Here is a 54,997-nt window from a genome sequence, read left to right as displayed (position 1 = left end):
GTTGAGAGCGCAGCTCGATTCATCGCTTCGCCGCGTCTACGGTCTGCGTGACTACAATGCGGCGCTCTCGGAAGAGCGTGTCGCGATGATGCTGGAGATTCGCGACGATCTGCGCACCGATGCCGAAAATCTCGGGCTGCATATAGACGACGTTCGCATCCGCCGCACCGACCTTTCGCCGGAAGTTGCTCCCAACACCTATAATGCCATGCGTTCGGAACGTCTCGCCGAGGCCGAGCGTATCCGTGCGGAGGGCAATGAGGAAGGCCAGCGGCGCCGGGCCATCGCCGACCGTCAGGTCGTCGAGCTCACCGCAGGCGCCCAGCGCGATGCGGAAATCCTTCGAGGCCAGGGCGATGCGGACCGCAACCGCGTCTTCGCCGAAGTCTTCAGCAAGGATCCAGCCTTCTTCGAGTTCTATCGCTCGATGGCGGCCTATTCCTCTGCCCTCTCGTCGCAGGACACGACGCTGGTGCTGTCGCCGAATTCGGAATTCTTCCGCTATTTCGACAATGCCGCCGGCAGTTTGCAGCCGCCGGCAAATCCTGCCGCACCGGCTGCGGCAATTCCCGGCGCGGCTGCTCCCGCAGCTCCCACCCAGCCGGCGAACTAACGGCAAGGGATGTCATTCGCATCCCGACGATCATGGAAGGGCTGGCCCGAGTGCCGGCCCTTTTTTCGTGGAATGGTCGAGATAATTTGGCTTTTGCGAGGCCACGTCACATTGCACGGGGATTTCGCGAAAAGGTGATTTCGCCCTCCATCATTCCGCCTTATGCTGGTGCTCAATGTGCGCATGTACCCCCTATGAGGAAGCTTGATGGCCCCCACGATTCGCTCGCCCTTCAGACGAACGCTCGCGCTTATGGCCAGCGCTGCAATTCTTGCGCATGCCGGCATGAACGGGGTCGCGTACGCCCAAACCGCACCTCAGACGACCACACCCGGGGTTACGACACCCGCTCCGGCTGCTCCTGAAACGACCGCTCCTACACCCACACCGCCGGCCGCGGCTGCTCCCGCACCGCAGCAGGCCGCCCCGATCCAGGCCGTCGTGCCCAACAGCGGTCCAGCTTCGGTCGCCGACCTCGCAGAGGGGCTGCTCGATGCCGTGGTCAACATCTCGACCTCGCAGAATGTGAAGGACGACGAGGGTGCAGGCCCGGCGCCGCGCGCGCCCGACGGCTCACCTTTCCAGGAATTCTTCAACGATTTCTTCAATAAGCAGCAGGGCAACAAGGGCGGCAACCACAATGTCAGTTCGCTTGGTTCAGGCTTTGTCATCGATCCAGCCGGCTATATCGTCACCAACAATCACGTGATCGAGGGTGCCGACGATATCGAGATCAATTTCGCCAATGGTACGAAGCTCAAGGCGAAGCTGATCGGCACCGATACGAAGACCGATCTTTCGGTGCTGAAGGTCGAGCCGAAGACGCCGTTGAAATCGGTGAAATTCGGCGATTCCAGCACGATGCGTATCGGCGACTGGGTGATGGCGATCGGCAATCCGTTCGGCTTCGGCGGTTCGGTGACGGTCGGCATCATTTCCGGGCGTGGCCGCAACATCAATGCCGGTCCCTATGACAACTTCATCCAGACGGATGCGGCGATCAACAAGGGCAATTCCGGCGGTCCGCTTTTTAACATGAAGGGTGAAGTGATCGGCATCAATACGGCGATCATTTCGCCGAGCGGCGGCTCGATCGGCATCGGCTTCTCGGTGCCATCGGAGCTTGCTTCCGGCGTCGTCGACCAGCTGCGCGAATATGGCGAGACGCGGCGCGGCTGGCTCGGCGTGCGTATCCAGCCGGTGACCGACGATATCGCCGACAGCCTGGGGCTTGACACAGCAAAGGGCGCGCTGGTCGCCGGCGTCATCAAGGGTGGCCCCGTCGACGACGGCTCGATCAAGGCGGGTGACGTCATTTTGAAATTCGACGGCAAGACTGTCAGCGAAATGCGCGATCTGCCGCGTGTCGTGGCGGAAAGCACGGTCGGTAAGGAAGTCGACGTGGTGGTGCTGCGCGACGGCAAGGAGCAGACCGTCAAAGTGAAACTCGGCCGGCTCGAGGACAGCGATCAGGCGGCGACATCCGACGATTCAGCGCCCGACGGCTCGCAGGATAACGGCGTGATCACCCCGGATCCCGGTGAGAACAACGACATGGACCAACCTGACACCGGCGATCAGGCCCAACCAGGGCCGGGTGCGCCCGACCAGCATAAGGGCCAGGTGTCGCCGGATGCGGCAACGCCGAAGAACGTGCTCGGGCTGTCGCTGTCGCTGTTGAGCGCCGAGACGCGCAAGGCCTTCGGCATCGCCGAGAGCGTCGACGGCGTCGTCGTGACAGAGGTGACGCCCGGCTCCGCTTCCGCCGAGAAGGGGCTGAAGCCCGGCGATGTGATCGTCGAGGTGGCGCAGGAGTTCATGAAGTCACCGGATGCGGTCGCCGCCAAGGTGCAGGCGCTGAAACAGGAAGGCCGCCGCAATGCCCAGCTGATGATCGCATCGGCGAATGGCGATCTGCGGTTCGTGGCGGTGCCGATGGAGTAAGGGAAAAAGGAGCGGTCAGCCGCTCCTTTTTTGATACTTAGCGACGTGGGTGCGCAACGCGGCGTTGATGTCCGTCTGGTAGCCACGGCCGCCCGCATGGCTCTTGAACCAGTCTAGGATATCGGCGTCCAGACGGATGGTCACCGATTGCTTCAGCGGCCGGTACAAATCGCCCTTGCGAGCTAGGCGCCACTGTTCATCGGTGATCTCAGGAATGTCGCCGGTGTCGATAGCCTCGTCGGGAAGCTTCTCCAGTGCCCGAAGTTCGGCGAGCTGCGCGTCAGTCAAAGGTCGATTGCTCATATCGTCTTCTTTCGTGAGATGTCGCCTTTCGAGCGCTGATCACTCGAACGGTCTCTTCATCCTCGGCACCGAAGATGACATGGACGGCGACCAGTACAGTCACAAAACCCACGGCGCTGATCGCCAGCCATCTTTGTTCGCCGTCATGGGCCGCGTCTGGAATGAGAAGATACTGCGGATCATCCCAGATCAAGCACGCCGTCTCGAAGGAGACGCCATGCTTGGCCTAGTTGATTCGGTTTTTCTCGTCGTTCCATTGAAACCGCGGCATGTCATATCCAATAAAATTGTACGTACAAATTTGTAAAACATCAAGAGGCTATCGGGAAAACAAATTCGGTCTTCCGGTAGCCCTGGATGTAGAGCAGGGCGGTCAGGTCGCCGTGGTTGATTTGAATCCGCGCTTGAGCAGCGACGGTGGGCTTGGCGTGGAGGGCAACGCCGGAGCCGGCCAGCTGCAGCATGCCGAGATCGTTGGCGCCGTCGCCGACGGCGATCGCTTCTTCCGGCGAAATGCCGAGGCGGGCCGAAATCTCGTTCAGCGCATCGACTTTCGCCTGCTTGCCGAGGATCGGTTCGGCGACGAAGCCGGAGAGAATGCCGCCGTCTTCGAGCAGCGTGTTGGCGCGGTTCTCGTCGAAACCGAGGGTGGCGGCGATGCGGCTGGTGAAAACGGTGAAACCGCCGGAGACAAGCGCGGTGTAAAGGCCTTTCGACTTCATGGTGGCGATCAGTTCCGGGCCGCCCGGGGTGAGCGTGATGCGCTTGGCGATCACGTCGTCGACGACGGATATCGGCAAGCCCTTCAGCAGAGCGACACGCTCACGCAGGGCAGGCTCGAAGGCGATCTCGCCGTTCATGGCGCGGGCGGTAATGATCGCGACCTTCTCCTTCAGACCGACTTCGGCGGCGAGTTCGTCGATGCATTCCTGGCCGATCATCGTCGAATCCATGTCGGCGATCAGCAGCTTCTTGCGGCGGGTCTCCTGCTCCTGGATGACGAGGTCGATGGGCGCGCTTGATATGACGGCAAGGATATTGGCCTCGGCCGCTTGCATGTCCGTGCCGTCACGCAGCGCGATATCGCAGGCGATGCCGTCGGCCAGCCAGTAGAGACCGGAAGCGTTCACGGCCTTGGCCGCCTGCTCGGCGATTTCGGGTGTCAGCACGGGATTTGACGGATTGGCAACAAGCGTGGCAACGAGGGCCATGATGGAAAACCTTCTGAGCTCAGTGAACGCGATCCTGATAACCGGGCCGACCGCCAGCGGCAAGTCCGCGCTCGCCGTCGAATTGGCCAGGCGCCATGACGGCGCGGTTGTCAACGCCGACAGCATGCAGGTCTACGATACGCTGCAGGTGCTGACCGCGCGGCCGTCGGAGGAGGAGATGCAGGGTGTACCGCATCATCTCTACGGTAACGTGCCGGCGGGTGCGACCTATTCCACAGGCGCCTGGCTGCGCGATGTCGCAGCACTGCTGCCGGTGCTGAGGACCACGGGGCGGCTGCCGGTCTTCGTCGGCGGCACCGGGCTTTATTTCAAGGCACTAACCGGCGGCCTCTCCGATATGCCCGAGATACCCGAGGCGCTGCGGGACGAACTCAGGACGCGGCTGTTGCAGGAGGGACCGGACGGGCTGTATGCGGAGCTCGCCGAAGCCGATCCCGCCATGGCGGCAAACCTCAACCGACAGGACGGGCAGCGCATCGTCCGGGCGCTCGAAGTGATGAAGGCGACGGGACGGTCGATCGCCGATTTCCAGGGCCGGTCGGGGGCGGAGGTCATCGACGCCACCCAGGCCCGCAAGATCGTCGTGCTGCCAGACAGAGCAGTGCTGCACCAGCGCATCAACGGGCGTTTCGAAAAGATGCTGCAGCAAGGCGCGGAAGATGAGGTAAGGGCGCTGCTCGCGCTCGGCCTGCCGGCCGAGGCGCCTGTGATGAAAGCAATCGGCGTGTCGCAGATTGCGGCGATGGTCAGGGGCGAGATGACGCGCGAGGAGGTGCTGGAGAAGGGGGCTGCGGCGACGCGGCAATATGCCAAGCGGCAAATGACATGGTTTCGCAACCAGATGGACGATAGCTGGGAACGGCTGACAGCTTAGGTTTGTTGTGGGCCTGCTGCTTGAGACATCTGCTGGCTCAGCAGTTTGACGAGTCCGCCCGTCGCCGCCTGCAGCTGTTCCGGCAGAAATCCACCGAAGCCCAGCATCAAGCCGGGGCGCGCCGGCCGCGTGGCATACATCGGGGAGATCGCACGCACGGCGAGGCCGGAAGACAGGGCGCGGGCTGCGAGTTGCACGTCGTCGACCTCCTCGGGCAGCCACAGAAGAATATGCATGCCCTGGTCGCTCTCTTGGACGCGGCACCCCTCAGGCAAGGCCCGATCGAGCGCCGAGAGCAGAACAGCGCGGCGTTCGGCATAGAGGCCGCGGATGCGCCGGATATGCGCTTCGAAATAGCCTTCCCGCATATAAGCCGCCAGAACGTGCTGTTCGCCGGTCGGCGAATGCCGGTCGAGAATAGCTCGGGCGCCGGCAAAGGCTTCTGCGAGCGGAGAAGGGGCGATGACGTAGCCGAGGCGCAGGGAAGGAAAGAGCACCTTGCTGAAGGTGCCGAGATAGATGACGCGTGACGGACGCAGCCCTTGCATCGAGGGAAAGGGGTGTCCGGCATAACGCAGCTCACTGTCGTAGTCGTCCTCGACGATCCAGGCATGATTTTGGTCGGCCCAGGCGATCAAGGCATTGCGCCGCGCCATGCTGAGCGGCATCCCGATCGGATATTGGTGCGAAGGGGTGACGAATGCGGCGCGGGCCTGCGGACATAGTTCGAGGCCGCGTTCGACGTTCATTCCCTGTGCATCGACCGGCAGGCGGTGCATCCGTACGCCGAGATCGTCGAGCACTGCCGTCAAGCCGGGATAGGCCGGGTCCTCGGCCCATACCGGATCGTCACGCGAGAGAAGGACCCGGCCCGCCATGTAGAGGCCTTGCTGGGTGCCTGACGTGACGATGACCTGTTCCGGCTCGCAATGAACGGCCCGCGCGCGCCGCACGTGGTCGGCAATGGCAAGCCTGAGTTCGAGCAAGCCCATAGGGTCGTGATAACCCGAGGGTGCGGCCTGTCGCGACGCGCGCACGCGGTTGCCGAGGCGGCGCCAGTTGTCGTCGGGCGCAATGCCGCAAGCCGGAACGGCGATGGCAAAGGGAACGGGCGGGTGCGGGGTGAGCGCACGGGCGATGGCGATCAGTCGGGCAGCCTGGGAAGGCAAGTCGACAGCATCCGCGATTGATGGCGCTGCCGGCGCGGGCGGGAGCGCCGGCGTTGCGCCCATCAGATGAGCGGCAATACGAGTTCCGGATCCGACCCGCGCTTCGAGATAGCCTTCGGCAGTCAGCTGATCGAACACCTCGACGACAGTGCCGCGCGCGATCTTCAGCGAAGCCGCAAGGCTCCGCGTCGAAGGAAGGCGTTCGCCTGGCCTCAGCTCACCGCAGGCGATTGCATTCCGCAAGGCCTGGGCAAGCTGACGGCTGACATTGGCCATTCGATCGATCGCGTTGAGCGATGGGATTTCGATGGTGCTGCGCCGTTTGGACATTTCAAAATGGTCCATAAAAATTATTCAAAATGGAGCTTCATGGTGGACCAATTTTAAAAGAAAAGGAAGCGGATTGGCGACTTCCCGAGGGCGTATTTTTCGTCTTCGGCGTGGTGCCGTGCGCGAGCGCAAACTTCTGGAAAAAAACACAAATGCAGGATCTTCTCGTCGTCTACATTGCCTACGCAATCGCTGCGGGCAGTCCCGGACCAAGCAACATGGCCATCATGAATATGGCGATGCGGCAAGGGCGTCGACCCGCGCTCGCCCTTGCCGCCGGGGTTATAACGATGTCGACATGCTGGGGGCTGGTCGCGGTCACCGGCATCTCGACACTTCTGGTCCGCTATGCTCATGCCCTGTTGCTTCTCAAGATCGGAGGCGGGTTGTACCTTCTCTGGCTCGCCTGGAGGGCGGCCCGCTCGGCCGCCGTCCCTGATAGACCGGCAAGCGAGGTCATTCGACCCGCCGCGCAACTCGGCACACTCTATCGTCGCGGCGTTCTGATGCATCTCGGCAATCCGAAGGCGGTTCTGGCCTGGGTGGCGATCATGTCGCTCGGCCTGAAGCCCGGCGCTTCGCCGGAGATGGCCGTCACGGCTTTCGGTGGATGCGTGCTGCTCGGGATCTCGATATTTGCCGGCTATGCCGTGCTCTTCTCGACGGCGCCGATGGTGCGCGGCTACGCCCGTGCGCGGCGGTGGATCGAAGGCAGTCTCGCCGTCTTCTTCGCGGGCGCCGGATCGCGCCTTCTGTTCTCACATTGACCGGATTTCAGGATCGCATCATGTCTGTCGCCTCTCCGTTTCATGGCCTTTCGGCTTTTCCGCCAACGCCCGCCGATAGGGATGGCCGGGTCGACACCGAAGCTCTCTGCCGCCTGCTGGAACGCCTGTGCGATACAGGCGTCGCTTCGATAGGCCTTCTCGGCAGCACCGGGATCTACGCCTTTCTCACATGCGAGGAGCGACGGCGAGCCGTCGAGGCCGCGGTCGAGTGCGTTCGCGGTCGTGTTCCCCTCGTCGTCGGTGTCGGTGCTTTGAGGACAGACCACGCCCGGAGCCTTGCGAGAGATGCCGAGGCCGCTGGTGCAGATGCGCTTCTGCTTGCGCCGGTGTCCTACACGCCGCTTACTCAGGACGAAGCCTACGAGCATTTCCTTGCGGTCACCGAGGCGGCGAAGCTGCCCCTTTGCATCTACAACAATCCCGGGACGACCCACTTCACCTTCAGCCGGGACCTTCTGCAGCGCCTGTCTGACATCGAGACGATCAGGGCGGTGAAGATGCCTCTGCCAGTTGACGGCGATTTCACAGGCGAACTGGCGGCATTGCGTGAGAAGACCAAGCTTGCGATCGGCTACAGCGGCGACTGGGGCGCTGCCGAAGCGCTGCTTTCAGGTGCCGACGCCTGGTACAGCGTTATCGGCGGAGTGCTTCCGCGCGTCGCCCTTGCCCTGACCAGGGCCGCGATTGCGGGCGAGGGCGGCGAAGCGCGTCGGCTCGATGGTCTTATCGAGCCGCTCTGGCAAACGTTCAAGGCGTTCGGAAGCCTTCGCGTGATCTATACGCTAATCGATCTTCTCTCACTCGCCAGGACAGAGCTCCCACGCCCTCTCTTGCCGCTCGGGCCGATGGACCGGCAACGGGTGCTCGAGGCCGTCGAGCCACTGATCGCATTGGAGAGCGAGTTGAAGCCTCAATCCTTGTTGTAGAGGCTGCTCAGCGGTTTTTTCAGGATGCTTTCGCGCAGCGATGTGCCGGGCTCCCGGCGCGAGACGGCGGGCTGATCCGCCGGCGGTGCCGGCCGGGCAAAGACCGGCTCATCGCGGCGCATCTCACGGCGGAGCGCGTCCAGCCTGGGATCGATCGCGGGTGACGTGGCGGGGTCCAGCCGCGGTGTTTGCGGCAGCAGTTCGCGGCGGTAGGATTCAAGCGGCGCGGGGGCGGGCGGCGCGGCGGAAGAGACGGGCGGCGTGTATTGCTTCGCGTCGAGATCCTCGTCGGTTGGATCAGCCTCGTCGAAGTCTGCGGCGGACGCGGCATAGCTCTGCTGGAAATTCGAAATGTCGGGTCCGACGGTCACCGCCCGCATGCGGGTGACGATCTTGCGCAGATCGACCGTATCCGGATCTTCTTCGCTGTTCTTGCTGTTGGCGCTGCTCGCCTTCGGCAGGAGCTTTTCGTCGACGCGGGAAAAGCGCATGCGCATCGGCACGCTGATCGCCTCGCCGAAGGCGATCGCTTCGCCATTGCCGATCGAGGAGATGAAGCTCGTCGTCGAGATCGACGAGTTCGGAATGGCCGAGCGGATGATTTCCTGGTCTCGGTCGTTGGCAAGGCGCATGGCAAAGAGCGTCGAACATTGCGACAGGATCGTCTGATCGAGCTCGCCGGGGCGCTGGGTGATGATGCCGAGCGAGACGCCGTATTTGCGGCCTTCCTTGGCGATGCGGGCGATCGCCTGGCGCGTCGGCACGAAGCCTAGACTTGGATCGGAGGGGATATAGCGGTGAGCTTCCTCGCAGACGACGAGCATGTGGATAGCGCCGTCGCTCCACAGCGCCACCTCGAAGGCCATGCGGCAGAGTACGGAGGCAACAGAATTGACGACCTCGGAGGGGATGCCGGCGAGCTGGAAAGTGCAGATCGGCCGGTTCTCGCCGGGGATGCGGAAGATCTGCGCGATGGTTTCGGTGATCGTGTCGCTGATCGTGTTGTTGGAGAACATGAAGTGGTAGCGCGGATCGTTGATCGCAGCGATGAGACGCATCTTCAGCGACCGCAGGAAGGGCTTTTCCGCGCGGCCTTCCAGGCGGCCGATGCGCTCGTCGATCAGCGCCAGCAGATCGGCCATGCGGTAGGGAACCGGCGTGTCGGCAGTGATCGAGCTCTTTTCCGTCGTGCGGCGCACCAGCGAGTTGTCGCTGCCGCGGAAGGCGCGCTTGGCCTCCGGCATGATATCGCGCAGCATGTCGAGCTCTTCAGGCACCGGCGGGCGGCCGCGAAACACGACCTCGGCAAATTCCTCCAGCCGCATCAGCCAGAAGGGCAGGTCGAGCGTATCGGTATCGATGGTGACGGCGTGCTCGGGAAAGGCGGCGGCAAATTCGTTATGCGGATCGAGGATCAGGACGCGCAGCTTCGGATCCGCCGCGATCGCCTTGTGCAGGAGCAGCGACACGGCCGTCGACTTGCCGACGCCGGTGGAGCCGACGACGGCGAAATGCTTGGAGAGCATAGTGGGGATGTGGATCGCCGCATCGATGCTTTCGTCCTGCGTCAGCTTGCCAATGACGGCGGTCGTACCTTCGCCGGCATCGTAGATGCGCATCAGGTCGGCGGATCGGATGCGGTGGGCGATGGCGCCGAGATAAGGATAACGCGAGATGCCGGTCGAGAATTCCTCGCGCCCGTCCTCGTCGACACGCACTTCGCCGAGCAGCTCTGTCTCGATCTTGAAAATATTGTCTTCGCCTTCGCCCCAGGCATGGCTGCCGGTGTTCATCTGATAGACGAGTGCGACGACGCGGTTGCGGCCGACGCTGATCGAAATCAGCCGCCCCACGGACCAGAGTTCGGTCAGATCGGTGCCGCCTTGTTCGGCGACCGCGGCAATCGTCGCCCGCGAACCGCTGCATGCGACGACGCGGCCGAGAAAGCGATTTCCCGGCGCATGGCCATCGCGGCGATCGTGCTCGCCTGCCTTGCCAGACATGCGCAAGTCGTTGTTGAGCAAAGGGCTACTCCCTGCGGTAGCGTAAAAGAATAAAGTCGATCCTTTAACAAATCCTTCATCCTATCGATTTTCGGGGATGCTGGCGGGGGGAGTTTTTTATTGCGGCATGCGTTGACGCTGCGAAATTTTCTGTCTATCACTTCCGACCATGAAAATCGCAACGGCTCTTATCGTGGTGGGAAAGCGCATGGGCAGGATGGTGTAACCATCCGGCGATAGCCACCCATGCGCTAGATGACAGGCTCCTCAGGGGCCTTTTTTTATGCCCGAAATTCGGGCTTCCGGCCACAAACGCAATCCCAGCATCAAACGGAACAGACAGATGAGCACGGACAATCAGGCGGCAGGCAATCGGATGACGGGGGCGGAGATCGTTCTCAAGGCGCTGAAGGACAACGGCGTCGAACATATTTTCGGCTATCCCGGCGGCGCGGTCCTGCCGATCTACGACGAGATCTTCCAGCAGGAAGACGTCAAGCACATCCTCGTCCGACACGAGCAGGGCGCCGGCCATGCAGCCGAAGGCTACGCCCGCTCCACCGGCAAAGTCGGCGTCATGCTGGTCACCTCTGGCCCAGGCGCTACCAATGCGGTCACGCCGCTTCAGGACGCGCTGATGGATTCGATCCCGCTCGTCTGCCTGACCGGCCAGGTTCCGACCTCGCTGATCGGCTCCGACGCCTTCCAGGAATGCGACACGGTCGGCATTACCCGCCCCTGCACCAAGCACAACTGGCTGGTCAAGGACGTCAACGAGCTTGCCGCCGTCATTCACGAGGCCTTCCGCATTGCCCAATCCGGCCGTCCGGGCCCTGTCGTCGTCGATATTCCGAAGGACGTGCAGTTTGCGACCGGCACCTACACGCCTCCCGCCGACTACACGATCCAGAAGAGCTACCAGCCGAAGATCCAGGGCGACCTCAACCAGATCCATGCGGCAATCGAGCTGATGGCGAATGCGCGCCGTCCCGTCATCTATTCCGGCGGCGGCGTCGTCAATTCCGGCCCCGAGGCTTCCAAGCTGCTGCGTGAGCTGGTCGAACTCACCGATTTCCCGATCACCTCGACGCTGATGGGCCTCGGCGCCTATCCCGCTTCGGGCAAGAACTGGCTGAAGATGCTAGGCATGCACGGCTCCTACGAGGCCAACATGGCGATGCACGATTGCGACGTCATGGTCTGCATCGGCGCGCGTTTCGACGACCGCATCACCGGCCGTCTCAATGCCTTTTCGCCGACCTCGAAGAAGATCCATATCGATATCGATCCATCCTCGATCAACAAGAACGTCCGCGTCGATATCGGCATCCGCGGCGATGTCGGCCATGTCCTCGAAGACATGGTCCGCCTGTGGCGGGCGCTGCCGAAGAAGCCGGAAAAGGGTCGCCTGGACGACTGGTGGACCGATATCGCCCGCTGGCGGGCACGCAACTCCTTCGCCTATACGAAGAGCAATGATGTCATCATGCCGCAATATGCGCTGGAGCGGCTCTTCGCCCACACCAAGGACCGCGATACCTACATCACCACCGAGGTCGGCCAGCACCAGATGTGGGCGGCACAGTTCTTCGGTTTCGAGCAGCCGAACCGCTGGATGACTTCGGGCGGCCTCGGCACGATGGGCTACGGCCTGCCGGCAGCACTCGGCGTGCAGATCGCCCATCCCGACAGCCTCGTCATCGACATTGCCGGTGACGCCTCGATCCAGATGTGCATCCAGGAAATGTCGGCGGCGATCCAGCACGATGCGCCGATCAAGATCTTCATCATGAACAACCAATATATGGGCATGGTGCGCCAGTGGCAGCAGCTGCTGCATGGCAATCGTCTTTCCAACTCCTACACGGAGGCGATGCCCGATTTCGTCAAGCTGGCGGAAGCCTATGGCGCCGTCGGCCTGCGCTGCGAAAAGCCGGAAAATCTCGACGACACCATTCTGGAGATGATTGAGGTCAGGAAGCCGGTCATTTTCGATTGCCGCGTCGCCAATCTCGCCAACTGCTTCCCGATGATCCCCTCGGGCAAGGCTCATAACGAAATGCTGTTGCCGGACGAAGCCACCGACGAAGCGGTCGCCAATGCGATCGATGCCAAGGGCCGCGCGCTCGTCTAAAAGGGAAGAGTAAACATCGCCATGAACGCACACCTACAGCCCACGGGCTCCGCCTATTTCATCTCGCCGGAAACGGCGGCCGTCGAAAGCCACACGCTTTCGGTTCTCGTCGACAACGAACCGGGCGTTCTTGCCCGGGTCATCGGCCTGTTCTCCGGCCGCGGCTACAATATCGAGAGCCTGACCGTCTCCGAGACCGAGCATCAGGCGCATCTTTCCCGCATCACCGTCGTCACACGCGGCACGCCGCAGGTGCTGGAGCAGATCAAGGCGCAGCTCGAGCGCATCGTGCCGGTGCATCGCGTCGTCGACCTGACGGTGCGTGCCCGCGAGCTCGGCCAGGACCGGCCGATCGAGCGCGAAGTCGCGCTGGTCAAGGTGATCGGCGAGGGCGAGATGCGTGCCGAGACGCTGCGCCTTGCCGATGCCTTCCATGCCAAGGTAGTGGATGCGACGGTCGGTCACTTCATTCTGGAGATCACCGGCAAATCGTCGAAGATCGATCAGTTCGTGGCGATCATGAAGCCGCTTGGCCTCATCGAGGTGTGCCGTACCGGGATTGCGGCGATGAACCGCGGCGTGCAGGGCATGTAAAGATTACAGCCCGGGCATGTAGAGATTACAGCCCGGGCATGTAAGATTACAGGCTGGGCATCTAAACTCGATGCTGGGAAAGCCGCTGAAGGTCAGAGCATCTCCAGCGGTTTTTTCTTTGTGGGCGGTGGAAAGGCGGCGTCGAGGGCATCCCAGTCATCGTCGGTAATGTCGAGCGAGACGCAGTCGCGGTTTTCCGCTGCGCGTTCGGCATTTGCCGTCTTCGGAATGACGATGACGCCGTCGCGTTCCAGCAGGAAGGCGAGGGCCAGTTGGGCGGGCGTTGCCTGATAGGCCTTGGCGATGTGGATCAGCTCGGGATGGTGCAGGATGCTTCCCTGGTCGATCGGCGAATAGGCCATGATGGGAATGCCGCGGCTCTGGCACCAGGGCAGCAAATCGAATTCGATGCCGCGGCGGGAAAGGTTATAGAGCACCTGGTTGGCGGCGACGTTGGCGCCATTGGGCACTCCAAGCAGTTCCTCCATGTCGTCGGTGTCGAAATTGGAGACGCCCCAGGCACCGATCTTGCCCGATGCCTTCAACGTTTCGAAGGCCGCGACGGTCTCTGTGAGCGGATAATTGCCGCGCCAGTGCAGCAGATAGAGATCGATGCGATCGGTGCCCAGCCGTTCGAGACTGCGCTCGCAGGCCTCGATCGTACCATGCAGGCTGGCATTCCAGGGATAGACCTTGCTGACGATGAAGACCTCGTCGCGCCGGCCCCTGATCGCCTGGCCGACGATCTCCTCGGCGCCACCGTCGCCGTACATTTCGGCGGTGTCGATCAGCGTCATGCCGAGATCGATGCCGGCCTTGAGGCTTTCGATCTCGGCCTTGGCATGGCCGGCATCCTCGCCCATGGCCCAGGTGCCCTGGCCGAGCGCCGGCACCTCGGTGCCGTTCGGGAATGTGATCGATGGAATCGGGTCGTCCTGCATGGTTTTCTGTCCCTTTGACAGGAGATTGGGCCGTGTCGCCATCTTTCAAGTAATCCTGTCACCATGACAATGATGTCATGGCATCGATGGTTTAGGACAGTTATGCTGACCTAAATAAACAGGCCGCAGGAAAGCTGGCTTCGGGAGGTCGCATGCCGCTGGATACATTTCTCGCCCTCGTTCTCTTCGCCTTCACGACCTCGATCACGCCGGGGCCGAACAATATGATGCTCTTCGCATCGGGCGTGAATTTCGGTTTCCGCAGGACGATCCCGCATATGTTTGGCATCGGCGTTGGGTTCTTTTCGCTGCTCATCGGCGTCGGCTTCGGGCTCGGCGCGCTGCTACACACGGTGCCCGTAGTCTATACGGCGCTGAAGTTTGCAGGCGGCGCCTATCTCGTCTGGATCGCCTGGAAGATCGCTACCTCGCGCTCGCTCAGCGAAGGCAGCACTGGCGTCGAGCCGATGTCGTTCGTCGCGGCGGCGGCCTTCCAGTGGGTCAATCCGAAAGCCTGGGTGATGGCGGTCACCGCGATGGCGACCTATACCAATCCGCAACTCTACCTCGCGAGCGTGCTGATCGTCGGTCTCGCTTTCGCGGCAGTCAATGTGCCCAGCGTGTCGACCTGGGCCGGCTTCGGCTCGGCGCTCAGGGAATGGCTTTCGGATCCCGTGCGACTGAAATGGTTCAATATCAGCATGGCAGTGCTGTTGGTGCTAAGCCTCTGGCCGATGCTAAAATAGAGCGATCGACGGCTTTGTCAGCATCAGCCAGAGAATGCCGATGATGGCTGAGAAGGCCGGAAAGCCGAAAGCAAACCAGATGCGGTAGAGGCTGAAATAGGCCGGCGGCAGGGCTTTTCCCGCCGCTGCTGCGGCGCGGGCAAGATCGCGCAGCCGGATCTGGATCCAGACGACGGGCAGCCAGAACAGGCCGGTCACCACATAAAGCAGCAGCGACAGCGCAAGCCAGCCCTCCGACAGCTCCCAGCCGATCGACCGGGCCAGCAGATAGCCGGTCACCGGCTGGAGAATGGCTGCGGTGGCGGTGAAGAGGGTGTCGGCGACCACCACCGTTGCCGCAACATGGGCGATCAGCTTGGGATCGCGTGTCCGGTGCGCCATCGCCATGAAGAAGGCGATGCCGGCGCCGGTGCCGAAGAGCATGGTTGCGCCGACGACATGGGCAAGCAGCAGCCATTCCTCAAGCATCAGCGTTCATCCAGGGTGGCAAGTGCGATGAGTGTCAGCAGCATCGACGGCAGCACCTTGACGAGTGGACCGAGCGGATCGAGCCAGAGGGCGGGTTCGAGCAGGCTGGCGCCGGCAAGATAGGCGAACGACACGGCCAGCATCCCGAGAAGGGCACGTTTCGCCAGCGGGCGAAGGAGGACGGCAGCGCCGAGAGCGATGTCGATCAGGCAGGTTGCAAGCGTCAGCGCCGTTGCTGCGGGCTCAGGCATGAACGGCAGGAAATGCGCGGACGTATTCTCCAACGCCAGCAGCGGGATCAAACCTGAGAGCAGCCAGAAAGCGGACAGGCCCGATATGACGAGCGGCTTCAGAAGATAGAGCCTGGCAAACCAGAGATCCTGTACGCCGGAGGGATTGGCCGCGAGCGTTGCTGCCGCGGGTGTCAAGGCAAGGCCGCCCCCTTTTTTCGAGCTCCGCACGCCTTCGGTTATGACAGTCATCGCCGTCGAGCGCAGCGGCGAACGCCAGCCGAGCAATCCTGATAGATCGGCAAGCCACGTCACCGGGCCGGCAAGCCAGCCGGGAAGAGCAAACACGCGGGCGGGCGGCAGGCCGAGCCACTGGCGGTGAAGGCTGACGAGATCGGCGAGCGTCAGAACTTCGTTGGCGGCAAGATGGACATCGCCGGAGATGCCGCCGGAGACCGCCCGCGACACGGCTTCCGCCACATCGTCCACAGAGAGTGTTTCGACCGGACTTTCGGCATGAACCAGTGGCAGCACCAGGGGAAAGGCGGCAAGCGCCCGCAGCAGCGCCGAACCGCCGTGGGCATTGCGGCCGAGAACGAGGGCAGGGCGCAGGATGAGGTGAGGCAGGCCGCTTGCCGCCAGCGCCTCGTCGGCTCGCCGCTTGGTGGCGAGGAAGGGAAGATCGCTCGCGGCTCCCGCCGTCTTTGCCGATATCTGCACGATCAACGGGCGCGATGAGCCTTTTGCGGCGGAATAGAGCGCCAGCATCGCCTCTGCCTGCGTGGCCGACAGATCATCCGACAGGCCGTCCTGCAGGGCGCCGGCGCAATTGACGACGACATGCTGGTCCTTGAGGATCTCGTCCCAATCCGTCGCTTTCGTCATGCGCGAGAGATCTGCGCGTCGCCAGTCGATCGCTGGCTGTTTCAGGCGTGCACGCGTGGGATTGCGGCCGAGGCCAGTCACGGCGTGGCCGTCGGCAACGAGCCGGGCCGCGACGACGGAGCCTATGAAGCCGGTTGCGCCGAGAATCAGAATGTTCATGGCAGGAGATTAGCGGAAAAGCGTGAGTGGCATAGGAGGGCTTGGCGGGCGTGTGGTGTATGATAGAACTAGCGGGCAGTTTCGGGAGGGCTTCGCCTTGCACGACCATGACGACGACCATGCTCACGGAGATGAGCACGCCCACGGGCACGATCATGACAACCATTATTCCGACATGCAGGCGCGGGTGAAGACGCTGGAAACGCTGCTGACGGAGAAGGGGCTGATCGATCCGGCGGCAATCGATGCGATCGTCGAGACCTACGAGACAAAGGTGGGACCGAGAAACGGCGCCCATGTCGTCGCCAGGGCCTGGAGCGATGCCGATTTCGCCGACTGGCTGAAGCGCGATGCGACGGCGGCCATCGCCAGCCTTGGTTATACCGGCCGACAGGGCGAGCATATGCGCGCCGTCTTCAACACGGCCGAGACCCATAATCTCGTCGTCTGCACGCTCTGCTCCTGTTATCCCTGGTCGGTGCTTGGCCTGCCGCCGGTCTGGTACAAGGCGCCGGCCTATCGCTCGCGCGCCGTCATCGATCCGCGTGGCGTGCTGGCCGAATTTGGGCTGACGCTGCCGGAGGACAAGAAGATCCGCGTGTGGGATTCGACGGCGGAGCTGCGTTACCTCGTCATTCCCGAACGGCCTGAAGGGACCGACGGAATGGACGAGGAGTCGCTTGCGGATCTGGTGAGCCGCGATGCGATGATCGGCACGGCGGTTGTGAGCAGGCCGGAGAGCGCCACATGAACGGACCGCATGATCTCGGCGGGCAGATGGGCTTTGGTCCTGTCGCGCCCGAACAGGACGAGCCCTGTTTCCATGCCGAATGGGAAAAGCGGGCGCTCGGCATCACGCTTTCCTGCGGCGCGTTCGGCGCATGGACGATCGATGAAAGCCGGCATGCGCGCGAGAATATTCCGCCGGCCGATTATCTCGCTGCCAGCTACTACGAGATCTGGATCCGCGGCATCGATAAGCTGCTCAAACGGCACGGCTTTGCGACTCGCGCGGAGTTGCTGTCCGGCCATGCGCAGCAGGCGGGAGCGGTTCCGAAGCGGGTGCTGAAGGCGGATATGGTGCCCGGCGTTCTGGCAAAAGGCGGCCCTTGCGATCGTCCGGTCGAGACCGCGCCGCTCTTCGTGGTCGGTGAGACGGTGAAGACCAAGAATTTCAATCCGGTCACACATACGCGCCTGCCGCGGTATGCCCGCGCCAGGACCGGAATGGTCGAGACGGTGCAGGGCTCTTTCGTCTTTCCCGACGATAATGCTCATGGCAAGGGCGAGAACCCGCAATGGCTTTACACGGTGGTCTTCAGCGGCGGCGAGGTCTGGGGCGAGGGCGCCGATCCATCACTGACGGTATCGATCGATGCCTGGGAGAGCTATCTTGAGCCGGCATGAGACATCGCCGCTGACGCAATCGTCCGGGCTGCCGAGATCGCCGGAGGGCGAGCCGGTTTTTCCCGAGCCATGGGCTGCCGAAGCTTTTGCCATGACCGTGCACCTGCATGCAAACGGCCTGTTCAGCTGGAGCGAATGGGCCGCGACACTATCTGCGCAATTGCACAAGCCCGGCCGGGCCGAAGACGGGAGCGACTATTTCGACTGCTGGGTGGCGGCTCTCTCGGACCTCATCGTCAGCCGCGGGATTGCCAATGCAGATACGATCCTGGCGCTGCAACAAAGCTGGCAGCGGGCGGCAGAAGCGACGCCGCACGGCCGGCCGATCGAGCTCAGCAACGATCCCTCGCGGTGATCCTCACGACGGGAATTGTCGGTAGCACTCCTCAGCTACCTCCCGCAGCGTCTCGCGGGAGATTTCGCCGGTGACGGCGTAGCCGAGTTCGCCGTCGATCCAGTAGAAGGTCTCGAGATTGTCGGATGAGGCGAAGCGGAAACTCGTCGTGCGGTTTTCCGTGTTGCGGCCGACCAGGACGGTCAGTCGCTCGCCGGCTTGGTTTTCGTACATGAACATGGCGCCCGGCCTGCCATCGACTGGCAACAAGCGGCCGCCGACCAACTTGAAGCCGAGCGACTGCAAATTCGGGATCTTGAGATTCTCTATCGCCAAGCGTTTGCCGAGCCAAGTGGCGAGATGGGCCTCCTCGTTGGCGAAGACTTCGACGGGGTGGCGAACCTCGGTGGCATAGACCATGAAGGCGGTCTCAGCCTGTTTCGGCAGGGTTTCGGAGGCGGCAAGCTGCAACTCCGGTTTTTCCAGAAGGGCCGGACCATAGTGACCGCTGACGGCGCCGAGCGCGAAGACGAGGAGGGCGGCTGCGGCGATCGCGGCGCGTTTCCGCCCGGAAGAGATGCCGCGCGGCGGCGAAACAAGGAGAGCGTCGGTTTCCTTTGTTTTTTCATAGCCTGCAAACAGCGATCGGATGCCTGTATTCTGCGCCTGCCATTCGGCGACCATCGCCGCCTCGTCGGGATTGTCGGCCAGGAAAACCTCGATGCGGGGGCGTGCCGTTTCCGGCAGCTGGCCGTCGGCATAGGCGTGGAGGTCGGCTTCGGTGACGCTCGGATTGGTCTCGTTCATTTCGGTCTCCGGAGCGTAATGATATTGTCGGCCTTCAATCGCTCGGCGACGCGCCGGCGGGCGCGCGACAGGCGAGACATGACGGTGCCGATGGGGATATCGAGCGCGTCTGCGACCTCGCCATACGTGTATCCCTCAATAACGACAAGCATCAGCACGGCGCGGTATTCCTCCGAAAGGCTGTTCAGCGCATCGTCCAGCCGGGCGCGTTCCAGTGGATCGGCCGGCGGTTCGGACGCGGCGAGATCCTCTGCGGCGTCAAGCTCGACAAGGCCGTCGCGCGCCTTGCCGCGCCGGCCGTTGCGGTAGAGATTGGTCATGATGGTCAGAACCCAGCCGCGCAGGTTGAGACCGCGCCATTGGCCGCGGCGCGTGAGAACCTTTTCGACGCAATCCTGGAGCAGGTCCTCGCCATCGGCATCCGAGCGCGTCAGGCTGCGCGAATAGCGCCTGAGCGACGGCAGGAGGGCCAGGATCTGGCCCTCAAAGGTTTCGGGTGCGGGTGTTTTCACGCCGGCAACTCGCTTGTGATCGGGATCTTGGCGATCAAGGCTTGGCGAGATCCCAGTTGCCGCCGACGCCATCGCCGGTGATGTCGCCCATCTTCTTGTCCTTGACCCAGAAATAGAGCGGCATGCCGTCCTTGGCCCATTGCTTCTTGCCATCCTTGCGCTCGATGATCGAATATGCACCATCGGCCTTAGCATCGGAAGCCGCCATCAGCGGAGGCCAGTTCTTGGCGCAATCGCCGTTGCAATTGGAAACGCCCTTCGCGTCCTTCTTGAAGGTGTAGAGCGTCATGCCGTTTTCGCCGGCAATCACCTTGCCCTTTTCGGATTCGACGGTCTTGACAGGAGGGGCGGCGAAAGCAGCAGTCGCGGCAAAGGCGGCGGCAGCCACGACGGACAGGAATTTCACGGATTTCATGATATCTCTCCTCAGATTGGGCACGCAATCTTGCGATACCTGAGATGAGACACGAGGCGCGGTGGTTTTATTCCAGACGCAGCAAAAGTTTTCACGGCGGGCGAGGTGGGCCGAAGCCGTTTCACCCGCGTATGTCCGGTCGGCGTTCGACACGGAGCCGATGGCGATCCTGGGCGGGCCTTCCGGCTGTCGAACCTGGTGCGTCCCAGTATCGAGGCGACACTTGCGATTTTGGCCTCGACCGCGGCGAATTCGACGTGATCGCAACGCTTGCCGTTCCGGACCGCCTTACCTGATGACCCCGACGGAGATGTATTCGGCGCTGGTGATCTCGTCGAGTGTCATCGTTCAAGCAGCAAGACGCTGCTTTTGCAGGTCATTTACATCGGGCCGGTTTTCGGATATGATATGTCCTTAATTCCATTGGCAGAGCCAGCCATCACACGAGTTGCTGAATGATCCTGAAAAGCCAGGTCGAGTGGGCGCTTCACTGCTGCGCCATTCTCGCGGGCCTGCCAGAGGGCAGGTATCTTTCCACCAAGGCGCTCGCCGAGCTTCATGGCCTGCCGAAGGAATATCTCTCCAAGGCGCTGCAGAGCCTTTCGCAGGCGTCGCTGGTCGAGACCACGCTCGGGCCGAGCGGCGGCTACCGGCTTGCCCAGGCTCCGTCGGAGATCAATTTTCTTGAGATCGTTGAGGCGGTCGAGGGGAAGGCGCGCAGCTTCACCTGCACGAACATCCGGGAAAACAATCCCTGCCGGCCGGCCGGTTATTGCGACAGCAAGCCCTGCGCGGTCGCCCGCATCATGTGGGAAGCCGACGAAGCCTGGCGCGATACTCTGAGGCGCGTGCGGCTTTCCGATCTGGTCGGCACCTTGTCCGAGGAAGTGCCGGCCGACATTTGGCGGAGCACGTTCGAATGGGTGCTCAAGCGCGCCGGCTGAGCGGGGTACCGGTCTCTATGCCTTGAAGATAGTTCTGATAGCTTTCAGGATGGCATGGGCCCTGCGGGCATGTTCCGGGGGCAAGGAGGCGCTATTGCGGAATCGCTCGGCGCGGCTGGCTAGGTGGTCGGCGATTTCTTCCGCCAGCGCCGGACGTTCGCTTAGTAGCGGCGCGAAGGCCTCCTGGTTGATCTCATAGGCGGTAACGGGGGTCAGAGCCTCCAGGGTGCACACTTCCTGCATGCCGGCGAGCAGTCCGGTCTCGCCAAAAAAGTCGCCCGGGGCGAGCCGTCCGCGTTCCTCGCCTGCGTTCCTCGCCGCGATGATGCCGGCGCGCACCATCATCAGTGAGGGCAGCATTTCGCCCTCGCCCACGATGACGTCACCCTTGCGGAACTGTCGGACAGCCGTGATATCGGCGAGTTTTGCCTTTTCATCCGATGTCAGCATCGTAAAGACCGGAATGGCCTCGATCAGTTCGCGTGGTGTCACGCTGGGTGGGCGCGCGTCCTCTTCCGTCGGCAGGCCGGTCGTCACGATTGCGGCGCTGGCCGGAGCGGCGAGCAGCAGGCCGGCGGATTTGCAATGGCGGTAAACGAGATCGAGCACCTCGCTTCGCGCAATGGCGCGCCGGTTCGGGCTCGTCACCCTGAAATAGAGATCGATTTCCAGCGCAGCGGCATCAAGTCCCTTGAGCGCGACCACCGGCGGCGGCTCGCGCAAGATCGAATTGCAGCTTGCCAACGCCGCTTCCATAACGCGCTGGATCGCTTCGGGCATGCGCGTCGGTGCAACGCGGACGGTGAGAGTCAGCAGATGGGTTTCGTCGGGCCGGCTGATGTTGGTCAGTCCGAGCTTCGCCAAAAAACTGTTCGGCAGAACGACGACATTGTTGGCACCGGTCAGGATGTGTGTGGCGCGCCAATTGCTTTCGACGACGCGTCCCTCCGTGCTGTCGCTGAGAAGGATCCAGTCGCCGATGACATATGGCCGGCCGAGTGTCAGGGCGATGCCGGAGAAGACGTCGGCGAGCGTATTCTGAAGCGCCAGACCGAGAATGATGGCGACCACGCCCGAGGTGGCAACGAGGGTTCCGATCGGCACGCCAAAGACGAAGGCCAGAACCGACAGAGCCATGCCGATATAGACGACGCCGATGACGAGATCCTGGAGCAGGCGGGCCTCCCGCGGATTGCCCTCCAGCACCAGATACAGCCTGATGAAACCTATGACGGCCCATGCCAGATGGATCCACCAGAGCGATTTTGCAACAATGACGAGCAAAGCCTGCGGATCCTCGGACTCATATCCTTGAAACCGGTGGGGTTCGATGCCGCTGACGACAAGGATCAGCGTCATCACCGCAAAGAAGAGGATCTGCACCACCAGCCGCGTCGTCGGCCGTTGGCGGGAAAGGAAGTACCAGACGACGATACCGGCAAAGCCGACTGTTATCAGGGATATCAAAGGCTTGCCGAAGAGCACGTCGTGAATCATCTCTCAGTCTCCGGAATGGCGGGCGGCACATGATTCAGTATGTCGGCCGCCCGCGCAAGCATCGGCCGGCGCGAATGACCAGCGCATCGGCCCGAAAATCGGAATCGATTTTCGGGCCGATGCGGGGATTGAAAGTGTTACAGCCTTCTTTGCTCGTCTGGTAAGAGGCGCGGCGCTGCAAGACGGATCGTCAGTTCTTCAGCGGGTAGGTCAGCTCTTGCTGGCTGGTGTCGACGACGAAGACGGCAAGCAGGCGGGCGGGCTTGGTGTCGCTGCCGTTGGCGCTGACACCATGGCGGTCGCCCGGCATTTCGGAGAAGCTCTCTCCGGCCTGGTAGACCTTGACCGGCCCATCATTGACCTGGCTGCGGATCGACCCTTCGAGCACGGTGGCGTAGATGAAGGCCGTATCGGGATGGGCGTGGCCTTCGGAGGAGCCACCCGGGCCATATTCGACCAACACACCCTTGATGCTCTTACCCGGTACGTTCGGAAGTTCGTGCTCATAGACGAGCGTGACCTTGGCAGCATTGTTACCGTCCGCGGCGGCAGCGCCGGTGAACGCCAGGCAAGCAAGAGCGGCGGCGAGGAAATGTGTTCTGGTCATTGGAATCTCCACGGTTGATAGGGTTTGGGCAGGACGCGCCCGAGCGGCCGCGTCCTCAGGGCAAGTCGGATCACTTCGGCTGGGCGGACTTCGCAAACCACTGCTCGAAGGTGATCGAGCCGAGCCGCGGGTCGTTGTCGGAAACGAGCGACTGGTCATTGAGTCTCGCGCCGAAATATTTCGCCTCGGCATCGGCCTCGACGGTGCGCGGGTCCTTCATGGCCTTCAAATACCGGGCGACGAGTTCGCTGAGGCGCGCCCGTTCCGGACCTGATATCTCGATCGTCGCATTAGCGGGCGATGCCACAGCCACATCCGCCATGACGTCGGCGACGTCGTCGGAAACGATCGGCTGAATGTAGGCGGGCGACAGGCGGACAGTCTGGCCGACCGTGCCCGATTGCACGATGCCGGCAAGGAATTCCATGAACTGCGTCGAATGGACGATGGTGTAGGGAATTCCCGATGCCTTGATCAGTTTTTCCTGGGCGAGTTTGCCGCGGAAATAGCCGCTTTCCTGCAGACGCTCGGTGCCGACGACGGAGAGAGCGATATGATGCTTGACGCCGGCGAGTTTTTCGGCGGCGAGAAGATTGTGGCCCGAGGTCTCGAAGAATTCGAGCACGGCCTTGTCCTCGAAGGACGGCGAATTGGCGAGGTCGAGCACGACTTCGGCGCCTGAGAGCGCCTCCGCCAGTCCTTCTCCGGTGATCGTGTTGACGCCGGAGTTCGGTGAGGCTGCGATCACTTCGTGGCCGCGCTTGCGCAGGCGTTCGACAGTCTTTGAACCGATGAGGCCGGTTCCGCCGATGACAACGATTTTCATAACAGATCTCCCTTCGCTGCCGCGATGCGGCAGCGTTAAAGTTGAATGATGCGGTGAATTCGAAGGTTTAGTTCAGCCCGGCCTTATCGAGGCCGTAAGCCTTGTCGGCCGCGCCGGGTACGGTCTTGAAGCCGACATTGACGCGGTTCCAGGCGTTGATGGCCATGACGACAAAGGTCAGGTCCGAGATTTCCTTCTCGGAAAGCTGGCCGCGCACCCGTTCGTAAATCTCGTCTGGAACGCCGCCCTCGGGCAGCTTCGTCAGGGCTTCGGTCCAGGCAAGGGCTGCGCGCTCGCGGGGGATGAACAGGTTCGATTCCCGCCAGATGGCGACGTGGTAGAGCCGCAGTTCCGTCTCGCCGAGAATCTTGGCCTGCTTCACATGCATGTCGAGGCAAAAGCCGCATCCATTGATCTGCGAAGCGCGGATCTCGACGAGGGCCTGCAGCTTCTCGTCGATCACGCTGCCCTTCAGCGCCATGCTGAATTCCATGAATTTCTTGAAAAGCTCGGGGGACTGCTGGGCGTAGTTCAGTCGCTGGGTCATGTAACTTCTCCTCTAATTAAGGACATTAAATATCCTTATGGATAGAAGATATCCGTAATCGCTGGACTGTAAAGCCATTCTCGCTTAATCTGGCTGCATAAGGCCTATGCGCAAAAGTATGAGGGGCAGGGGATGGATATCGTTTCGGCATTGCGGACCTTTCAGCGCGTCGTGGAGACAGGTTCGTTCTCGGCGGCGGCGCACGATCTCGACGTGACGCAGCCGGCGGTCTCGCGACAGGTCGCAGCCCTCGAAGGCCATTTCGCCACTCGCCTCCTGCATCGCACGACGAGCGGCCTGTCGCTGACGGCAGAGGGGGAGCGGATGCTGCCGATGGCGCTGCGGATTCTCGAAGCGGTTGAGGAGCTTGGCGATGCGGCCGGATCGGACGGAGCCATGGCCTCGGGAAAGGTCAGGCTCAGCGTTCCAGCACCACTCGGCCTCTATCTCAGCGAGCGGCTCGGCGATCTTCTCGCCGCCTATCCGAAGCTCTCGGTCGAACTCATCTTCAGGGAGCAGGGCTCGGATATGATCGAGGAGCGCCTGGATCTCGAAGTGCGCTTGGGCCAGGTCGCCGACAGCAGCCTAGTCTGCCGGCGGATCGGCTGGACGACCGCTTTCCTCGTTGCAGCTCCCGCCTATCTCGCGCGCAGGGCGGCTCCCCGCGCACCGAAGGAGATCAAGGACCATGAATGCCTGTGTTACAACAGGGCAGGCGAGGCCAATAGCTGGTCCTTCTCGAATGGCTCGGAAGACATATCGGTGCGGATCTCACCGCGGCTGACCGCCTGCAATGCCGTCGCCATTCACCGGGCAGCCCTTGCTGGAGCGGGTCTTGCGGTACTCTCGCACATCATCGCTATGCCCGATATCGCTGCCGGCCGGCTGGTCCCCGTGATGAAGGATTTCCAGCCGAGCCGGCTGCCGGTTACCGTCGTCTATCCCTCGCGGCGCAACATGCCGCTGCGCGTCAAGACGGTTCTGAATTTTCTCACCGAGGCTATGGGGCAGGACCCGTCGATGTGCGCCAGTGGCGCGGACCGGCAGTGGAACTGATGATCGTCCGGCCGGGCGATTTGCCGTTTTCGCCTTGCCTAAAGCCCGCGAATCCTGCCAAGTCCTGCGGTCATGCAATTTGCGCCGCAACAAGATGAAGCCCTGAAGGCTGTTTCGAAATGGCTGAAGGAAGGGCGCTCGCCGCTCTTTCGCCTGTTCGGCTATGCCGGCACGGGAAAGACGACGCTTGCCAAGCATTTTGCCGAAAATGTCGATGGAGACGTGCTGTTTGCCGCCTTCACCGGCAAGGCGGCGCAGGTGCTGCGCTCGCGCGGCGCCTCGAACGCCCGGACGATCCATTCGCTGATCTACCGGCCGCGCGGCGAGGAGGCGGTGGAAGACGAGGAAACAGGCAAGACCTCGATCGCGCCGATGTTTTCGATCAACCGGCAAAGCCCGGTCGCCAAGGCGGCGCTGATCATCGTCGACGAATGCTCGATGGTGGACGAGGCGCTCGGCAAGGATCTGATGAGCTTCGGCACGCCAATCCTGGTGCTCGGCGATCCCGGCCAGCTGCCGCCGGTCACAGGCGGCGGCTACTTTACCAATCAGGAGCCGGACTACCTGCTCACCGATATCCACCGGCAGGCGCGCGACAATCCGATCATCAAGCTGGCCATGCAGGTGCGCGAAGGCAATGAGGTGATGTACGGCGATTACGGCACGGCCAAGGTGATTTCGAAAAATGAGGTGACTCAGCAGCTGGTCCTCGATGCCGACCAGGTGCTCGTCGGTACCAACAGGACACGACGGCGCTACAATCAGCGCCTGCGCGAACTGAAAGGCTTCAATGCCGATTATCCCCAGACCGGCGACAAGCTCGTCTGCCTGCGGAACGATCCGGCCAAGGGCCTGCTCAACGGCTCGCTCTGGCAGGTGATGACCTCATCCAAGGAAACGACGAAGCCCGGCATCAATCTGCTGGTCCGCCCCGAAGACGATGACATGGATCGGGGAGCCGCCAAGATCAAGCTGCTGAAACAGGCCTTCGAGGACGTCGAGGGCGAGATCCCCTGGAACACCCGAAAGCGCTATGACGAGTTCGACTACGGCTACGCGCTGACCGTTCACAAGGCACAGGGTTCGCAATGGAATGATGTCGTGCTCTTCGACGAGAGCTGGGCGTTTCGCGATACACGGGAACGCTGGCTTTACACTGCGATCACGCGCGCGGCGGAGACGCTGACGATAGTCCGCTGACCCTATCACTCCGGCGATCCCGATCAAATCGATGATCCCGTTCACACTCGTGAACCCGGGCGCACGCGCGACCAGATCGCATCTGCTGATCGGACAGAAGAAAGAGGAGATGGTGGCGGCCGTCGGGGGCGTGATTCAGGCCTGCACGATGCCGAGCAGAACTGCCTTGGCGATGGCCTGGAAGCGGTTGTTGGCGCGGAATTTCAGGATGATTCCGGCCTCCAGGTCACGGGTTTCGTCATGCTTCAGGTCGAGCGCCCGGGCGATGCGCTGGGTGGAATAACCCTCCGCCATCAGTTCCAGGCAACGCCGCTCCTGTGCGGTCAGGCTGGCACTGTCCTGATTGTCGTTCAGCGGCGGATCCTCGATGCTGCCGTCGAAATCAAGGAGGTCACCGACCTGCTGGAGCTGGCGGTGCAGCGTCGACATCTCGGCCGTCAGCTCGCGCTTGCGCACCTGCAGGGCCTCGCGGAACATCGCTTCGGCCGTTTCCTGCGAATCGGCGTTGCGGAGTTCGTCCATCAGTTCCTGGATGACGGCGATCGGCATGCCGGTTTCGCGGCAGACTGTAATGACGGCCATGCGCATCACGTCGTCCTGGCCATAGACCCGCATCAGGCCGATGCGATTGGCTGAAATCAACCCTTTCTCTTCATAAAAATGCAGTGTCCTGTGCGTGACGCCGAATGCGTTTGCCATGTCGGCAATGGGCACCGGACCGTCCGGTAGATCCGGCGGTAGCGCGGCCGAAGGCAGGAACCGGTATTTCGACCGGGCCTCCGAAGCGATACCGGCGGTGGCAAACAGGCGTTTGGAACCGTCTGGCATGAACCCTCCTGGGGCATGTTGTTGCACCTCATGCGGTTTTGCCAGTTGCTTCCCATGCGCGGCGAGTGGGGTTTCCTCTAGGCGTTCTTCTCAGTGGGAAAGAAGCAGTACGCGGCGTACTCTACGCGATACGATGTCCACGTTATGCGTGAACAATCTTTTTTATAAGTGCTAAAAATAATCTCTTTTAAATGGGATAGCAACTTTACCGGCATATTTTGCCGGGTTCTTGGGTGTGTTGCACAAAAACATGTGCTGCACTGCGGGATCCCGCGGCCCTCTTCAAAGATGACGGGATTTACTGTCTGCGGTAAGCGTGCGGCAAATGCTCAGCGTAATTTCGGTGCCCATCAGCGATCGGCATCGCATCCATTTGTGAATCTCGTTGGCCATCGCGGAGCACTTGGCTTAAAAGCAGGTCTCCCATTTCCGTGACCGATGGATCTCGCCATGCCCGCCAAGCTCTCCGTGAACCTCAACGCCGTCGCCATGCTGCGCAACCGGCGCGATCTGCCCTGGCCGAGCGTCGAAGCGCTCGGGCGGATCGCACTGAAATCCGGTGCGAGCGGGCTGACGGTGCATCCGCGCCCCGACCAGCGGCACATCCGCTTCTCCGACCTGCCTGTCATCCGCAACCTGATCGACGACGAATTCCCCAAGGCCGAGTTCAATATCGAGGGTTATCCCACAGAGGAATTTTTCGAACTCTGCGCAGGCGCGGCACCCGAGCAGGTGACGCTGGTGCCTGACGATCCCGCGCAGGCGACCTCCGATCACGGCTGGGATTTCCGCAAGCACCGGGCGTTCCTGACCGATGCCGTCGCGCGGCTGAAGACGATGGGATGCCGGGTGTCGTTGTTTTCCGACGGTGACGGGGACGCACAGGCGGTTGAGATCGCCAAGGCGGTCGGCGCCGATCGGATCGAACTCTATACCGGCCCCTACGGCGGCTGCTTCGATGCACCGGAGCGGGCGGCCCCGATCCTGGAAGCGCTTGGACGGACGGCGGATGCAGCCCTCACAATCGGCCTTGCCGTCAATGCTGGTCACGATCTGACGGTCGAAAACCTGCCGGCGCTGGTCAGGCGCATTCCCCGGCTTGCCGAGGTCTCGATCGGCCATGGGCTGACCGCCGATGCGTTGGAATACGGGATGGCGGAAACGGTGCGCCGCTTCTGCCGGGCCTGCGGGCAGGCGGTTTGAGGACTCAATTTGCCCTCAGGGTGGCCACCCCCCTCTGCCCTGCCGGGCATCTCCCCCACAAGAAGGGAGATCAGCAGGAGACTGGATCATTGCTCCCTCTCTACCATATCGGAGCAGACGTGCGGTAGCCGTCTGGGGGAAGCCGTCGCTCCCATCCAATCTCCCCCTTGTGGGGGAGATGCCCGGCAGGGCAGAGGGGGCAACGCAAGCCACTGCCCGTAAATGCCTCAGTGCCCGCCAGCTCCAGCGGCCGTCAGGGCCGCCTTATGTTCAACGAAGAAATCCTTCAGCGGCTGCGGCTGTTTGCCGGTCAGCTTGGTGAAGTCTTCGGTGACGATGTCGAAATTGCCGGCGCGGGTGTTGGCGTCGGCAGAAACCAGCATGTCGGCGACAAAACCGGGGAGGCCGGCGCCGCGCATGCCTTGGCCGAGTTGTTCGTCATTGACGTCGATCACTTCGAGCGGCTTGCCGGCGACGTCGGAAACGATGGCGGCGATCTGCCGGCTATCCAGCGACTGCGTGCCGGTCACCGTATAGGTGGCGCTCTCGGATGTGCCGGAGGCAAGGGCCGCGGCGATCGCCAGGGCGCAGTCGTCACGCGAGATGGTCGAGATCTTGCCGTCGCCCGTGGCGCTGTACCATTTGCCGCCCTTCAGGTTGTGCGGCATGCCGTGCAGGTAATTGTCGTGATACCAGGCGTCGCGGATGATCGTATGGGCGACACCGCTTGCCTTGATGGCGTTTTCGCTGCCGAGATGATCGGGCGCGAAGGTGACGAGCGAATTGTCCGGCGCCGGCATCGAGGTATAGGCGATGTGCTTGACGCCTGATTTGACTGCTGCCGCGACGGCACCCTTGTGCTGGGCGAGACGCTTGCCGGGGGTGTCGAGCGCATCGGTGCTGATAATCAACAGTCGATCGACGCCGGCGAAAGCCGTCTCCAGGCTTGCCGCATCGTCGAAATCGGCCTTGCGGATAACGACGCCCTTGTTTTCCAGATCGGAAAGCTTTTCCGGCTGGCGCGTTGCCGCGACGATGTTGCCTGGAGCGACCTTGTAGGTCTCGATGAGGTGATGGATGACACGCTGGCCGAGCTGTCCGGCGGCGCCGGTGACCAGGATGGTTTCGCTCATACGTCGGGTTCCTTCTATGTTTCAGAGGCGGTCTCAAAAAGAGAGTAACACTAGAATAGGAATTGACTTCGCGGTGTAAAGGAGGCAGTTTTTCGGCTGTACGTTACTAAAAGGGAACCAGCAGATGAGTGGCGCAGTCCTCAATCTGAAGAACAGGATGCCGGGGACGCGGCGCGAGATCGATCTTGCCGGTCTTGATTTCGGCAATTGCCCGGTCAGGGACATGATGCAGCAGATCGGCGGCAAATGGTCGACGCTGCTGCTCGATGTGCTGGCGGATCGGCCTTATCGATTCGGCGAGTTGCGGCGGATGATACCCGATATTTCGCAACGCATGCTGACGCAGACGCTGCGCGACCTGCAGAGAGACGGTTACATCCACCGCGAGGTTTTCCCGACCAAGCCGCCGAGTGTGGAATATTCGATGACCGAACTCGGCCGCTCGCTGTACCAGACGCTGGCGCAACTGTTGAACTGGGCGGAAGCGAACCATGATGCCGTTCGCGCCGCCCGTTCTCAGTTCGATTCCGTCGACAAATAGGCCGGCTTCTTACTCGCCGCGTCCTTCCGTCAGGAACAGCAGGAAGGCCAGCGCCGGGAAGCAGAAGCCGATCCAGGCCGTCATCGTCCAGCCGCCGGTCGCATAGGCCCAGCCGCCGAGTGCTGAGCCCAGGGCGCCGCCGGCAAAGAAGGTCGCCATGAACAAGCCGTTGAGCCGGCTGCGGTGTTCCGGGTTCAGCGCATAGATGGCGCGCTGGCCGCAGACGAGATTGGTCGTTACGCCGAAATCGAGAAGGATCGCTGCTGCCGACAGGAGCAGCAAAGCGCCAAGCGAGCCATCGCCGGCGAAATGGCTGATCAGGAAGGCGGCCATGCCGAGCAGCATGGCGAGCGTCGAGGCGATCTTTGTCATGCCGCGGTCGGCAAGCCTGCCGGCGATCGGCGAGGCGACGGCGCCGGCAGCACCTGCGAGGGCGAAGAGGGCAATGCCGTTCTGCGTCAGGCCGAAGGCCGGGCTTGCAAGCAGCAGCGGCGTCGTCGTCCAGAACAGGCTGAAGGCACCGAACATGCCGGCCTGATAGAGCGCCCGGCGCTGCAGCACGCGCGAGGTGAGCGCCAGATGGCCCATAGAAGCGAGCAACTCGCCATAACGCAGTTTCGTCTTCGGCACGCGAACCGGCAGGTTGATGCGCAAGACGACGGCGAGCACGAGCATGAGCGCTGCGGTGACGTAGTAGACCACGTGCCAGGAGGAGGCCTCGGCGACGAAGCTTGCGAAGGGGCGGGCGAGCATGATGCCGCAGAGCAGGCCGCTCATGACATTGCCGACGACTTGGCCGCGCGTGGCATCCGGCGCCATGTTGGCAGCGAAAGGAACCAGGACCTGAACTGCGACAGATGAAAGACCGATAGAGAGCGAAGCGACGAGGAAGGCCGCGGGCGTCGACGACAGCGCCGCGCCGATGAGCGCGACAGCGGAGACGGCGATCAGCATCAACACCAGACGGCGGTTTTCGGTGAGATCGCCGAGCGGCACGATCAGCAGCAGGCCGAGGCCGTAGCCGATCTGCGTTAACGTGACGATCAGGCCGGTGGCGGCAGGCGTGAAGCCGAGATCGGCACTGATCGGGCCGGCCAGCGGCTGGCCGTAATAGAGATTGGCGGCCACCAGCCCGCAGGCGGCGGCGAAAAGGAAGGTTAGCCAAGGGGATAGCGCCCTGGGAATGGCCCTATCCGGCGTGGTGGCTGAAATGCTCATCAGAAACTCCGGTATTCAAAGATTGAAAGGGTTGAATGCAAAAATGCTGGCTGCGGCCACCCGATCCTTGACCGAATACCGGTATTTCTCTCGTCCACGATGTGGACTGTTCAGGTCACGAGCTTCATCGCGGCCTCGGCCGCGGACAGCATCTCTTCCCTGCTGCGTCCTGTTTTGCCGATGACGCGCAGGCCCTTGGTAAAGCAGAGGAAGGCGAGGGCGGCGGCATCGGGGTCTGCCGTCTTCGGAATGCTGCCGTCTGCCTGGCCGATGCGGATGAGATCGGCCATCAGCTTTTCGTCCGCGGTAAAGGCAGTCACGACGTGGGCAGCGGCTTCCTCGTCAAGCAGGGCGAAGTCGTTGGCGCCGCCGACGACGAGACAGCCTTTGCGGCCGGCCTCGCCATAGGAGACCTCGGCATAATACATCACCATCTGGAAGACCTTCTCGCGACCGGTCTTCGCAGACGCGATCATCGCTTCCAGGCGCCGTCGGCCGAGTTTTCGATAATGGGCGAAAGCAGCCAGAAAGATGCCGCGCTTATCCTTGAATGCCTTGTAGATGCTCCCCGAAGCAAGGCCCATTGCTTCGGTCAACTCGCTGATGGAGGCGGCGTGATAGCCGCGTTCGGAAAAGACGCGGAGCGCCGCATCCAGTGCTGCTTCCATATCGAACTCGCGCGGACGGCCACGGCTGCGGGTCTTTGCTTCTGGTGTGAGATTGGCAACGGTCATAGCGCCTAATTAGGGAATGAACGTTTCCAAATCAAGTGAAATTTCTGCGACGCAGCAAATTCAGAGATCGAGCACCCAGGTCTGGCCGTTCGCTTCGGGGCCGAACATGCGATGTCTCTCCTCGGAGACAAGGCGGAATCCCGCCTTGACGTAGATGGCGCGGGCGGTCTCCAGCATATCGTTGGTCCAGAGCGAAAGCTCGCGGTAGCCATTCTGTTTTGAGAAGCGGATGCATTCATCGACCAGCAGCTTGCCGAGACCGAGGCCGCGGGCTGATTTGTCGACATAGAGCAGGCGGAGCTTGGCGACGCCGTCGCCGCCATTGGTGATGAGCACCGAGCCGACATTGACGCCGCCGCGCTCGGCGATCCAGCAATATTCTTTGACCGGATCGAAATTGGCGAGGAATTTGCCGGCGACCTCGGCGACCAGCGCCTCGAAGCGCAGATCCCAGCCATATTCCTCGGCATAGAAGCGGCCCTGGCTCTGGACGATCCAGCCGATATCGCCGGACCGGTGAGCGCGGATGATTGCCGGCGCAGGTTTTGCCGCCGGGTCGAGCAGGGCGCGGATCGTGCACATGGCGGAGACGGCCGCCTCCGGCTCGCCGCTCGCCAGGCGATCGAAACGGGCGGCGATCTGCGCATTGGAGCGCCGGCCAAGTTCCTCGAACGCCTCTCGTCCCTGGTCGGTGACAATAATGACCTGGCTGCGAAGATCGGCCGGATCGGGGCTGGTCTCGATCAACTCCTCGGCGCGGAAACGCTTGAGAATGCGGCTGAGATAGGCCGGGTCGACCTGCAGGTCGCGGACAAGTGCGGCGGCGCTGACGCCATCATGCGAGCCGACCTCGAAGAGGATGCGGGCATCGGTCAGCGTGAAGGGGGTGTCGAGATAGGCCTTGTTCAAGAGGCCGAGGAAGTTCGTATAGAACCGGTTGAAATCGCGAGCGGTTTCGATGAGCGATAGGTTGGACATGATGATCTCCAAATGGAGATCCTGGTCAGACTGCTGACGAACCGTGCTCTTCACTCGGCGTCATCCTCGGCCTTGTGCCGAGGATCTGCTGCACCGGCTGCAGATGCTCGGGACAAGCCCGAGCATGACGAAAGAGCAGTTGGTCGACTTTGTCAGCGGCCCGGCAAAGATCTCCAGACGAAGATCTTGTCTGACATTTATTGGACTGAGTCAACTAATTTGACGATATCAGGCGGCTTCCTCTTTTGTTGTCTCGTCCATTCCCAGCGCGAAATCGACAGCCGCCCGCGCATGGATCGCTGTGGTGTCGAAGCCCGGCAGCGGCAAATGGTCGGGGTCGAGGATCAGGCAGATCTCGGTGCAGCCGAGGATGATGCTGTCGGCGCCGTTATCAACGGCGCGAGCGATGACATCGAACAGTTTTTGACGCGAACTGTCGAGCACCTTGCCGGCGCAGAGTTCGTTGAAGATAATATCGTGCACGGTCGTACGGTCGCTGGCATCAGGCACCATGATATCAACACCAAGGCTCTTCATGCGATCGCTGTAGAAGCCGTGCTCCATCGTGTAGCGGGTGGCAAGCAGCAGCGGGCGCTTGCGGCCGCTCGCATGCAGCGATTTTGCCGTCTCGTCGATGATGTGGATCAGCGGCACGGAGATCTTGTCTGCGACCTTGTCGGCGATCAGGTGCATGGTGTTGGTGCAGATGAGGATGCAGCGGGCACCAGCGATCTGCAGGCTCAACGCCACGTCGCCGAGGCGCGAGGAGGCCATATCCCAGTCGCCGGCCTTCTGGAGCGCGACGATCTCTTCGAAATTGACGGAATGCAGGATGAGTTCAGCCGAGGCGAGGCCACCCTTGCGGTCGCGCACCATCTCGTTGACGAGGCGGTAATAGACCGCCGAACTTTCGAAACTCATGCCACCGATCAGTCCGATCATTTCCATTTCTTCAAGCTCCCATGCTTCTCAACTGTCGGGAATGATGCCGCGATTCCGGCGCGACGTGTTTGCGTTGTTTGTCATCTCTGTGAGATATGTGATATTATTTTGCGTGGATTTACGAGTTTATGCAAAAATTCGGCGAGAGGTTCAGTTTAGACACATGCTTGACGATCGCGATAGACGCATTCTCGACATGCTGCAGAAGGATGCAGGCATATCCGTGACCGATCTTGCCGAGCGTGTGGCGCTTTCGGTTTCGGCCTGCTCCCGGCGCATCCAGCGGCTGGAGGAGAGCGGCCATATCGCCCGGCGCATCGTCGTGCTCGATCGGGAAAAGATGGGCGTGCCGACGACGCTCTTCGCACTGGTCAAGACGGCGCACCATTCCGATGAATGGACGGAGACCTTCCGCCGGATCATCGGCGACATCCCCGAAATCGTCGAAGCGCACCGCCTGACCGGCAACCATGATTACATCCTGAAGATCGTGCTGCCGCGCGTCGAGCATTACGACGTGATCTACAAGCAGATTGTCCGCAAACTCGAACTCTTCGACGTTTCGGCATCGATCTCGATGGAAGAGTTGAAGCATGGAACGGCGATACCCGTCGGTTATGCACGGTGAGCCGGTGTTTTTAAGAGCTGCAATCATATGGGCAATGGCAATATCAATCGTGATTTCATGCGGGGGGAAAAGCTTCTCTGGTCAGGGCGTCCCGCACAGGGATTTTTCCTGACATCACGAGATCGCCTCCTCATTCCGTTTTCGCTTCTCTGGGGCGGTTTTGCGAATGTTCTCGCATTTGCCGCCGTCATTGGGGACGGGCCGGTTTCTACGAAATTGTGGCTTAGTCTGTTTGCGCTGATGGGCCTCTACATCATCGCGGGACGTTTTTTCGTCGATGCTGCCGCGCGGGCGAGGACGGATTACATGGTAACCGACAGACGCGTCATCATTCGCAGAAGCGGGTTCTTTCGGAATTTATACACCAGCGGGCATGAACTTCTGCCCTCGATCAGCCTTGAAGAGGGCACCCGCGGCAGGGGTACGATCAAGTTCGGCGTCCGGTCCAACCGACGGATGAGCGGCTGGACGCCGGCCCTTGCCAATGAACCTCAGCTTTTGGGGATCGACAATGCACAACACGTTTACAGCATTCTGCAAAAAGCGAGGTCGGACTGCAGGCGAAGCCAATAAACCCGGCGCCGTCGACTATCGGCGGCGCAGGGCAGGCATGCCGAAACGGCAGTTGCAACCATCGCGGCGAAGGCCACATTGGCTTTGAGCGAAAATGGCGCAAAGGGGTAGGTCATGAGCGATCATCATGTCGTCGTTGTCGGCGGTGGTTTCGGCGGGTTGCAGCTCGTCAACGGGTTGAAGAGTGCCGGCGTCAAGATTACGCTGGTCGACCGGCGCAATCACCATCTCTTCCAGCCGCTGCTCTATCAGGTGGCGACCACCATTCTCTCCACCTCGGAGATCGCTTGGCCGATCCGCCGCCTCTATGCCGACCGGCCTGACGTGACGGTGCTGCCCGGAGAGGTCACCGACGTGGACAGCGGTGCGAAGACGGTTTCCTTACGCAACGGCATGACTCTTGGTTACGATACGCTGGTGCTGGCGACCGGGGCGACGCATGCCTATTTCGGCCATGACGAATGGGAGCCGGTGGCGCCCGGCCTGAAGACGCTGGAGGATGCGACGACGATCCGCCGGCGCGTGCTGCTCGCCTTCGAGCGAGCGGAGATGGAGAGCGATCCCGCTGCACGCGACGCGCTGCTGACCTTCACCATCGTCGGGGCCGGGCCGACCGGCGTCGAGTTGGCCGGCATCATTGCCGAGCTCGCGCATTTCACGTTGCCCAAGGAGTTCCGCAACATCGACACGCGCAAGACCCGCGTCGTGCTGGTCGAGGCCGGCCCGCGGGTGCTGCCGACCTTCGCCGAGGAGCTTTCGGCCTATGCGCAGAAGGCGCTGGAAAAACTCGGGGTCGAGATCCATCTCGGCAAGCCGGTGACCGAGTGCAACGCCCACGGCGTGAAGATCGGCGAGACCTTCGTTGCCAGCCGGACGATCGTCTGGGCAGCCGGCGTCACCGCCTCGCCGGCGGCGCAATGGCTTGGCGTGCCGGCCGACCGGGCAGGGCGCGTCATCGTCGAAAAGGATCTGAGCGCGCCGGGCCTGCCCGATGTCTTCGTCGTCGGCGATACCGCATCGGTCATGCGCGAGGACGGCAAGCCGGTGCCGGGCATTGCGCCTGCCGCCAAGCAGCAGGGCGGTTACGTCGCCAAGGTGATCCGCGCCCGCCTGTCCGGCAAACCGGCGCCGGCGCCTTTCCGCTATTGGCATCAGGGCAGCCTGGCGACGATCGGCAAGAGTGCGGCGATTATCGATTTCGGCCGGATCAAGCTGAAGGGCTGGATCGCCTGGTGGATCTGGGGACTTGCCCATATCTACTTCCTGATCGGTACCCGCTCGCGCTTCTCCGTCGCCTGGAACTGGCTGTGGATCTATCTGAGCGGCCAGCACAGCGCGCGGCTGATTACACAGCGGGAGACGATGCGGGAGGAGGGGTAAACTCTTTTTCGGGTCATGTTGGGGACAACAGGAGAGGGCACCCCCCTCTGCCCTGCCCTGCCGGGCCCGGGGTCGAGCCACGCGTCTCGACCCGTCCTTCGGACCCCCCACAGGTGGGGAGATCACAAGTGGCATGACCTTCCCGAATCTTGAAGGTCAAGCCGAGCTGAATCGCTGATTGTTTGGGAAGCCGTTTGCGCGCAGTCAATCTCCCCACCTGTGCTAGGGCATATACATATCTCGCAAAGCCCATCCATCGGCGACGGCTCGAAAGTATTTGAGGCCGTTGAAGAAGGTGATTGGGCCCGGCGGCTTGGCCGAGGCGTAGCCGTTCCAGCCGCCGAGCTTGGCGATGATCCAGGCGGCCCAAGCCAGCGAGGCCTTAGAGTGGGGATTGGACTGCAGCTTGGTTGTGCCCTTGAAACGGCTTTCGAGGGCGGCGAGGGTATCGATCTCGGCTGCCGTGAAGGTCAGGCTTGCCGGCTGGTGATCGCCGCCGCTGCGGGCTTGGACGAGCTGGAGGACGATTGCTGCGGCCTTGGCGGCGATGGCGACGAGCTTTTCCAGCCGTGCCGCCAGATGCAACTGGCTGTCCTCGATCTTGAAGCCTTGGTTCTTCATCACCCGAAAGAACTGCTCGATCATCCAGCGCTGCTTGTACCAGGCGACGATCTGCCAGGCATCGGCCGGGCTGCTGAGCCAATGGGTGGTCAGGAGCAGCCAGTGCAAGGGCTCGACACCGTCGGGGGCGGCCGGTTCAACGATCTCGACCCAGCTCAGCCTGACGCCATCGGGCAGGCCGGCCTCGCGCAGGTTTTGCGGCCGCCGGATCGTCGCTTCGCCGAAGCGCAGGCACACCGTCGCCTGCCGCGCCGGACGGTCGGCGCGCTCGCGCAGATCAATCGTCTGAGTATCGCAAAACGCCACCGTTTCGACCGCGCGGCGCAGTTTGGAACCGTCGATGAGCGCATGGTCATGCATGACGCGCGACAAAAGATCGAAGCGCCGATCGGGCAGGCGCGCCCACATGATGAAGAAGTCACCCTCCCGGTCGGCGATCGCCGTGACCCGGGCCGCACGCGAAAGCACCAGTTTGGCCGCCTCTGCCGTCTCCACCCAGCGCCGCGATTCCTTTTCGTTCAACGGCCGCTCGGCATGCGGCGTAAGCTCTTCGCTACCCCGCGTCCAGACCCGGCCGCCCACCAGGCCAAGGCAGCTGCCGGTGTCGGCATCGAGCGCCAGCATCGGATGCAGCAAAAGGCCAAAGCAATTGCCTTTTTTGATCTTGCCCAATTCCCGCCGGCTGTCCGGCGTCGTCGCAAACTTGATCTCGCTGGTGTCCTGCAGCGCCAGCACGTGGCGACCCTCAACCGCAGACCGGGTCTCCTGGCTCCAGCCGGCAATGATCTCTTCCACGCTCACCGCACTGTTGTTGAGAAAACGCCCGAACCGGATCTCCTGCGAATGGTTGCCCTCGGCCAACTGGCGAAGGCAAACCGTCTCGCGCAGCACAATGCGACGGAGCAGCACCGCCCCCCTTTATCGAGACGACGATCTCCAAACCGGCCCAACGAAAAATCATGCCCTACATCCATCGGCGACGCTCCCAAATCAAAACGTCGCCAAAACAATCATACGGCCCGCAGTAAAGGAATCCGACCCCCGCAAACCGAGTCAATCCGTCGCACCGACTTATGTATATGCCCTAGCCCACCTGTGGGGGAGATGCCCGGCAGGGCAGAGGGGGGCGGCCACGGCACGCCGGTCCAGGAAACCAGCCACGCGTGAACGTCATACGCCCAAGCTTGACATATCTCCCGACACGCCTCTACCATTCCGCCCGCGCCTCCGAAGACCACTGGGGGTTCTGCATCCAGCCGTCGCCATCACCAGGTAGAGGTTCCAATGCGCCGATTCACTTCTCACGAAAATCACATTCGAAATTCTGAGAAGTTGGTGGTTCATGCGCACTTTGAATCTGGGCATCCTCGCCCACGTGGATGCAGGCAAGACTAGCCTTACCGAAAGACTGCTTTTTGACGCCGGCGTCATCGACAAGCTTGGCAGCGTCGATACCGGCAATACACAGACGGACACTCTCGAGCTCGAACGGCAACGCGGCATCACGATCAGGACCGCGGTGGTGTCGTTCACGGTCGGCGACAGGATCGTCAATCTCATCGACACGCCCGGTCACCCGGATTTCATCGCCGAGGTCGAGCGGGTGCTCGGATTGCTGGATGCCGCAGTCGTCGTCATTTCGGCGGTCGAAGGCGTACAGGCCCAGACGCGAGTTCTGGTACGGGCGCTGCGGCGGCTTGGCGTTCCCTTCGTCTTCTTCGTCAACAAGGTCGATCGTCTCGGCGCGCGATATCAAGAGGTTGTCGAGGCCCTTGCCGCGCAGCTGGCGGTCCGCCCCATCGCCATGTCTTCGGTCATCGATGCGGGAGCCAAGCTTGTCTGGGTGGAGACGCTTGCTCTGGGAGACGAGCCACTCTTTTCGGTGCTCTGCGAGACCCTCGGGGAAAACGATGAGGCGCTGCTCGATGACTATGTACTCGCTGCCGATTGGCTGACGGCGGAAAGGCTCGGGCGCTGCTTAGCCGATCAGGTGGCGAGCGGCCTCGTGCATCCCGTCTTCGCGGGAGCCGCGATGACCGGTGTCGGGATCCCCGCCCGACGATCCTGCCCGGGCGTCGCCCCAATCCGGATGGTCCGGTCGCTGGCAAGATCTTCAAGATCGAACGCGGCTGGGGCGGGGAAAAGCTCTCCTACATCTACCTGGCCTCAGGCACGGTGCGGCTCCGGCAATATCTGGACCTGCCCAGAGGCCCGGAACGGGTGACCGCGATCCATGTGTTCGAGGCTGGCGGGGTTCATGGCGCCGCAAGCTTCCGCGCCGGGCAGATCGCGCGCATCAGCGGCCTTGCCGGTGCCCGCATCGGGGATGCGGTGGGCGGAGATCTCACGGGCGGGCGGGCTCATTTCGCGTCGCCTACGCTCGAAACCCGGGTTCTGGCCCGCCGGCCTTCCGGCAAGGCGGCGCTCTGGCTGGCGCTGAACCAGATGGCCGAACAGGATCCCTTGATCAATCTGCGCCGGAACGAGGAGACGGACGAAGTCTTCGTGTCGCTCTACGGCGAGGTGCAGAAGGAGGTTATCCAATCGACCCTGCTGACGGATTTCCGCCTTGAGGCAAGGTTCGAGGAAAGCACTGTCATCCTGGTCGAGAGGCCAGTCGGCACCGGGGCCGGCCTGCAGGTCCTCTTCAAGGAGCCCAATCCCTTCCTGGCAACCGTCGGCCTGCGCGTCGAGCCGCGCCCTCCCGGGGCGGGCAACAGCTTTGCGCTCGAAGTGGATGTCGGCCAGATGCCTGTAGCCTTCTATCGAGCGGTCGAGGAGACCGTGTTCGAAACCCTGAAGCAGGGGATTTTCGGCTGGCAGGTCATCGATTGCCACGTGGCGATGACGGCAGCTCGGCACAGCTCGCCTGCAAGCACGGCCGCCGATTTCCGGCAGCTCACGCCTTGGGTGCTGGCAGATGCACTGTCGGCTGCGCAAACTGTCCTCTGCGAGCCGATCGACCGCTTTCATCTTGAAGCGCCCGCGGAGAGCTTGAGCGGTGTGCTCACTTTGCTTGCGAAATCGGCAGCGGCGATGATGGATTCGGCGATCGCCGATGGCGTCGCCCGGCTCGAGGGCACCATGGCGTCTCAGGTGATCCAAAGCGTTCAGCAGCAATTGCCGGGCCTGACGAGCGGGGCGGGGATAATGGAAACCTCTTTTGATCACTACGCTCCGGTTACCGGCCAGCCTCGTTTACGTGTGCGCTCCGGCCCCGATCCGTTTAACGGTGCCGAATATCTGCTGCGTCTGCGGGGTGTCCCCATTTGAGTACAGCCCTGATCTGGAGGTGGTTCGGCAGTGTATAGTGAGCGTTGATGCAGGGTTATTCCCTCGCCAAATGTCTTCGTATCGAATAATGGTAGCTCGCTGGCTTGGAATAGAGCGTGAGATTTTTGCATGACAAGTGACGTAGCAGCTGAGGGAAAGCATCGTTTCTGGATGCTCGATCTGTTGCGTGGGGCATCTGCAATACTCGTACTCGTTTATCATTCCAGCAATGCGTTTCCCGTTGCTTATGCTGCTGTCGATCTTTTCTTCATGTTAAGCGGATTCGTTTTGTCGGAAAAGTACGGCGAGAGCCTGTTACAGACGGGCGGCCGCCGAGATTTCATCAGTCACCGCATTGCCCGGCTGTATCCCGTCTACCTCGCCTGCACATTGCTGGGCGCTGTTTCGGTTTTCCCATTGATTGGCCATCTCGAAAACTGGAGCATCAACGCTTTTGCCGTTTCCTCCGTTACCAGCCTGCTCATGCTTCCGGCGCCGTCTGACACCGTCCTCGGCATCCTGCCCTTAAACGGACCGGCATGGTCGTTGTTTTTTGAAGTCGTGGCCAACGTGGTCTTTCTTTTTACTGCGGCGCGTCTCCGAGTGGCTGTTTTCATCGTCGCGATGTCAGCGCCAGCATTCGTCGTTGCTTTATGGCACTTTCGGTACCCGCCGGGCTCCGTCTGGGGCGATATTCTCGGAGGCTTTCCACGGGTGCTGGTATCTTTTTACGGCGGCGTACTTATCAGTCATCTTTGGCGACGAGGCTTCCGCATCAGGCTTGCCGCCTCGGCCAGTTTGATTCTGGTGGCCGCGCTCACGGCGCTTTATTCGGGCTTCATCCTCACCGAGAGGAAATACTATCTGCTCCTGGTATTTATCGCTCACCCCATGATCATCTGGTTCGGCTTGGGGCTGGCGAGAAACGCGCGGCTCGAACGCTTCGCCACCTGGATGGGTGAAATTTCCTACCCGCTCTACCTCGCGCACGTACCGCTACTGATCTTGCTCGCAACGTTCGGAGTGGATGATTGTTTTGCCCTGCGCAATTATCTCGGGCTCGGAAATACCTCGTGGGGTGGCGAATGCAGCCGAGACGCTATTTCCTTGGCCGTGTTCCTCTTGCCGCTGTCATTATTGGCGGCGCACCTCATCGCCATCTCGATCCAGTCGCCCGGCCGCAAGTTTTGGCTTCGCTGGAGGCCGATCTAGTCGCCTGTCCGGCGGCGGCTCCCGAAGGAGCCGCCGCCCATTCTTCAGGCCACCAGCGAGGCGATGTCGATGACGAAGCGGTAGCGGACGTCGCTTTTCAGGACGCGTTCATAGGCTTCGTTGACCTGCTGGATGTTGATCTTCTCGATCTCGGAGACGATGTTGTGCTCGCCGCAGAAGTCGAGCATTTCCTGCGTTTCCTTGATCGAGCCGATCATCGAGCCTGATATGCTCTTACGGCCGGGGATGATCGAGAACGCATGCACTGGGATCGGGTTTTCCGGCGCGCCGACCACCACGAAGGAACCATCCACCTTCAGGAGGCCGAGATAGGCATTCCAGTCGATCTCGGCGCTGACGGTGCAGATGATCAGGTCGAAAGTGCCGGCGAGTCTCGTGAAGGTTTCCGGGTCGTTGGTGGCGTAATATTCCTTGGCGCCGAGCTTCAGCCCATCTTCCTTCTTGGAAAGGCTCTGGGAGAGAACGGTGATATCGGCGCCCATGGCGGCGCCGAGCTTGACGCCCATATGGCCGAGACCGCCCATGCCGACGATCGAGACCTTCTTGCCGGGGCCGGCATTCCAGTGGCGCAACGGCGAGTAGAGCGTAATGCCGGCGCAGAGCAGCGGCGCGGAGGCATCGAGCGGCAGATTGTCCGGAATGGACATGACATAGCCTTCCCTGACGACGATCGAGTCGGAATAGCCACCCTGGGTGCGTGTCTTGCGGTCGGCTTCGAAGTCATTGTAAGTGCCGGCGAGCCCCGGCATATACTGTTCCCGATCGAGGTCGCGCTCGGCGCAGCCGATGCAGGAATCGACGAAGCAGCCGACGCCGACGCGATCGCCGACCTTGAATTTGGTCACATCGGAACCGACGGCCGAGACGATGCCGGCGATCTCATGGCCCGGCACGATCGGATAGACGGCGTTCTTCCATTCGTTGCGGACAGTGTGGATGTCCGAATGGCAGATGCCGGCAAACTTGATGTCGATCACGACGTCATCGGGGTTCGGATTGCGGCGTTCGAAGGTGAAAGGGGTCAGCGGCTTGGAAGCGTCGGTCGCGGCGTAGCCTCTTGCAATAGGCATGGGAACCATCCTTTTCGATTGTGGTGGGGGTTGAAAGAGATGGTGGACTATTGCCCGGAACGACGGCAGAGAGTTAGAGCGATCCTCTCAGCTTTTTGCACGATCCTGCAAAAGTGAGGCGCCGGCCTGTTTGTGAAATGGCCAAGGCACTCTAGATAAGAGCGGTATCGCCGGCGTCAGACAATTGACAGAAAGAGTTGCCGCATGACTTTGCCCTTCAGCCCCTATCAGGAAATTGTCGATATCGCGATGCGCTTCGCGGCTGGTGACGGCGAGTTTGCGACTGATATCGGCAATCTTCACATCAGCCGTAGGTCCAAGCCCAGCGATCCGCTGCACAGCAGCTACCGGCCCTGTTTTGCCTTTGTCCTGCAGGGCGCCAAGAGCTTGCGCCTCGGCACGGAACTTATCAGCTACGGGACTGGCGACTATCTGCTGACCTCGCTCGACCTGCCGGTCGCCTGGCGCGTCACGGAGGCAAGCCCTGAGGTTCCGCATGTCTGCCTGGGGTTGGCAATCGACTCGGAAAAACTGCTGGAATTGCTCAGCCGGATCGATATTCCGCGCCCAGCCGCCGATACTGACGGACAGCGCGGGATGGCGGTGAACGTCGCTCCACCGGAGCTCCTGGATGCTGCCGTCCGCTTGCTGCGCTTGCTCGATCGTCCAGGCGACATTCCTGCCATGGCGCCGCTGATCGAGCAGGAAATCCTCTACCGGGTGCTGACCGGGCCGGATGGCGCGCGGCTGATCAATATTGCCACTGCAGACAGCCACAGCAACAGGGTCGCGCGCGCCGTCGCATGGCTGAAGGAGAATTTCGCGCGGCCACTGCGCATCGAAGACCTTGCCGACCGCGTCAGCATGAGCGTGTCGTCCTTCCATCATCACTTTAAATCGGTCACGGCGATGACGCCGGTGCAGTATCAGAAGCAGCTTCGCCTGCACGAGGCACGCCGGCTGATGCTCGTGGAGCGCCTCGATGCGGGCACGGCCGGCCACCGCGTCGGATATCAAAGCCCGTCGCAGTTCAGCCGTGAATACAGCCGCCTCTACGGCGCCTCGCCAGCTCGCGATGTCGACGGCGCCCGCGACGTCATGGCGGCGGAATAGAGGCCGCGCGCGGCGGCAGGACCCCAAGACGTTCCGTCACTTTGAAACGGCGCATACCCGAAAACCGTATCCGGCTTTCGGGTGAGGCGCTGGTTAGCCGGGGAATTTCAGGGCCCTGTCGGCACGGCATTTGGCGAGCTTTAGCTGGCGGAAGGAGAGGATGCGCGTGATGCGGTCCTTGCCATCCGTTTCCACACTCACGCAGGCGCAGGCGTAGCCGTAAGTACCGTTGGTTCTGACATAATCATGTTCGGAGATGTCGGGGATCAGCTCCATGCCTTCGACCTCGCCGGCATCGTCGCCCTGGGTCATGATCGTCCAGGTGTTCTCCGCGTCCTCCAGCCACCAGTTGGCGGGCGTCGGATTCTCGATCCAGCCGCAGCGGGTCTCGGCGGCCCGCGCATTGGCTGCGACGACAAGAGCTGCAATCATGACCGCGGCGGCTATTTGGTATTTCATCGGCTTTTCCTCATCGCCGGATTTTAATTGTTGATCGCGATGATCGCCCAATGGCTCGCCTCGCAGCTGTTGTCCTCACAGACCGCGCCCATCCAGACGGCGCCGCCGGCCAGCATGACGCCGTCGCTATTGACGAAGAGATCCTCGTATTGCTGGCGCCCGACGGCGCGGCGCGTTCCCGGCGTCACGAGATCGTCGAAATTGTCGATGAAATCCTCAGCGTTCTCGACATCGTAGGTCTCGCCGTTGGCCTTGATCGTCAGCGGGTATTCGGCAAGGCCGGCGATGGTCTCGGCGTCGCCTGAGCGCATCGCCTTGACAAGCTGGCGCAGCGGCCGGTCGAAGCCCGCGGCATCGCCGTGCAGTTCCTCGATGCGGTTATAGACGTCGCTGTTGGACTGCGCGAAAGCGCCTGAGCCGCCAAGGAGAATTGCTCCGAGTAGGAGAAGAGCTGCAGACAGGCGTGACATCGAAGCCTCCGGGCAAATGGTATAGCGCGACATTATGCGATCGCCGAGGATTCGCGCCTATCCAATTCTGGTGTTTCATCGCGGTTTCCCCTATTAAAAAATCAATCAGGACTTCTTGACGAGCTGATCGGTTTATCGCATAAACCTCACGAACCGTACCGTACGGTACGTATATGGGAGCCATGATCGTGTCCGTCGATACCGCAGAGCCGAGCGAATTTTCGCCGCGCCAGAACGCCGTTCTGGAGCAGGCGTTGCAGTTGCTCGTCGATGGCGGCGAGAAGGCGCTGACGACTTCGGGTGTGGCGCGCGCCGCCAATTGTTCGAAGGAAAGCCTCTATAAATGGTTCGGTGATCGCGACGGGCTGCTGTCTGCGATGATCGCCTACCAGGCGAGCAAGGTGCGCACCTTCGAGCGCAACGGCGAGCGGCTGACGGCGGCGAGCCTGCACGACCATGTCGTCATTTTTGCGCGTGACTTGCTGGAAGTGCTCGCCGGCGACGTCTCGCTGGCGCTGAACCGGCTGGCGATCGGCCAGTCGAACCGCGACGGCTCGAAACTCGGCAAGCTGCTGCTCGAGCGCGGCCGCCGCCAGATCGACCGGCGCGCCATGGCGCTGATCGATGCCGGGAAGCGGGCGGGGCTCCTGCGTTTTTCCGATGCCGACGAGGCTTATCACACGCTTTACGGCCTTGTTGTTTCCGACCTGCATGTGCGCATGCTGCTCGGCGAACCGGGCCTCAAGGATACCGCGCGCCAGGCGGAGAGGGCGGTGACCGCCTTCCTCAGGCTCTATGGCACGGACAAGGTTCTGGCGGAGATGCCGGTTCTCGGCTGATTCCGCTTTAATGACAGTCAACAAGACAAGCAAAGGGAAGGAACTTCAAATGCGCGTCTATTACGATCGTGATGCCGATCTCAACCTCATCAAGGCCAAGAAGGTCGCCATCATCGGCTACGGTTCGCAGGGCCGTGCCCATGCGCTGAACCTCAAGGACAGCGGCGCCCAGAACGTCGTCATCGCGCTGAAGGCCGGTTCGCCGACCGTCAAGAAGGCCGAAGCCGACGGCTTCAAGGTCATGACGGTTGCCGAAGCTGCCGCCTGGGCAGACCTGATGATGATGGCCACCCCGGACGAACTGCAGGCCGACATCTATAAGGCTGACATCGCCGGCAACATCCGTGACGGTGCAGCCATCGCCTTCGCTCACGGCCTCAACGTTCATTTCGGCCTCATCGAGCCGAAGGCTTCGGTCGACGTCGTCATGATCGCACCGAAGGGCCCGGGCCATACGGTTCGCGGCGAATACCAGAAGGGCGGCGGCGTTCCCTGCCTCGTTGCCGTTCACCAGAACGCGTCCGGCAATGCGCTTGAACTGGCGCTCTCCTACGCCTGCGGTGTCGGCGGCGGCCGTTCCGGCATCATCGAAACCAACTTCCGCGAAGAGTGCGAAACCGACCTGTTCGGCGAACAGGTCGTTCTCTGCGGCGGTCTGGTCGAGCTCATCCGCGCTGGTTTCGAAACGCTGGTTGAAGCCGGTTACGCGCCTGAGATGGCCTATTTCGAGTGCCTGCACGAAGTGAAGCTCATCGTCGACCTGATCTATGAAGGCGGCATCGCCAACATGAACTACTCGATCTCCAACACGGCCGAATGGGGCGAATATGTCTCCGGTCCGCGCATCATCACCGCCGAGACCAAGGCCGAGATGAAGCGTGTCCTCAAGGACATCCAGACCGGCAAGTTCACGTCCGATTGGATGCAGGAATACCGCGCCGGCGGCTCGCGCTTCAAGGGCATCCGCCGCCTGAACGACAGCCACCAGATCGAGGAAGTCGGCGCCAAGCTGCGCGGCATGATGCCCTGGATCGGTAAGAACAAGCTGGTCGACAAGTCGGTCAACTAAGCGGTCCTGTGACATAAAATGAGAAAGTCGGAGTGAAAGCTCCGGCCTCCAGACTGCTGACAACCCCCGGCTGAGCTGGGGGTTATCTACTTCATCGCGACATGCAGAAGAAACGGCTCCCGAACAGGCGGCAATCGCGCACCGGCTGGTCACGTCACGCCGCGACAGGTTCCGGTTCGATGCGAATTGGCGCTCTCAGGAGAACTTCTCGTCGCGGACCAAGAGGCGAGCTTCGGTTTGTTGGGAACGGAACTGGAACTGAACGGTTATCGGAGGGTATTCGATATGCTTCAGGGACCAAATGCTTAAGGTCGGGATTCTTACCTTTCATCGCTGCATAAACTACGGCTCCTATTGGCAGGCACGCTGTCTGGCCGAAGGCCTCGCGTCCATGGGAGTCGAAGCCGTTCTCCTGGAACACATGTCCGATCGCGTGAACCGCGCCGAATGGCAATGCGCGCTGCAACCGCTGCTTCCTGTTGCAACGCCGAAGGAAGACCACCCGCTCTATAAAGCGAAGATCCGGAAATTCTTTCACTCCTTTGCCAGCTTACCTCTTTCATCGCCTTTTCCCTTGGAGAATCCGGCCGCAATGGACGAGTTTTCGCTCGTCGTCGTCGGCAGCGACGAGGTGTGGAACCTTCGCCATCCCTGGTATGGCGGGTATCCAGTGTTTTATGGTGAGGGCCTGCGATGCGGGCGCACTATCTCCTATGCCGCGACATTTGGAAGTCTGGCATCGTCGGAGCGGCTGGAGGGTTGGGCGGAAAAGTTGCGAAAGTTTTCTCATATTTCAGTCCGGGATCTCCATTCGGAGCGGATCATCCGCGAGACGTTGGGACGGGAGCCAGAACTCGTTCTCGACCCGTGTCTGCAATTTCCGCAGATGAAGACTGCGAGCAGAGATGACGGGGATGCGGCATCTTATATAGCCGTTTACGGGCACAGTTTTCCAACCTGGTTCCAAAATGCGGTGCGCCGGTGGGCAGGAGATCGGGGCTACCCGCTCGTCAGCATCGGCTATCGGAACGATTGGGCCGACGAGCAATGGATCGATGCCGGGCCGGAGGACTTCGCCAGGTTCATATCCGACGCTAAGGCTGTCGTGACGAACTTCTTTCATGGGTGCGTGTTTTCGCTTGTCAACGAAAAGCCGTTTGCATGCGTCCTCTCCGATTATCGCTCCAACAAGATTCGCGATCTGATGCAGCTTGTCCGCGCCGAGCATCATGTCCTCACCGAGGATATGATTCCATCGCATCTAGATGTTATTCTTGATAACCCACTTCCCGCGGCTATCTCGCAACAAATAACTTCCTTGCGTCATAGATCCACCGCCTATCTCAGCCATGCCTTGCAATAGCTCCCAGCAGCAGGATCATCTCACTGCGGGCATCGGCCCCGGGGATATTGCGGCCTCCGGCCTCTGCATCGGCTGCGGCTCCTGCGTCGCAAAGTCAGCACGGCCTGATGTGCGCATGGGACTCGACCGATACGGGCAGATGAAGCCCACAGCCCCACGGACTTGGTTGCAGGGCGGTGATGAAGAGTTTGCCCGAATTTGCCCGTTTTCGCCAATGGCTCGCGACGAGGACGAATTGGCGGCCGAATATTTTCCCCGCGCGAAAAACCAAGACCCTCTACTGGGTCGTTTCGAGGCTGCTTTTGTCGGCCATGTCGAGGAAGGGGAATACCGTTCGAAGGGCAGTTCCGGGGGCATGGTCACCTGGGTGGCGGCGGAGCTGCTGCGCCTGGGGCTGGTTGACGGTGTGGCTCACGTCAAGGAGAGCGATGATCCGCTGTTGGAAGGGCGCCTGTTTCATTATTTGCTGTCACGCAATCTGCAGGAACTTCAGGCCGGCGCCAAATCTCGATATTATCCAGTCGAACTTTCCGGAGTGCTTCAGTCCATTCGCGAGGCGCCCGGCCGGTATGCCGTGGTTGGTATTCCCTGTTTCATCAAGGCGGTGCGACTAGCCTGTGCCGATGACCCAATATTGAAGGAGCGCATTGCCTTCACGCTTGGGCTGTTTTGCGGCCATATGAAAAGCGCGCGCATGGCTGAAAGCTTCGCGTGGCAGATGGGTGAGGATATCGGAAAGGTTAAACGGCTCGACTACAGGATAAAGTCCCCGGATCGACCTGCGAATTGGTATCGGACGCAACTGACACTCGAAAACGGAGATACGCGTGCCCAAGACTGGTGGCATCTGGCCGATGGGGACTGGGGGGCGGGCTTTTTTCAGAATTCCGCCTGCAATTTCTGCGACGACGTCGTTGCGGAAACGGCCGATATCGCTTTCGGGGATGCCTGGAAGGAGCCCTATTCCTCGGATGGACGCGGGACGAATGTGGTTATCGTCCGCTCAAAGGCCCTTCTGGATGCGATCTTTGCGGGGATAGATGACAAGAGGATCGCACTGTCTCACGTCGACGCCGATTTTGTTGTAGCGACCCAAGCTGCGGGATTCCGTCAGCGTCGCGAGGGCCTCTCATTCCGTTTGACCTGGCCACGTAAGGGTATGCGCCCGCGCAAACGTGTCCGTGCCGGCAGCCATAGTCTGTCTTCGCAGCGCAAGGCGGTCTACATCATGCGCTACTGGATCAGCTTTTGGAGTCACCGGGTCTTTTCAATCGCCCGTTTCCTACGCAGCCCCAGACTTTACATCCTGTGGGCTCGTGCGGCCTTGGCATGCTATCAGGGGGTGGCTTATTCCCGAGGGCCGATCGGCAGGATAGCCCGGAGCCTGGGTTTAGCCGGCTCCGAGGGACGCACGTGATTCGAGGCCCAGCAATCGGGCAGCTGACTTGGCAACGCGTGACATATGTCCGCTTTCCTGGCGCGGTGCGTAGCGCTCAACCATTTCCTCGCAGAACCCGGCAAATTCTTCGGGCACCAGAGGCGGACTCGTATGGTGCGGCGCGATACCTCTATGCTCGGGCGTGAAGCAGAATGTCGCCGTTACGTCGAAGTCTTCGAGGGCACGCATCTGCCGGTCGAACCAGTCGAGGGCATTGGGCCGGAATCGGTCCGCCCAGGAAAGCCCGGTGCGCACAGATTTTACTCCCAAGCGCTTCATCCAGGCGGCGGCTTCATCCAGCCGCGGGTCTTCGAAGTGGAACCATTGCACCAGCCCGAAATCCGGCGTGTGTTTGGCAAACTCCTCAAGCGCCGGTTTGGGCGTTCCGTCTTCACGCAGAATGCCCATATAGTAGTGCCGGTAATAGGAGGAGCCTTCGGCTTCGCGATGACGGGTGGTTGCCTCCCATGATCGGGGGAGGTCGTAGAGGCTGTACCATTGCAAGCGCTCGACTTTACCCTTGAGCAACTCGGCAGTTCGTTGCAAACCCCACAACTGCACTTCCTCGGCGCCGAATGTCGAGACACCCACTTCGCTGACCCAGATCGGCAGATCGGTGACAGCGCGAATTTCGTTGATCTTCTCCGGCCACTCATGGATCTGCCAGAGGTTCCAGTCGAGCGGGAATCCATGCAGCGCGACGGCATCGAGGTGATCGAGCACGCCGTAATTTTTCATGCGGCTGATGAAGAGGGGGTCGATTGGAGATATCCCGCCGAGTACCTTCGTCAGTTCCGGATTCTTGGCTCCGATGGCATCGGCGGCGAGGATTGCCATTTGCGCAAATAGGCTCCATTCAGGATCGATTTCCGGATCCCAGTGCGATTTGTTGTTCGGCTCGTTCCAGATCATTGCAGCTTCGATCATTTGACTTCCCCGGGCAGGATTTAACGAACGGGTTATAAGGTCACTTCGTTGAGCGTCATCACTTTTGCACCCCAGTCACCGATCACAACTGTCGTGACGGAGGCGGGCGCAATATCAAATCTGGGCCAAGCATCGATCGGCAATCCCAGGACGTGACTCACACCCGCCTTGATGACATCGGCATGAGAGACCAGAGCTATTCGGTTTTTGTCACCGCCGCTGGCCAAAGTCTCCATTAGGCCGAAGATCCGAGTTTGAACGTCCAGCATCGTCTCGCCTCCTGGCGTGCGGGTGAGGCTACGTGTGGTATTCCACCGCCGCCACAGAGGATCGTCATTAAGGACTTCGAACGTCTTTCCGGACCAGTCGCCGAAATTCACCTCGTCCAAAGCATTGTCTGTTTGCGGTAGAGACAGACCACAGGCCGATGCGATACCTTCTGCCGTCTCCCGTGTACGTTCGCGCGGGCTGGTGTAGATCTCAGTGATGTCCTCGCGGCGCAGCCTCTGCCCGAGACCCTGAACTTGCGAGCGGCCGGCTTCGCCAAGCGAAATCCCGGCCGTACAGCCGGCCAGGAAATTCCCGACATTGTCGTGGGCGGCGTGGCGGACCAGGAAGAACGTTACCGTCATTCCGCGGCCCCGCGCAAAACATCCTCCAGGTCATCGATGAAATCCTGCGTTCGCCGGCGGGCCTCGTAATCAGTGAACTGCTGCGGCGGCGATTTCATGAAATAGCTCGACGGCCCTGTCAGGGCTCCGCCAACGCCTCGGTCGAGGGCCAATTTCGCGCAGCGTATCGCATCGATGACCACGCCAGCGGAATTGGGGGAGTCCCACACCTCAAGCTTGAGCTCTGCGTTGAGCGGCACGCCGCCGAAAGTGGTGCCTTCAAGCCTGATATAAGCCCATTTCCGATCGGTGAGCCAAGGGACATGGTCGCTCGGTCCGACATGTACATCGTCTGCTGGAAGCGGAATATCCAATTGGCTGGTGACCGACTGGGTCTTGGAGATCTTCTTCGATTCCAGCCGCTCGCGTTCCAGCATATTGAGAAAATCGGTGTTTCCGCCGAAATTGAGCTGATAGGTGCGGTCCACACGGACGCCCCGTTCGCGGAAGAGATTGACGAGCATTCTGTGGACGATCGTTGCCCCCACCTGGCTCTTGATATCGTCGCCGATGATCGGCAGCTTTCGGGCAGCGAACTTCTGCTGCCATTCCGGTTTGGAGGCTATGAATACCGGAATGCAATTGATAAAGGCGCAACCTGCCGCCAGCGCCTGTTCGGCGTACCACTTCGTTGCCTCTTCCGAGCCAACGGGAAGATAGGAAATTAGCACTTCCGTCTGGCTTTGCCTGAGGATTTCCGCCACGTTCGCTGAAGGCTCGGTCGATTCCTCGATCCGATCCCGAAGATACTTCCCTATCCCATCCATCGTCCTGCCGCGCCTTACCTCCACGCCAATCGGAGTGACATCTGCAAAACGGTGAGTGTTGTTCGGCTCGGCGTAGATCGCTTCCGCGACATCTCGCCCTACCTTTGAAGCGGCAACATCGAAGGCGCAGGATATCTCAATATCGTGCACATGATAGCCGCCGAGATCAGTATGCATGAGGCCTGGAACCGGCTCGTTTTCCCGGGCGTTATCATAGTATGTAAGTCCTTGAACCAATGACGAGGCGCAATTGCCAACTCCCACCAATCCAACGCGAATGGATTTCGAACGCATGGTTCCCTCCAGGGGCTGCTTTCTGAGGCATCTACAAAGCTAACAAGCGGGAGCCGCAACGGTTCCCAGTTCTTCCGATTTTTTCAATTGCGACTAACGATCATCCAGCCAGTTCGGGCAGGCAACGTGGCAAAGAGGAGGACCGGATGCTGGTCTATGGCGATGTCGAGCACATCGAGAGCGCAGCAGCGGTGCGCGCATCGATCAGAGGATTGATGATGGCGTGTATCGAAATGCAGCCAAGCCGTCAGCGCCACGAAACTCTAGTCCAGGCGTTCATCCTGACCGGAGAATTGGTCCAGGCACTGGCCGATCTAGAATTCGGGAAAAAAGGCGCCGACGATGTGTCCGAGCTTCAGGACGCCGGCGCGAAACTTTTGCTCATGCAGGCGCGGGAGGTCATGCAGTCGTGGCGAGACGGATTTGCCGGGATTTTGTCCTTTCCAAAAGATTGGACAGCCAAACTCGAATCTTTAGACAGCACCGATCCGGTACGGATGAAGCGGGCAGAGGGCTACGCCTTTTATGCTTTGTATCCCGAGAGCTATATCGAAGCGGCTTCGATCTCGAAACTAACGCCTCAGACGGTCGTCATCGGGATACGGAGCATCGGGACCGGACTGGCGGCCATGGTTTCCGCAGCCTTGGGTGCCGAGCCTGCCTATTCGCTGCGGCCGACGGGCCACCCGTTCGAGCGGCAGGTAAATGCTACGCCCGATTTTTCCAAGCGCATCCTTGCCCATCCCGATACCGATTTTGCTATCGTCGATGAGGGGCCGGGGCTATCGGGGAGTTCGTTCGGCTGTGTCGGGGACTGGTTGCAGGCAAATGGCGTGGCGTCCGGTCGGCTTCACTTTTTCCCAAGTCACGCCGGTGAGCCGGGTCCGCATGCGAGCAAGACGCATCTGACCCGTTGGCGAGATCGACCACGCCATGTCGTCAGCTTCGATGATCTTACTCTGAAGGCCCAAGACCCAAAACATCGGCTGCACACATGGGCGGCCGATGTCGTTAGCGTTGCGAGATCGTCGTGGCGGGATCTGTCCGGTGGCGCATGGCGCGGCGTTCGGTATCGCGATCCTTCGCATTGGCCGCCGAGCCACATGCAGATGGAAAAACGCAAGTTCCTGATGGAAGCCGAAGGAGAAGCCTGGCACGTCAAGTTTGCCGGGCTTTGCGGGAGCGACGTGGACAAGGCGCGCAGAGGCTCTTTGCTGAGCGAAGCCGGCTTTATTCCGAGGATTGTCGGCACCTGTTACGGATTCATCATCGAAGAATGGATAGATGGAACGCCCCTCGACAATAGCGGTGTAGGCAGGCGCCACATGGTGGATCACCTCGGACGTTATCTTGGTTTTCGGGCCCGTCACCTCCCGGCACGAAACGGCGGCGCGTCGATCCAGAAACTTTGCGAAATGGCAATTTTCAATATCGCGGAAGCGGCAGGATCGAACACAGCAGAAATATTGAGGCGCGCAATAGGCATGCCCGAGCGGCTAGCCGGACGATTGCGACGGGTCGATACGGACAACCGGCTTCACCCATGGGAATGGCTGACGAGCACCACCGGGCGGATCATAAAAACGGATGCGCTCGACCACAATGCGGCCCATGATCTGATTGGGTGCCAGGACATCGCCTGGGACGTCGTGGGTGCTTGCGTGGAGTTCGAACTGTCGAGCAAGGAGCGCGAACGTCTTGCCGATCTCGTCGCTCGGCAAGCGGATTGCGACTTGCGCGACGATGTACTCAGGTTTTTTGAGGCTTGCTATCTCGGTTTTCAGATAGGACTGTGGTCGCAGGCTAGGGGCAGCGTCGACTGCGCCGAGACAGCGCGCATTGAACGCACCATCAAACGTTACCTGGACCGCCTGCCCCAATTGATCGATATTTGACTGCAGAAGCGGTTTGGACCTGAATTTCTTCAGCAAAGTGCCGGAGGCGGTTCCGCCATGGGATGGCGCGTCCCATGTTCCACCAGATAAACTTCCCGTTCCGGATTTGCACGAATGACAAAGCCAGTGCTTCTCAGCATCGCTTCGACCGCCGCCTTGTTCGGAATGAACCAATTGGTGGGGTCGCCGGCGTAACGTTCTTCCACGAAATAAAGCTTCGGAAAGCCGCGCTGCTCAAATATTGTCGCGTCGGAGAAGTCGTAATTTTCCTCGAGTGCCGCGACTTCCTCTTCACCCCGCTGCATGCATTGAAACAGCATCTTTCCGCCGACAACATGCTCATGCAGAAGGTCGAGTGCCAGTAGCGGATGCCGCAGGTGATAAAGGACACCCATGAAAAGGACCAGGTCAAATCTCTCCCTGAGTTTTTCCACCTCGTACACCGACATCAGCTTGAACTCGATATCCTCACCTGTCTCTCTGGCTGCGAACTCAGCTTGCCTGAGATAATGCGGGTCGGAATCGATTCCGACGACCCGCCCGGCATTTCTCCTTTTCATTTCAAGCGAGTAGAACCCGGCGTTGCAGCCGATGTCCAGAACGCTGCATCCGTTGAGATCTTCAGGCACAACCTGCTGAAAGTGTGCCCATTTGAAGGACGGATAGTCACCGAGGAAATGATCCGGCGCGGTTTGAACGCCGTTAATTCGCAGATTGTGAAACCATGGCCTCAGGGCTGCGATGTCGCTTTCCAGTCGAGCTTTCTCATTCATTCCTTACTCCAATCCGCAGCGTCGATCATTCCTTAGAACGCGCCGCCGAGATGTGTGTTCGGTTGCGCTTGAA

Annotated in this window: 56 protein-coding genes and 2 pseudogenes (2 of these 58 only partly in view); 28 read left to right on the top strand and 30 right to left on the bottom strand. The window is 61.2% G+C overall.

The window, feature by feature from the left end:
* Together hflC and N2600_RS14350 are read left to right on the top strand one after the other, a co-directional pair.
* A protein-coding gene (hflC, locus tag N2600_RS14355; protein WP_260296576.1) for a protease modulator HflC crosses the window boundary here: on the top strand, positions 1–613 show its 3' portion. It extends 356 nt beyond the left edge of the window; 613 of the gene's 969 nt are visible here — the last part of the coding sequence; its start codon lies off the left edge, out of view; its stop codon occupies positions 611–613.
* 207 nt (positions 614–820) lie between these two features.
* Positions 821–2,557, top strand: a complete 1,737-nt coding sequence (locus N2600_RS14350) for a Do family serine endopeptidase (RefSeq protein ID WP_162116000.1) — start codon at positions 821–823, stop codon at positions 2,555–2,557.
* A gap of 15 nt (positions 2,558–2,572) precedes the next feature.
* On the opposite strand, the gene N2600_RS14345 is transcribed toward N2600_RS14350, so the two are convergent.
* From N2600_RS14345 to serB, 3 genes are all read right to left on the bottom strand, one after another.
* On the bottom strand, positions 2,573–2,860 hold the full coding sequence (locus tag N2600_RS14345) for a BrnA antitoxin family protein (RefSeq protein ID WP_260296575.1): 288 nt from the start codon (positions 2,858–2,860) through the stop codon (positions 2,573–2,575).
* On the bottom strand, positions 2,838–3,053 hold the full coding sequence (locus N2600_RS14340) for a BrnT family toxin (RefSeq protein WP_246709628.1): 216 nt from the start codon (positions 3,051–3,053) through the stop codon (positions 2,838–2,840). The genes N2600_RS14345 and N2600_RS14340 overlap by 23 nt, the downstream gene beginning before the upstream one ends.
* Positions 3,054–3,171: 118 nt before the next feature.
* On the bottom strand, positions 3,172–4,071 hold the full coding sequence (serB, locus tag N2600_RS14335) for a phosphoserine phosphatase SerB (protein WP_260296572.1): 900 nt from the start codon (positions 4,069–4,071) through the stop codon (positions 3,172–3,174).
* On the opposite strand from serB, the gene miaA reads away from it, so the two are divergent.
* Positions 4,070–4,966: a tRNA (adenosine(37)-N6)-dimethylallyltransferase MiaA gene (gene miaA, locus N2600_RS14330; protein ID WP_260296569.1), complete on the top strand. Its 897-nt coding sequence runs from the start codon at positions 4,070–4,072 to the stop codon at positions 4,964–4,966. The genes serB and miaA overlap by 2 nt on opposite strands.
* Here the strand turns inward: miaA and pdxR are convergent.
* Positions 4,963–6,465: a MocR-like pyridoxine biosynthesis transcription factor PdxR gene (pdxR, locus tag N2600_RS14325; protein ID WP_260296568.1), complete on the bottom strand. Its 1,503-nt coding sequence runs from the start codon at positions 6,463–6,465 to the stop codon at positions 4,963–4,965. The genes miaA and pdxR overlap by 4 nt on opposite strands.
* 152 nt (positions 6,466–6,617) lie before the next feature.
* Here pdxR and N2600_RS14320 point away from each other — a divergent pair, with 152 nt between their 5' ends.
* Together N2600_RS14320 and N2600_RS14315 are read left to right on the top strand one after the other, a co-directional pair.
* A complete protein-coding gene (locus tag N2600_RS14320) occupies positions 6,618–7,232 on the top strand; it encodes a LysE family translocator (protein WP_222279987.1) in 615 nt (204 codons plus the stop codon).
* Between the two features lie 20 nt (positions 7,233–7,252).
* Entirely contained in the window at positions 7,253–8,179 is a 927-nt protein-coding gene (locus N2600_RS14315) for a dihydrodipicolinate synthase family protein (protein WP_260296567.1), read from the top strand.
* Here the strand turns inward: N2600_RS14315 and N2600_RS14310 are convergent.
* Complete coding sequence (locus N2600_RS14310) at positions 8,164–10,203, bottom strand: ATP-binding protein (protein ID WP_260296565.1); 2,040 nt, start codon at positions 10,201–10,203, stop codon at positions 8,164–8,166. The two genes, N2600_RS14315 and N2600_RS14310, sit on opposite strands and share 16 nt — an antisense overlap.
* Positions 10,204–10,525: 322 nt before the next feature.
* Here N2600_RS14310 and N2600_RS14305 point away from each other — a divergent pair, with 322 nt between their 5' ends.
* Together N2600_RS14305 and ilvN are read left to right on the top strand one after the other, a co-directional pair.
* Positions 10,526–12,316: an acetolactate synthase 3 large subunit gene (locus tag N2600_RS14305; protein WP_170276434.1), complete on the top strand. Its 1,791-nt coding sequence runs from the start codon at positions 10,526–10,528 to the stop codon at positions 12,314–12,316.
* A 21-nt stretch (positions 12,317–12,337) separates the two neighbouring features.
* Positions 12,338–12,910: an acetolactate synthase small subunit gene (ilvN, locus tag N2600_RS14300; protein WP_003560902.1), complete on the top strand. Its 573-nt coding sequence runs from the start codon at positions 12,338–12,340 to the stop codon at positions 12,908–12,910.
* A 92-nt stretch (positions 12,911–13,002) separates the two neighbouring features.
* Here the strand turns inward: ilvN and N2600_RS14295 are convergent, their stop codons facing one another.
* Positions 13,003–13,851 carry an aldo/keto reductase gene (locus N2600_RS14295; protein WP_162116008.1) on the bottom strand — a complete coding sequence of 283 codons (849 nt, stop codon included), beginning with the start codon at positions 13,849–13,851 and terminating at the stop codon, positions 13,003–13,005.
* Between the two features lie 152 nt (positions 13,852–14,003).
* Here N2600_RS14295 and N2600_RS14290 point away from each other — a divergent pair, with 152 nt between their 5' ends.
* Entirely contained in the window at positions 14,004–14,597 is a 594-nt protein-coding gene (locus tag N2600_RS14290; RefSeq protein ID WP_222386256.1) for a LysE family translocator, read from the top strand.
* Here N2600_RS14290 and N2600_RS14285 read toward each other — a convergent pair.
* Together N2600_RS14285 and N2600_RS14280 are read right to left on the bottom strand one after the other, a co-directional pair.
* Positions 14,589–15,065, bottom strand: coding sequence for a DUF2269 family protein (locus N2600_RS14285; RefSeq protein ID WP_017965034.1), 477 nt, complete (start codon positions 15,063–15,065; stop codon positions 14,589–14,591). The two genes, N2600_RS14290 and N2600_RS14285, sit on opposite strands and share 9 nt — an antisense overlap.
* A complete protein-coding gene (locus N2600_RS14280; protein WP_260296564.1) occupies positions 15,065–16,339 on the bottom strand; it encodes an SDR family oxidoreductase in 1,275 nt (424 codons plus the stop codon). The genes N2600_RS14285 and N2600_RS14280 overlap by 1 nt, the downstream gene beginning before the upstream one ends.
* Positions 16,340–16,436: 97 nt before the next feature.
* On the opposite strand from N2600_RS14280, the gene nthA reads away from it, so the two are divergent.
* From nthA to N2600_RS14265, 3 genes are read left to right on the top strand one after another with little or no spacing between them, the layout of a single operon-like run.
* Positions 16,437–17,090 (top strand): nitrile hydratase subunit alpha, encoded by a 654-nt coding sequence (gene nthA, locus N2600_RS14275; RefSeq protein WP_222386342.1) that lies wholly within the window; start codon positions 16,437–16,439, stop codon positions 17,088–17,090.
* Positions 17,087–17,746: a nitrile hydratase subunit beta gene (gene nthB / locus N2600_RS14270; RefSeq protein WP_260296563.1), complete on the top strand. Its 660-nt coding sequence runs from the start codon at positions 17,087–17,089 to the stop codon at positions 17,744–17,746. Before nthA ends, nthB begins: the two co-directional genes overlap by 4 nt.
* The gene (locus N2600_RS14265) at positions 17,733–18,101 is read left to right on the top strand and encodes a nitrile hydratase accessory protein (RefSeq protein WP_222386253.1); all 369 of its coding nucleotides are present in this window, start codon (positions 17,733–17,735) and stop codon (positions 18,099–18,101) included. The genes nthB and N2600_RS14265 overlap by 14 nt, the downstream gene beginning before the upstream one ends.
* 3 nt (positions 18,102–18,104) lie before the next feature.
* Here N2600_RS14265 and N2600_RS14260 read toward each other — a convergent pair whose 3' ends face one another.
* From N2600_RS14260 to N2600_RS14250, 3 genes are read right to left on the bottom strand one after another with little or no spacing between them, the layout of a single operon-like run.
* Complete coding sequence (locus tag N2600_RS14260; RefSeq protein ID WP_260296562.1) at positions 18,105–18,887, bottom strand: anti-sigma factor family protein; 783 nt, start codon at positions 18,885–18,887, stop codon at positions 18,105–18,107.
* A complete protein-coding gene (locus N2600_RS14255; RefSeq protein ID WP_260296561.1) occupies positions 18,884–19,399 on the bottom strand; it encodes an RNA polymerase sigma factor in 516 nt (171 codons plus the stop codon). The genes N2600_RS14260 and N2600_RS14255 overlap by 4 nt, the downstream gene beginning before the upstream one ends.
* Before the next feature lie 34 nt (positions 19,400–19,433).
* Positions 19,434–19,814 carry a COG4315 family predicted lipoprotein gene (locus N2600_RS14250; protein ID WP_260296560.1) on the bottom strand — a complete coding sequence of 127 codons (381 nt, stop codon included), beginning with the start codon at positions 19,812–19,814 and terminating at the stop codon, positions 19,434–19,436.
* Positions 19,815–19,875: 61 nt separating this feature from the next.
* Here N2600_RS14250 and N2600_RS14245 point away from each other — a divergent pair.
* Positions 19,876–20,151: pseudogene (locus N2600_RS14245) on the top strand (hypothetical protein); the annotation flags it as partial.
* 118 nt (positions 20,152–20,269) lie between these two features.
* Positions 20,270–20,758, top strand: coding sequence for an RrF2 family transcriptional regulator (locus tag N2600_RS14240; protein ID WP_017965026.1), 489 nt, complete (start codon positions 20,270–20,272; stop codon positions 20,756–20,758).
* Between the two features lie 15 nt (positions 20,759–20,773).
* On the opposite strand, the gene N2600_RS14235 is transcribed toward N2600_RS14240, so the two are convergent.
* From N2600_RS14235 to N2600_RS14220, 4 genes are all read right to left on the bottom strand, one after another.
* Positions 20,774–22,255, bottom strand: a complete 1,482-nt coding sequence (locus tag N2600_RS14235; RefSeq protein WP_260296559.1) for a mechanosensitive ion channel family protein — start codon at positions 22,253–22,255, stop codon at positions 20,774–20,776.
* Between the two features lie 190 nt (positions 22,256–22,445).
* On the bottom strand, positions 22,446–22,862 hold the full coding sequence (locus N2600_RS14230) for a cupin domain-containing protein (protein ID WP_222386251.1): 417 nt from the start codon (positions 22,860–22,862) through the stop codon (positions 22,446–22,448).
* 70 nt (positions 22,863–22,932) lie between these two features.
* Positions 22,933–23,688 (bottom strand): SDR family oxidoreductase, encoded by a 756-nt coding sequence (locus tag N2600_RS14225; protein ID WP_222386250.1) that lies wholly within the window; start codon positions 23,686–23,688, stop codon positions 22,933–22,935.
* Positions 23,689–23,755: 67 nt separating this feature from the next.
* The gene (locus tag N2600_RS14220; RefSeq protein WP_222386249.1) at positions 23,756–24,235 is read right to left on the bottom strand and encodes a carboxymuconolactone decarboxylase family protein; all 480 of its coding nucleotides are present in this window, start codon (positions 24,233–24,235) and stop codon (positions 23,756–23,758) included.
* Between the two features lie 132 nt (positions 24,236–24,367).
* On the opposite strand from N2600_RS14220, the gene N2600_RS14215 reads away from it, so the two are divergent.
* Together N2600_RS14215 and N2600_RS14210 are read left to right on the top strand one after the other, a co-directional pair.
* Positions 24,368–25,291 (top strand): LysR family transcriptional regulator, encoded by a 924-nt coding sequence (locus N2600_RS14215; RefSeq protein WP_222386248.1) that lies wholly within the window; start codon positions 24,368–24,370, stop codon positions 25,289–25,291.
* Between the two features lie 72 nt (positions 25,292–25,363).
* Positions 25,364–26,491, top strand: coding sequence for an ATP-dependent DNA helicase (locus tag N2600_RS14210; protein ID WP_018074216.1), 1,128 nt, complete (start codon positions 25,364–25,366; stop codon positions 26,489–26,491).
* 135 nt (positions 26,492–26,626) lie between these two features.
* Here N2600_RS14210 and N2600_RS14205 read toward each other — a convergent pair whose 3' ends face one another.
* Positions 26,627–27,319, bottom strand: a complete 693-nt coding sequence (locus N2600_RS14205; RefSeq protein ID WP_162116024.1) for a MerR family transcriptional regulator — start codon at positions 27,317–27,319, stop codon at positions 26,627–26,629.
* A 450-nt stretch (positions 27,320–27,769) separates the two neighbouring features.
* Here N2600_RS14205 and N2600_RS14200 point away from each other — a divergent pair, with 450 nt between their 5' ends.
* Positions 27,770–28,522: a pyridoxine 5'-phosphate synthase gene (locus N2600_RS14200; protein WP_260296558.1), complete on the top strand. Its 753-nt coding sequence runs from the start codon at positions 27,770–27,772 to the stop codon at positions 28,520–28,522.
* Between the two features lie 227 nt (positions 28,523–28,749).
* On the opposite strand, the gene N2600_RS14195 is transcribed toward N2600_RS14200, so the two are convergent.
* On the bottom strand, positions 28,750–29,655 hold the full coding sequence (locus tag N2600_RS14195; RefSeq protein WP_260296557.1) for an SDR family oxidoreductase: 906 nt from the start codon (positions 29,653–29,655) through the stop codon (positions 28,750–28,752).
* A gap of 124 nt (positions 29,656–29,779) precedes the next feature.
* Here N2600_RS14195 and N2600_RS14190 point away from each other — a divergent pair, with 124 nt between their 5' ends.
* On the top strand, positions 29,780–30,196 hold the full coding sequence (locus N2600_RS14190) for a winged helix-turn-helix transcriptional regulator (RefSeq protein WP_260296556.1): 417 nt from the start codon (positions 29,780–29,782) through the stop codon (positions 30,194–30,196).
* A gap of 9 nt (positions 30,197–30,205) precedes the next feature.
* Here N2600_RS14190 and N2600_RS14185 read toward each other — a convergent pair whose 3' ends face one another.
* The 4 genes from N2600_RS14185 to N2600_RS14170 all read right to left on the bottom strand — a co-directional run bounded on the left by N2600_RS14185 (position 30,206) and on the right by N2600_RS14170 (position 34,074).
* Entirely contained in the window at positions 30,206–31,414 is a 1,209-nt protein-coding gene (locus N2600_RS14185) for an MFS transporter (protein ID WP_170282635.1), read from the bottom strand.
* A 110-nt stretch (positions 31,415–31,524) separates the two neighbouring features.
* Positions 31,525–32,148 (bottom strand): TetR/AcrR family transcriptional regulator, encoded by a 624-nt coding sequence (locus tag N2600_RS14180; protein WP_260296555.1) that lies wholly within the window; start codon positions 32,146–32,148, stop codon positions 31,525–31,527.
* A gap of 60 nt (positions 32,149–32,208) precedes the next feature.
* Positions 32,209–33,126, bottom strand: coding sequence for a bifunctional helix-turn-helix transcriptional regulator/GNAT family N-acetyltransferase (locus N2600_RS14175; protein ID WP_260296554.1), 918 nt, complete (start codon positions 33,124–33,126; stop codon positions 32,209–32,211).
* 228 nt (positions 33,127–33,354) lie between these two features.
* Positions 33,355–34,074, bottom strand: coding sequence for an aspartate/glutamate racemase family protein (locus N2600_RS14170; protein ID WP_260296553.1), 720 nt, complete (start codon positions 34,072–34,074; stop codon positions 33,355–33,357).
* A gap of 157 nt (positions 34,075–34,231) precedes the next feature.
* Between N2600_RS14170 and N2600_RS14165 the strand changes: the two genes are divergently transcribed.
* The 3 genes from N2600_RS14165 to N2600_RS14155 all read left to right on the top strand — a co-directional run bounded on the left by N2600_RS14165 (position 34,232) and on the right by N2600_RS14155 (position 36,649).
* The gene (locus N2600_RS14165) at positions 34,232–34,696 is read left to right on the top strand and encodes an Lrp/AsnC family transcriptional regulator (protein WP_170276453.1); all 465 of its coding nucleotides are present in this window, start codon (positions 34,232–34,234) and stop codon (positions 34,694–34,696) included.
* Between the two features lie 27 nt (positions 34,697–34,723).
* Complete coding sequence (locus tag N2600_RS14160; protein ID WP_260296552.1) at positions 34,724–35,269, top strand: PH domain-containing protein; 546 nt, start codon at positions 34,724–34,726, stop codon at positions 35,267–35,269.
* 114 nt (positions 35,270–35,383) lie between these two features.
* Complete coding sequence (locus N2600_RS14155; RefSeq protein WP_260296551.1) at positions 35,384–36,649, top strand: NAD(P)/FAD-dependent oxidoreductase; 1,266 nt, start codon at positions 35,384–35,386, stop codon at positions 36,647–36,649.
* Between the two features lie 222 nt (positions 36,650–36,871).
* Here the strand turns inward: N2600_RS14155 and N2600_RS14150 are convergent, their stop codons facing one another.
* Positions 36,872–38,179 (bottom strand): IS4 family transposase, encoded by a 1,308-nt coding sequence (locus N2600_RS14150; protein ID WP_017963437.1) that lies wholly within the window; start codon positions 38,177–38,179, stop codon positions 36,872–36,874.
* A 433-nt stretch (positions 38,180–38,612) separates the two neighbouring features.
* On the opposite strand from N2600_RS14150, the pseudogene N2600_RS14145 reads away from it, so the two are divergent.
* Together N2600_RS14145 and N2600_RS14140 are read left to right on the top strand one after the other, a co-directional pair.
* A pseudogene (locus tag N2600_RS14145) lies at positions 38,613–40,543 on the top strand (GTP-binding protein).
* Positions 40,544–40,672: 129 nt separating this feature from the next.
* Positions 40,673–41,755, top strand: coding sequence for an acyltransferase family protein (locus tag N2600_RS14140; protein WP_222279028.1), 1,083 nt, complete (start codon positions 40,673–40,675; stop codon positions 41,753–41,755).
* Between the two features lie 44 nt (positions 41,756–41,799).
* On the opposite strand, the gene N2600_RS14135 is transcribed toward N2600_RS14140, so the two are convergent.
* Positions 41,800–42,846, bottom strand: a complete 1,047-nt coding sequence (locus N2600_RS14135; RefSeq protein ID WP_260296550.1) for an NAD(P)-dependent alcohol dehydrogenase — start codon at positions 42,844–42,846, stop codon at positions 41,800–41,802.
* 204 nt (positions 42,847–43,050) lie between these two features.
* Between N2600_RS14135 and N2600_RS14130 the strand changes: the two genes are divergently transcribed.
* Complete coding sequence (locus N2600_RS14130) at positions 43,051–43,959, top strand: AraC family transcriptional regulator (RefSeq protein WP_260109020.1); 909 nt, start codon at positions 43,051–43,053, stop codon at positions 43,957–43,959.
* A 93-nt stretch (positions 43,960–44,052) separates the two neighbouring features.
* Here N2600_RS14130 and N2600_RS14125 read toward each other — a convergent pair whose 3' ends face one another.
* Positions 44,053–44,418, bottom strand: a complete 366-nt coding sequence (locus tag N2600_RS14125; protein ID WP_222383997.1) for a DUF4087 domain-containing protein — start codon at positions 44,416–44,418, stop codon at positions 44,053–44,055.
* 23 nt (positions 44,419–44,441) lie between these two features.
* Positions 44,442–44,921, bottom strand: a complete 480-nt coding sequence (locus tag N2600_RS14120; protein WP_260109019.1) for a hypothetical protein — start codon at positions 44,919–44,921, stop codon at positions 44,442–44,444.
* A gap of 140 nt (positions 44,922–45,061) precedes the next feature.
* On the opposite strand from N2600_RS14120, the gene N2600_RS14115 reads away from it, so the two are divergent.
* The 4 genes from N2600_RS14115 (at position 45,062) to N2600_RS14100 (ending at position 49,576) form a co-directional block, all read left to right on the top strand.
* Entirely contained in the window at positions 45,062–45,727 is a 666-nt protein-coding gene (locus tag N2600_RS14115) for a TetR/AcrR family transcriptional regulator (protein WP_018074237.1), read from the top strand.
* Positions 45,728–45,776: 49 nt separating this feature from the next.
* Entirely contained in the window at positions 45,777–46,796 is a 1,020-nt protein-coding gene (ilvC, locus tag N2600_RS14110) for a ketol-acid reductoisomerase (RefSeq protein ID WP_026154226.1), read from the top strand.
* 301 nt (positions 46,797–47,097) lie between these two features.
* Positions 47,098–48,159: a polysaccharide pyruvyl transferase family protein gene (locus tag N2600_RS14105; RefSeq protein ID WP_260296549.1), complete on the top strand. Its 1,062-nt coding sequence runs from the start codon at positions 47,098–47,100 to the stop codon at positions 48,157–48,159.
* A 115-nt stretch (positions 48,160–48,274) separates the two neighbouring features.
* A complete protein-coding gene (locus N2600_RS14100) occupies positions 48,275–49,576 on the top strand; it encodes a Coenzyme F420 hydrogenase/dehydrogenase, beta subunit C-terminal domain (protein WP_260109017.1) in 1,302 nt (433 codons plus the stop codon).
* On the opposite strand, the gene N2600_RS14095 is transcribed toward N2600_RS14100, so the two are convergent.
* Genes N2600_RS14095 through N2600_RS14085 form a run of 3 tightly spaced genes read right to left on the bottom strand, consistent with a single transcriptional unit; the run spans position 49,550 to position 52,256 of the window.
* Positions 49,550–50,524 (bottom strand): beta-xylosidase, encoded by a 975-nt coding sequence (locus N2600_RS14095; protein ID WP_017964997.1) that lies wholly within the window; start codon positions 50,522–50,524, stop codon positions 49,550–49,552. The genes N2600_RS14100 and N2600_RS14095 overlap by 27 nt on opposite strands.
* Positions 50,525–50,556: 32 nt before the next feature.
* Complete coding sequence (locus tag N2600_RS14090; protein ID WP_170255044.1) at positions 50,557–51,156, bottom strand: histidine phosphatase family protein; 600 nt, start codon at positions 51,154–51,156, stop codon at positions 50,557–50,559.
* The gene (locus N2600_RS14085) at positions 51,153–52,256 is read right to left on the bottom strand and encodes an inositol-3-phosphate synthase (RefSeq protein ID WP_260109016.1); all 1,104 of its coding nucleotides are present in this window, start codon (positions 52,254–52,256) and stop codon (positions 51,153–51,155) included. The genes N2600_RS14090 and N2600_RS14085 overlap by 4 nt, the downstream gene beginning before the upstream one ends.
* Before the next feature lie 146 nt (positions 52,257–52,402).
* On the opposite strand from N2600_RS14085, the gene N2600_RS14080 reads away from it, so the two are divergent.
* Positions 52,403–54,151, top strand: coding sequence for a hypothetical protein (locus tag N2600_RS14080; protein WP_260109015.1), 1,749 nt, complete (start codon positions 52,403–52,405; stop codon positions 54,149–54,151).
* Positions 54,152–54,180: 29 nt separating this feature from the next.
* Here N2600_RS14080 and N2600_RS14075 read toward each other — a convergent pair whose 3' ends face one another.
* Positions 54,181–54,924, bottom strand: coding sequence for a TIGR04290 family methyltransferase (locus N2600_RS14075; protein WP_162116044.1), 744 nt, complete (start codon positions 54,922–54,924; stop codon positions 54,181–54,183).
* A 25-nt stretch (positions 54,925–54,949) separates the two neighbouring features.
* Positions 54,950–54,997 carry the 3' portion of a hypothetical protein gene (locus N2600_RS34615; RefSeq protein ID WP_445944939.1) on the bottom strand. The gene runs 78 nt beyond the window's last position, so the window shows 48 of its 126 coding nt (coding positions 79–126); its start codon lies off the right edge, out of view — the gene reads right to left on this strand; it ends in the stop codon at positions 54,950–54,952.

Source organism: Rhizobium sp. WSM1274 (assembly GCF_025200775.1).
Taxonomy (GTDB): domain Bacteria; phylum Pseudomonadota; class Alphaproteobacteria; order Rhizobiales; family Rhizobiaceae; genus Rhizobium; species Rhizobium leguminosarum_I.
This window is presented reverse-complemented; position numbering and strand designations above follow the sequence as displayed.

What these genes read in the sequence shown, in the direction of transcription:
- N2600_RS14095 (WP_017964997.1), bottom strand. Translation starts at nt 50,524, where the DNA reads ATGATCGAAGCTGCAATGATCTGGAACGAGCCGAACAACAAATCGCAC.
- N2600_RS14175 (WP_260296554.1), bottom strand. Translation starts at nt 33,126, where the DNA reads ATGTCCAACCTATCGCTCATCGAAACCGCTCGCGATTTCAACCGGTTC.
- N2600_RS14235 (WP_260296559.1), bottom strand. Translation starts at nt 22,255, where the DNA reads ATGATTCACGACGTGCTCTTCGGCAAGCCTTTGATATCCCTGATAACA.
- N2600_RS14125 (WP_222383997.1), bottom strand. Translation starts at nt 44,418, where the DNA reads ATGAAATACCAAATAGCCGCCGCGGTCATGATTGCAGCTCTTGTCGTC.
- N2600_RS14260 (WP_260296562.1), bottom strand. Translation starts at nt 18,887, where the DNA reads ATGAACGAGACCAATCCGAGCGTCACCGAAGCCGACCTCCACGCCTAT.
- ilvN (WP_003560902.1), top strand. Translation starts at nt 12,338, where the DNA reads ATGAACGCACACCTACAGCCCACGGGCTCCGCCTATTTCATCTCGCCG.
- N2600_RS14215 (WP_222386248.1), top strand. Translation starts at nt 24,368, where the DNA reads ATGGATATCGTTTCGGCATTGCGGACCTTTCAGCGCGTCGTGGAGACA.
- N2600_RS14200 (WP_260296558.1), top strand. Translation starts at nt 27,770, where the DNA reads ATGCCCGCCAAGCTCTCCGTGAACCTCAACGCCGTCGCCATGCTGCGC.
- N2600_RS14080 (WP_260109015.1), top strand. Translation starts at nt 52,403, where the DNA reads ATGCTGGTCTATGGCGATGTCGAGCACATCGAGAGCGCAGCAGCGGTG.
- N2600_RS14280 (WP_260296564.1), bottom strand. Translation starts at nt 16,339, where the DNA reads ATGAACATTCTGATTCTCGGCGCAACCGGCTTCATAGGCTCCGTCGTC.
- N2600_RS14115 (WP_018074237.1), top strand. Translation starts at nt 45,062, where the DNA reads ATGGGAGCCATGATCGTGTCCGTCGATACCGCAGAGCCGAGCGAATTT.
- N2600_RS14195 (WP_260296557.1), bottom strand. Translation starts at nt 29,655, where the DNA reads ATGAGCGAAACCATCCTGGTCACCGGCGCCGCCGGACAGCTCGGCCAG.
- N2600_RS14140 (WP_222279028.1), top strand. Translation starts at nt 40,673, where the DNA reads ATGACAAGTGACGTAGCAGCTGAGGGAAAGCATCGTTTCTGGATGCTC.
- N2600_RS14220 (WP_222386249.1), bottom strand. Translation starts at nt 24,235, where the DNA reads ATGACCCAGCGACTGAACTACGCCCAGCAGTCCCCCGAGCTTTTCAAG.
- N2600_RS14250 (WP_260296560.1), bottom strand. Translation starts at nt 19,814, where the DNA reads ATGAAATCCGTGAAATTCCTGTCCGTCGTGGCTGCCGCCGCCTTTGCC.
- N2600_RS14320 (WP_222279987.1), top strand. Translation starts at nt 6,618, where the DNA reads ATGCAGGATCTTCTCGTCGTCTACATTGCCTACGCAATCGCTGCGGGC.
- serB (WP_260296572.1), bottom strand. Translation starts at nt 4,071, where the DNA reads ATGGCCCTCGTTGCCACGCTTGTTGCCAATCCGTCAAATCCCGTGCTG.
- N2600_RS14185 (WP_170282635.1), bottom strand. Translation starts at nt 31,414, where the DNA reads ATGAGCATTTCAGCCACCACGCCGGATAGGGCCATTCCCAGGGCGCTA.
- N2600_RS14290 (WP_222386256.1), top strand. Translation starts at nt 14,004, where the DNA reads ATGCCGCTGGATACATTTCTCGCCCTCGTTCTCTTCGCCTTCACGACC.
- N2600_RS14345 (WP_260296575.1), bottom strand. Translation starts at nt 2,860, where the DNA reads ATGAGCAATCGACCTTTGACTGACGCGCAGCTCGCCGAACTTCGGGCA.
- N2600_RS14165 (WP_170276453.1), top strand. Translation starts at nt 34,232, where the DNA reads ATGCTTGACGATCGCGATAGACGCATTCTCGACATGCTGCAGAAGGAT.
- pdxR (WP_260296568.1), bottom strand. Translation starts at nt 6,465, where the DNA reads ATGTCCAAACGGCGCAGCACCATCGAAATCCCATCGCTCAACGCGATC.
- N2600_RS14085 (WP_260109016.1), bottom strand. Translation starts at nt 52,256, where the DNA reads ATGCGTTCGAAATCCATTCGCGTTGGATTGGTGGGAGTTGGCAATTGC.
- N2600_RS14180 (WP_260296555.1), bottom strand. Translation starts at nt 32,148, where the DNA reads ATGACCGTTGCCAATCTCACACCAGAAGCAAAGACCCGCAGCCGTGGC.
- N2600_RS14190 (WP_260296556.1), top strand. Translation starts at nt 29,780, where the DNA reads ATGAGTGGCGCAGTCCTCAATCTGAAGAACAGGATGCCGGGGACGCGG.
- ilvC (WP_026154226.1), top strand. Translation starts at nt 45,777, where the DNA reads ATGCGCGTCTATTACGATCGTGATGCCGATCTCAACCTCATCAAGGCC.
- N2600_RS14285 (WP_017965034.1), bottom strand. Translation starts at nt 15,065, where the DNA reads ATGCTTGAGGAATGGCTGCTGCTTGCCCATGTCGTCGGCGCAACCATG.
- N2600_RS14100 (WP_260109017.1), top strand. Translation starts at nt 48,275, where the DNA reads ATGGGACTCGACCGATACGGGCAGATGAAGCCCACAGCCCCACGGACT.
- nthB (WP_260296563.1), top strand. Translation starts at nt 17,087, where the DNA reads ATGAACGGACCGCATGATCTCGGCGGGCAGATGGGCTTTGGTCCTGTC.
- N2600_RS14350 (WP_162116000.1), top strand. Translation starts at nt 821, where the DNA reads ATGGCCCCCACGATTCGCTCGCCCTTCAGACGAACGCTCGCGCTTATG.
- N2600_RS14305 (WP_170276434.1), top strand. Translation starts at nt 10,526, where the DNA reads ATGAGCACGGACAATCAGGCGGCAGGCAATCGGATGACGGGGGCGGAG.
- N2600_RS14170 (WP_260296553.1), bottom strand. Translation starts at nt 34,074, where the DNA reads ATGGAAATGATCGGACTGATCGGTGGCATGAGTTTCGAAAGTTCGGCG.
- N2600_RS14075 (WP_162116044.1), bottom strand. Translation starts at nt 54,924, where the DNA reads ATGAATGAGAAAGCTCGACTGGAAAGCGACATCGCAGCCCTGAGGCCA.
- N2600_RS14135 (WP_260296550.1), bottom strand. Translation starts at nt 42,846, where the DNA reads ATGCCTATTGCAAGAGGCTACGCCGCGACCGACGCTTCCAAGCCGCTG.
- N2600_RS14155 (WP_260296551.1), top strand. Translation starts at nt 35,384, where the DNA reads ATGAGCGATCATCATGTCGTCGTTGTCGGCGGTGGTTTCGGCGGGTTG.
- N2600_RS14160 (WP_260296552.1), top strand. Translation starts at nt 34,724, where the DNA reads ATGGGCAATGGCAATATCAATCGTGATTTCATGCGGGGGGAAAAGCTT.
- N2600_RS14120 (WP_260109019.1), bottom strand. Translation starts at nt 44,921, where the DNA reads ATGTCGCGCTATACCATTTGCCCGGAGGCTTCGATGTCACGCCTGTCT.
- N2600_RS14130 (WP_260109020.1), top strand. Translation starts at nt 43,051, where the DNA reads ATGACTTTGCCCTTCAGCCCCTATCAGGAAATTGTCGATATCGCGATG.
- N2600_RS14240 (WP_017965026.1), top strand. Translation starts at nt 20,270, where the DNA reads ATGATCCTGAAAAGCCAGGTCGAGTGGGCGCTTCACTGCTGCGCCATT.
- N2600_RS14295 (WP_162116008.1), bottom strand. Translation starts at nt 13,851, where the DNA reads ATGCAGGACGACCCGATTCCATCGATCACATTCCCGAACGGCACCGAG.
- N2600_RS14225 (WP_222386250.1), bottom strand. Translation starts at nt 23,688, where the DNA reads ATGAAAATCGTTGTCATCGGCGGAACCGGCCTCATCGGTTCAAAGACT.
- N2600_RS14210 (WP_018074216.1), top strand. Translation starts at nt 25,364, where the DNA reads ATGCAATTTGCGCCGCAACAAGATGAAGCCCTGAAGGCTGTTTCGAAA.
- N2600_RS14205 (WP_162116024.1), bottom strand. Translation starts at nt 27,319, where the DNA reads ATGCCAGACGGTTCCAAACGCCTGTTTGCCACCGCCGGTATCGCTTCG.
- N2600_RS14230 (WP_222386251.1), bottom strand. Translation starts at nt 22,862, where the DNA reads ATGACCAGAACACATTTCCTCGCCGCCGCTCTTGCTTGCCTGGCGTTC.
- N2600_RS14105 (WP_260296549.1), top strand. Translation starts at nt 47,098, where the DNA reads ATGCTTAAGGTCGGGATTCTTACCTTTCATCGCTGCATAAACTACGGC.
- miaA (WP_260296569.1), top strand. Translation starts at nt 4,070, where the DNA reads ATGATGGAAAACCTTCTGAGCTCAGTGAACGCGATCCTGATAACCGGG.
- N2600_RS14315 (WP_260296567.1), top strand. Translation starts at nt 7,253, where the DNA reads ATGTCTGTCGCCTCTCCGTTTCATGGCCTTTCGGCTTTTCCGCCAACG.
- N2600_RS14090 (WP_170255044.1), bottom strand. Translation starts at nt 51,156, where the DNA reads ATGACGGTAACGTTCTTCCTGGTCCGCCACGCCGCCCACGACAATGTC.